This is a genomic window from Nonomuraea sp. NPDC003707 (genome assembly GCF_053587055.1).
In genome coordinates, this window is record NZ_JBSFNK010000021.1 from 1 (window position 1) to 56,458 (window position 56,458).

At 71.8% G+C, this 56,458-nt stretch carries 49 protein-coding genes (1 of these 49 cut by a window edge); 14 read left to right on the forward strand and 35 right to left on the reverse strand.

Going from position 1 to position 56,458, the window contains the following annotated elements; translation table 11 throughout:
* The 4 genes from ACWDRB_RS40710 to ACWDRB_RS40725 all read right to left on the reverse strand — a co-directional run.
* On the reverse strand, nt 1-560 hold a 560-nt coding region (locus ACWDRB_RS40710; protein ID WP_449903051.1), incomplete at its 3' end, for a complex I subunit 1/NuoH family protein.
* A 57-nt stretch (nt 561-617) separates the two neighbouring features.
* Nucleotides 618-1,418 (reverse strand): helix-turn-helix domain-containing protein, encoded by an 801-nt coding sequence (locus ACWDRB_RS40715; RefSeq protein WP_449903464.1) that lies wholly within the window; start codon nt 1,416-1,418, stop codon nt 618-620.
* Nucleotides 1,419-1,441: 23 nt separating this feature from the next.
* The gene (locus ACWDRB_RS40720; protein ID WP_449903053.1) at nt 1,442-2,395 is read right to left on the reverse strand and encodes an aminoglycoside phosphotransferase family protein; all 954 of its coding nucleotides are present in this window, start codon (nt 2,393-2,395) and stop codon (nt 1,442-1,444) included.
* 144 nt (nt 2,396-2,539) lie between these two features.
* Nucleotides 2,540-3,157: a dihydrofolate reductase family protein gene (locus ACWDRB_RS40725; protein ID WP_449903056.1), complete on the reverse strand. Its 618-nt coding sequence runs from the start codon at nt 3,155-3,157 to the stop codon at nt 2,540-2,542.
* Nucleotides 3,158-3,200: 43 nt separating this feature from the next.
* On the opposite strand from ACWDRB_RS40725, the gene ACWDRB_RS40730 reads away from it, so the two are divergent.
* Complete coding sequence (locus tag ACWDRB_RS40730) at nt 3,201-3,458, forward strand: hypothetical protein (protein ID WP_449903059.1); 258 nt, start codon at nt 3,201-3,203, stop codon at nt 3,456-3,458.
* On the opposite strand, the gene ACWDRB_RS40735 is transcribed toward ACWDRB_RS40730, so the two are convergent.
* The gene (locus tag ACWDRB_RS40735; RefSeq protein WP_350735869.1) at nt 3,434-3,652 is read right to left on the reverse strand and encodes a hypothetical protein; all 219 of its coding nucleotides are present in this window, start codon (nt 3,650-3,652) and stop codon (nt 3,434-3,436) included. The two genes, ACWDRB_RS40730 and ACWDRB_RS40735, sit on opposite strands and share 25 nt — an antisense overlap.
* A 281-nt stretch (nt 3,653-3,933) precedes the next feature.
* Here ACWDRB_RS40735 and ACWDRB_RS40740 point away from each other — a divergent pair, with 281 nt between their 5' ends.
* The gene (locus ACWDRB_RS40740; protein WP_449903062.1) at nt 3,934-6,294 is read left to right on the forward strand and encodes an ExeM/NucH family extracellular endonuclease; all 2,361 of its coding nucleotides are present in this window, start codon (nt 3,934-3,936) and stop codon (nt 6,292-6,294) included.
* Between the two features lie 176 nt (nt 6,295-6,470).
* Here the strand turns inward: ACWDRB_RS40740 and ACWDRB_RS40745 are convergent, their stop codons facing one another.
* Nucleotides 6,471-7,907, reverse strand: a complete 1,437-nt coding sequence (locus tag ACWDRB_RS40745; protein ID WP_449903065.1) for a pyridoxal phosphate-dependent decarboxylase family protein — start codon at nt 7,905-7,907, stop codon at nt 6,471-6,473.
* 70 nt (nt 7,908-7,977) lie between these two features.
* On the opposite strand from ACWDRB_RS40745, the gene ACWDRB_RS40750 reads away from it, so the two are divergent.
* The 3 genes from ACWDRB_RS40750 (at nt 7,978) to ACWDRB_RS40760 (ending at nt 11,154) form a co-directional block, all read left to right on the forward strand.
* Nucleotides 7,978-8,940, forward strand: a complete 963-nt coding sequence (locus tag ACWDRB_RS40750) for a GlxA family transcriptional regulator (RefSeq protein ID WP_449903068.1) — start codon at nt 7,978-7,980, stop codon at nt 8,938-8,940.
* Between the two features lie 62 nt (nt 8,941-9,002).
* Nucleotides 9,003-9,908 carry a hypothetical protein gene (locus tag ACWDRB_RS40755; RefSeq protein WP_449903070.1) on the forward strand — a complete coding sequence of 302 codons (906 nt, stop codon included), beginning with the start codon at nt 9,003-9,005 and terminating at the stop codon, nt 9,906-9,908.
* Nucleotides 9,909-9,951: 43 nt separating this feature from the next.
* Nucleotides 9,952-11,154 carry an MFS transporter gene (locus tag ACWDRB_RS40760; protein WP_449903072.1) on the forward strand — a complete coding sequence of 401 codons (1,203 nt, stop codon included), beginning with the start codon at nt 9,952-9,954 and terminating at the stop codon, nt 11,152-11,154.
* A gap of 61 nt (nt 11,155-11,215) precedes the next feature.
* Here ACWDRB_RS40760 and ACWDRB_RS40765 read toward each other — a convergent pair whose 3' ends face one another.
* Nucleotides 11,216-12,382 (reverse strand): alpha/beta hydrolase, encoded by a 1,167-nt coding sequence (locus ACWDRB_RS40765; protein WP_449903074.1) that lies wholly within the window; start codon nt 12,380-12,382, stop codon nt 11,216-11,218.
* Between the two features lie 153 nt (nt 12,383-12,535).
* Between ACWDRB_RS40765 and ACWDRB_RS40770 the strand changes: the two genes are divergently transcribed.
* Complete coding sequence (locus ACWDRB_RS40770; protein WP_449903077.1) at nt 12,536-13,459, forward strand: LysR family transcriptional regulator; 924 nt, start codon at nt 12,536-12,538, stop codon at nt 13,457-13,459.
* A gap of 54 nt (nt 13,460-13,513) precedes the next feature.
* Here ACWDRB_RS40770 and ACWDRB_RS40775 read toward each other — a convergent pair whose 3' ends face one another.
* The 3 genes from ACWDRB_RS40775 to ACWDRB_RS40785 all read right to left on the reverse strand — a co-directional run bounded on the left by ACWDRB_RS40775 (nt 13,514) and on the right by ACWDRB_RS40785 (nt 16,521).
* Entirely contained in the window at nt 13,514-14,080 is a 567-nt protein-coding gene (locus ACWDRB_RS40775) for a helix-turn-helix domain-containing protein (RefSeq protein ID WP_449903079.1), read from the reverse strand.
* Nucleotides 14,081-14,334: 254 nt separating this feature from the next.
* A complete protein-coding gene (locus ACWDRB_RS40780) occupies nt 14,335-15,864 on the reverse strand; it encodes an AMP-binding protein (protein WP_449903082.1) in 1,530 nt (509 codons plus the stop codon).
* Nucleotides 15,865-15,975: 111 nt separating this feature from the next.
* Complete coding sequence (locus ACWDRB_RS40785; protein WP_449903084.1) at nt 15,976-16,521, reverse strand: TetR/AcrR family transcriptional regulator; 546 nt, start codon at nt 16,519-16,521, stop codon at nt 15,976-15,978.
* Nucleotides 16,522-16,652: 131 nt separating this feature from the next.
* On the opposite strand from ACWDRB_RS40785, the gene ACWDRB_RS40790 reads away from it, so the two are divergent.
* Entirely contained in the window at nt 16,653-17,426 is a 774-nt protein-coding gene (locus tag ACWDRB_RS40790) for an SDR family NAD(P)-dependent oxidoreductase (protein WP_449903087.1), read from the forward strand.
* A gap of 27 nt (nt 17,427-17,453) precedes the next feature.
* Here ACWDRB_RS40790 and ACWDRB_RS40795 read toward each other — a convergent pair whose 3' ends face one another.
* From ACWDRB_RS40795 to ACWDRB_RS40820, 6 genes are all read right to left on the reverse strand, one after another.
* Complete coding sequence (locus ACWDRB_RS40795) at nt 17,454-18,635, reverse strand: RICIN domain-containing protein (RefSeq protein ID WP_449903089.1); 1,182 nt, start codon at nt 18,633-18,635, stop codon at nt 17,454-17,456.
* Nucleotides 18,636-18,892: 257 nt separating this feature from the next.
* Nucleotides 18,893-21,016 carry a beta-galactosidase gene (locus ACWDRB_RS40800; protein WP_449903091.1) on the reverse strand — a complete coding sequence of 708 codons (2,124 nt, stop codon included), beginning with the start codon at nt 21,014-21,016 and terminating at the stop codon, nt 18,893-18,895.
* A 32-nt stretch (nt 21,017-21,048) separates the two neighbouring features.
* Nucleotides 21,049-21,921, reverse strand: a complete 873-nt coding sequence (locus ACWDRB_RS40805; protein ID WP_449903093.1) for a carbohydrate ABC transporter permease — start codon at nt 21,919-21,921, stop codon at nt 21,049-21,051.
* Complete coding sequence (locus tag ACWDRB_RS40810) at nt 21,918-22,841, reverse strand: carbohydrate ABC transporter permease (protein WP_449903466.1); 924 nt, start codon at nt 22,839-22,841, stop codon at nt 21,918-21,920. The genes ACWDRB_RS40805 and ACWDRB_RS40810 overlap by 4 nt, the downstream gene beginning before the upstream one ends.
* A gap of 69 nt (nt 22,842-22,910) precedes the next feature.
* On the reverse strand, nt 22,911-24,290 hold the full coding sequence (locus ACWDRB_RS40815; RefSeq protein ID WP_449903095.1) for an extracellular solute-binding protein: 1,380 nt from the start codon (nt 24,288-24,290) through the stop codon (nt 22,911-22,913).
* 90 nt (nt 24,291-24,380) lie between these two features.
* Nucleotides 24,381-25,448 carry a LacI family DNA-binding transcriptional regulator gene (locus ACWDRB_RS40820; RefSeq protein WP_449903098.1) on the reverse strand — a complete coding sequence of 356 codons (1,068 nt, stop codon included), beginning with the start codon at nt 25,446-25,448 and terminating at the stop codon, nt 24,381-24,383.
* A 255-nt stretch (nt 25,449-25,703) separates the two neighbouring features.
* Here ACWDRB_RS40820 and ACWDRB_RS40825 point away from each other — a divergent pair, with 255 nt between their 5' ends.
* Complete coding sequence (locus ACWDRB_RS40825; protein WP_319719248.1) at nt 25,704-25,853, forward strand: hypothetical protein; 150 nt, start codon at nt 25,704-25,706, stop codon at nt 25,851-25,853.
* On the forward strand, nt 25,846-28,980 hold the full coding sequence (locus tag ACWDRB_RS40830) for a type 2 lanthipeptide synthetase LanM family protein (RefSeq protein WP_449903101.1): 3,135 nt from the start codon (nt 25,846-25,848) through the stop codon (nt 28,978-28,980). The genes ACWDRB_RS40825 and ACWDRB_RS40830 overlap by 8 nt, the downstream gene beginning before the upstream one ends.
* Nucleotides 28,981-28,984: 4 nt before the next feature.
* Here the strand turns inward: ACWDRB_RS40830 and ACWDRB_RS40835 are convergent, their stop codons facing one another.
* The 5 genes from ACWDRB_RS40835 to ACWDRB_RS40855 are packed head-to-tail and all read right to left on the reverse strand — an operon-like array spanning nt 28,985 to nt 37,422.
* Nucleotides 28,985-32,827 (reverse strand): type I polyketide synthase, encoded by a 3,843-nt coding sequence (locus tag ACWDRB_RS40835; protein ID WP_449903104.1) that lies wholly within the window; start codon nt 32,825-32,827, stop codon nt 28,985-28,987.
* Entirely contained in the window at nt 32,827-33,885 is a 1,059-nt protein-coding gene (locus tag ACWDRB_RS40840) for a ketoacyl-ACP synthase III family protein (RefSeq protein ID WP_363975825.1), read from the reverse strand. Before ACWDRB_RS40840 ends, ACWDRB_RS40835 begins: the two co-directional genes overlap by 1 nt.
* 47 nt (nt 33,886-33,932) lie before the next feature.
* Complete coding sequence (locus tag ACWDRB_RS40845; protein WP_449903107.1) at nt 33,933-34,982, reverse strand: ketoacyl-ACP synthase III family protein; 1,050 nt, start codon at nt 34,980-34,982, stop codon at nt 33,933-33,935.
* Nucleotides 34,983-35,018: 36 nt separating this feature from the next.
* On the reverse strand, nt 35,019-35,891 hold the full coding sequence (locus ACWDRB_RS40850; protein ID WP_449903110.1) for a phytanoyl-CoA dioxygenase family protein: 873 nt from the start codon (nt 35,889-35,891) through the stop codon (nt 35,019-35,021).
* On the reverse strand, nt 35,884-37,422 hold the full coding sequence (locus tag ACWDRB_RS40855; protein WP_449903113.1) for an FAD-dependent monooxygenase: 1,539 nt from the start codon (nt 37,420-37,422) through the stop codon (nt 35,884-35,886). The genes ACWDRB_RS40850 and ACWDRB_RS40855 overlap by 8 nt, the downstream gene beginning before the upstream one ends.
* Before the next feature lie 243 nt (nt 37,423-37,665).
* Between ACWDRB_RS40855 and ACWDRB_RS40860 the strand changes: the two genes are divergently transcribed.
* Together ACWDRB_RS40860 and ACWDRB_RS40865 are read left to right on the forward strand one after the other, a co-directional pair.
* Nucleotides 37,666-38,895 carry a cytochrome P450 gene (locus ACWDRB_RS40860; protein ID WP_449903116.1) on the forward strand — a complete coding sequence of 410 codons (1,230 nt, stop codon included), beginning with the start codon at nt 37,666-37,668 and terminating at the stop codon, nt 38,893-38,895.
* Nucleotides 38,896-38,904: 9 nt separating this feature from the next.
* Nucleotides 38,905-39,852 carry an aldo/keto reductase gene (locus tag ACWDRB_RS40865; protein ID WP_449903118.1) on the forward strand — a complete coding sequence of 316 codons (948 nt, stop codon included), beginning with the start codon at nt 38,905-38,907 and terminating at the stop codon, nt 39,850-39,852.
* Nucleotides 39,853-39,870: 18 nt separating this feature from the next.
* Here the strand turns inward: ACWDRB_RS40865 and ACWDRB_RS40870 are convergent, their stop codons facing one another.
* The 11 genes from ACWDRB_RS40870 to ACWDRB_RS40920 all read right to left on the reverse strand — a co-directional run bounded on the left by ACWDRB_RS40870 (nt 39,871) and on the right by ACWDRB_RS40920 (nt 52,337).
* Entirely contained in the window at nt 39,871-40,713 is an 843-nt protein-coding gene (locus tag ACWDRB_RS40870; RefSeq protein WP_449903120.1) for a hypothetical protein, read from the reverse strand.
* Between the two features lie 3 nt (nt 40,714-40,716).
* Nucleotides 40,717-41,043 (reverse strand): hypothetical protein, encoded by a 327-nt coding sequence (locus ACWDRB_RS40875; protein WP_350735925.1) that lies wholly within the window; start codon nt 41,041-41,043, stop codon nt 40,717-40,719.
* 121 nt (nt 41,044-41,164) lie between these two features.
* Nucleotides 41,165-42,124, reverse strand: a complete 960-nt coding sequence (locus ACWDRB_RS40880; RefSeq protein WP_449903122.1) for a sugar phosphate isomerase/epimerase family protein — start codon at nt 42,122-42,124, stop codon at nt 41,165-41,167.
* Nucleotides 42,121-42,729, reverse strand: a complete 609-nt coding sequence (locus tag ACWDRB_RS40885; RefSeq protein WP_449903125.1) for a nucleoside deaminase — start codon at nt 42,727-42,729, stop codon at nt 42,121-42,123. The genes ACWDRB_RS40880 and ACWDRB_RS40885 overlap by 4 nt, the downstream gene beginning before the upstream one ends.
* Complete coding sequence (locus ACWDRB_RS40890; RefSeq protein ID WP_449903127.1) at nt 42,726-44,270, reverse strand: GMC oxidoreductase; 1,545 nt, start codon at nt 44,268-44,270, stop codon at nt 42,726-42,728. The genes ACWDRB_RS40885 and ACWDRB_RS40890 overlap by 4 nt, the downstream gene beginning before the upstream one ends.
* Before the next feature lie 25 nt (nt 44,271-44,295).
* Nucleotides 44,296-45,435 carry an ROK family protein gene (locus ACWDRB_RS40895; protein WP_449903129.1) on the reverse strand — a complete coding sequence of 380 codons (1,140 nt, stop codon included), beginning with the start codon at nt 45,433-45,435 and terminating at the stop codon, nt 44,296-44,298.
* On the reverse strand, nt 45,435-46,802 hold the full coding sequence (locus tag ACWDRB_RS40900) for a carboxylesterase family protein (protein ID WP_449903131.1): 1,368 nt from the start codon (nt 46,800-46,802) through the stop codon (nt 45,435-45,437). Before ACWDRB_RS40900 ends, ACWDRB_RS40895 begins: the two co-directional genes overlap by 1 nt.
* Nucleotides 46,803-46,820: 18 nt before the next feature.
* Nucleotides 46,821-47,702: a carbohydrate ABC transporter permease gene (locus ACWDRB_RS40905; RefSeq protein ID WP_449903134.1), complete on the reverse strand. Its 882-nt coding sequence runs from the start codon at nt 47,700-47,702 to the stop codon at nt 46,821-46,823.
* A complete protein-coding gene (locus tag ACWDRB_RS40910; RefSeq protein ID WP_350735945.1) occupies nt 47,699-48,598 on the reverse strand; it encodes a carbohydrate ABC transporter permease in 900 nt (299 codons plus the stop codon). Before ACWDRB_RS40910 ends, ACWDRB_RS40905 begins: the two co-directional genes overlap by 4 nt.
* A 7-nt stretch (nt 48,599-48,605) precedes the next feature.
* Nucleotides 48,606-49,904: a sugar ABC transporter substrate-binding protein gene (locus ACWDRB_RS40915; protein ID WP_449903138.1), complete on the reverse strand. Its 1,299-nt coding sequence runs from the start codon at nt 49,902-49,904 to the stop codon at nt 48,606-48,608.
* 288 nt (nt 49,905-50,192) lie between these two features.
* On the reverse strand, nt 50,193-52,337 hold the full coding sequence (locus tag ACWDRB_RS40920; protein WP_449903140.1) for a BTAD domain-containing putative transcriptional regulator: 2,145 nt from the start codon (nt 52,335-52,337) through the stop codon (nt 50,193-50,195).
* A 236-nt stretch (nt 52,338-52,573) separates the two neighbouring features.
* Here ACWDRB_RS40920 and ACWDRB_RS40925 point away from each other — a divergent pair, with 236 nt between their 5' ends.
* A complete protein-coding gene (locus ACWDRB_RS40925; RefSeq protein ID WP_397370501.1) occupies nt 52,574-53,017 on the forward strand; it encodes a helix-turn-helix domain-containing protein in 444 nt (147 codons plus the stop codon).
* On the opposite strand, the gene ACWDRB_RS40930 is transcribed toward ACWDRB_RS40925, so the two are convergent.
* Both ACWDRB_RS40930 and ACWDRB_RS40935 read right to left on the reverse strand, forming a co-directional pair.
* Entirely contained in the window at nt 52,968-54,161 is a 1,194-nt protein-coding gene (locus ACWDRB_RS40930) for an MAB_1171c family putative transporter (RefSeq protein ID WP_449903142.1), read from the reverse strand. The genes ACWDRB_RS40925 and ACWDRB_RS40930 overlap by 50 nt on opposite strands.
* Entirely contained in the window at nt 54,154-54,615 is a 462-nt protein-coding gene (locus tag ACWDRB_RS40935; protein ID WP_449903145.1) for an ImmA/IrrE family metallo-endopeptidase, read from the reverse strand. Before ACWDRB_RS40935 ends, ACWDRB_RS40930 begins: the two co-directional genes overlap by 8 nt.
* A 225-nt stretch (nt 54,616-54,840) precedes the next feature.
* On the opposite strand from ACWDRB_RS40935, the gene ACWDRB_RS40940 reads away from it, so the two are divergent.
* A complete protein-coding gene (locus tag ACWDRB_RS40940; protein ID WP_449903147.1) occupies nt 54,841-55,011 on the forward strand; it encodes an aromatic-ring hydroxylase C-terminal domain-containing protein in 171 nt (56 codons plus the stop codon).
* A gap of 35 nt (nt 55,012-55,046) precedes the next feature.
* Here the strand turns inward: ACWDRB_RS40940 and ACWDRB_RS40945 are convergent, their stop codons facing one another.
* The gene (locus tag ACWDRB_RS40945; protein ID WP_449903149.1) at nt 55,047-56,309 is read right to left on the reverse strand and encodes a hypothetical protein; all 1,263 of its coding nucleotides are present in this window, start codon (nt 56,307-56,309) and stop codon (nt 55,047-55,049) included.
* A 36-nt stretch (nt 56,310-56,345) separates the two neighbouring features.
* On the opposite strand from ACWDRB_RS40945, the gene ACWDRB_RS40950 reads away from it, so the two are divergent.
* Nucleotides 56,346-56,458 carry the 5' portion of a hypothetical protein gene (locus ACWDRB_RS40950; protein ID WP_449903151.1) on the forward strand. The gene runs 385 nt beyond the window's last position, so only the first 113 of its 498 coding nucleotides appear in the window; its start codon is at nt 56,346-56,348; the stop codon falls past the right edge of the window.

Genomic DNA, 56,458 nt, shown 5'->3' on the forward strand with positions numbered 1-56,458 from the left:
AACAGGAAGATGGCCACGAACGACAGGCCCATGGCGATCTCGTACGAGACCACCTGCGCCGCACTTCTGAGACCGCCCAGCAGCGCGTACGGCGAGCGCGACGACCATCCGGCCAGCACCACGCCGTAGACCGACACCGCGCCCATGGCGAGCATGAACAGCACCGCCACCGGCAGGTCCACCATCTGCAGCGGCGTCTGCACGCCGAACAGGTTGACCATCGGCGCGAACGGCACGATCGAGAAGGCCAGCATCGCCGGGACCACCATGATGACCGGCGCCAGCAGGTAGAGCCCCCGGTCCACCGTGCGCGGGAAGAGGTCCTCCTTCAAGCCCATCTTGATCGCGTCGGCGACCGACTGCAGGAGGCCGAACTTACCCGCCCGGTTGGGCCCGTACCGGTGCTGCATCCTGGAGATCAGCTTGCGCTCGAACCAGACCCCGAAGACGACCCCCAGCGACAGGAAGAGGAACAGCATCACGGCCTTGATGATGGTGATCCACAGCGGGTCCTTGCCGAAGTCGGCAAGGGTGGGATCGGCCGCGAGAGCGCCTGCCATGACGTGTTGCCCCTTCCTCTCCCCCGGCACTCGTTCGGTCCGGAGCGGAAGGTCACGCTAGCCGGTGAGTCGATCGGTGTATTGAACGAATGCGAACAGCTGTTTCGGCGTCATCTGCGCCATCGCCCGCATCTCGCGGGTGAGGTGCGGCTGGTCGGCGTAACCGCAGGCGACGGCCTCGTCCAGGGTGGCCGAAGGCCGTCTCCACGTGTCCACGGTCCGCTGGAACCGGGCGATCCGGGCCACCGTCTTGGGCGACAAGCCCACCACCCGGCGGAATCCGAGCTCGATGTAACGACGGCTGACGCCCAGCTCACCGGCGAGGGACGCGATGGTGGGCGGGCCGGCCGGCTCCTGCAGCCGCCACCAGGCGTGCATGATCAGGCCGTCGGGGCCGGCGTCGGGACGCAGCCACGCCGTCAGCCGCTCCTCCAGCAGCCTGAAGCGGTCGGCCCAGCCCGCCGACGCGATCAACCGGCCGGTCAGCTCCTCGGCACGGGCGCCGAGGAGGTCTTCCAGACGCACGCTCGTGCCGGCGACCTCGCGTAGGGGCGTCCCCGTCAGCGCCGACATCCCGGCGGGCGTGAGCCCGACCGCGACCCCGTGACGCCACGGCGTGTGGGCCGAGAACGTCGCGGTGGCGCGGGGACCGGTGACGATCGGGCCCATGCCGGTGAAGTCGATGATCAGGGTGGCCGCGTTGAGCGGCAGCATCCGGCTGGGGTGGGCGGGCTCTCCCGCCCGGGTACGAAAGCCGGCCCACCCCAGCACGTACGGACGCAGGTGGGGTGGTGGCAGGCGGGTGAGCATCTCGTAAGGCTCCGCCTGTGGCTGCGTGGGCAGCGAATGAATCGCCATCACACCGGCAAGCCTGCCCTGTCTCACGTCGCTGGCAAGTCGATCCCGGCTTGCCCTTGGGGAAGCAATCGATCAGCGATGAGGCGTCGCAGCGCGGCGTGGGCGGGTGGGCCCCACGTGGCCTTGCCGCCTCGGCGGCCGCGGACGCCCGCTTCACCGATGAGGATGCCGCTGAGGGCGCGCAGCACCGCCCATCCGCGGGCGCGGCGCAGGGTCGCGGCGTCCGGGGTCGGCTGGTAGGCGGCATGGAAGCGGTCGGCGGTGCCGTCCGGCAGCAGAATCCAGGCGGAGGCGAGGTCACAGGCAGGATCGCCCGCGAAGAGGTCGCCGAAGTCGATCACGCCGCAGATGGTGCCGTCCGCGGTGAGGACGTTGGCCGGATGCAGGTCGCCGTGGACCCACAGCGCCGGGCCCGCCCAGTCGGGAGCGGCGGCGGCGTCTTCCCAGACCGCGCGGACGGCGTCCGGGTCGGGGATGAGCCCCATCTCGGTGGCCGAGGCGAGCTGCTTGGCGAAACCTCCGGAGTAGGCGGCCAGCCGCCCTCCGCGATCCCGGCCGGTGGGGGCCTGGTCGGGAGCGGGCTGGTGCAAGGCCGTCAGGAAAGTGGCCAAGGCGACGGCCGCCTCCGCGGCGCGCGTGACGGGGGCGCGGTCGGCGGGCTCGCCCGGCACCCAGGTGGTGACGATCCAGGATCGTGGAAACAGCGCGGAGGGCTCGCCGAGGCGCTGCGGGACGGGGACCGGCAGCGGGAGGCGCGGGGCGAGAGCGGGCAGCCAGGCGTGCTCCTTGCGCAGCAGCTCGTCCGCGTCCTGCGTCGCCCAGGGCAACCGGACGGCGAGGTCGTCGCCGAGCCGCCACAGCTGGTTGTCCCAGCCACGCGCGCCGAGCCGCACAGGGTGATCGGCCAGGTCGGGGTGCTGGTCGCGCAGCAGCTCCCGTACCAGCTCCGCGGTGATCTCGATCTCGGTGTGCGTCATGCGGATCAACAGTAGCCGGATCGCCATCCACGCAAGACGAACGACGAGGACTCCGTTCAACGCATACTCAACCCGGTGGGACTGCGGGGTCGGTCCGTGTTCCCCCTGGCAGGAAGCCCGTTCCGGCGGCTGCTGGTTCCTGAGCTAACCTACGACGTCGTAGGTCAGGTGCGTCGTGGTCGATGTCGAGATCACGCTCCGCCGCACCAGCGTGCGCGGCGCTCCGCCGGTGAACAGCGGCGTTCCGGCACCCAGTACGACGGGTGCGAGGTGCAGCGTCAGCACGTCGACCAGCCCGGCCTCGAGCGCCGAGCCGACCGTGGCGCCGCCGCCCATGAGGACGACGTCGAGGTCCTCGCCGCGGTGCGCCGACGCCGCCTCCGCCCGCTCACGCGCGGCGGCGACGGCGTCGGCCAGGCCGGTGGTGACGAACGTCCAATCGAGGTCGGTGAGCCGCACAGAGTCCGGCGGCGCGTTCGTCACGACGACGAACGCGGGCTTGCCGACCTCGCCCGCGCCGTACCCGCGGTCGTCGTTCCAGCCTTCCGGCCCGTCGACCACGTCGAAGAGCCGGCGACCGAGGACGACGGCTCCCGAGCGGGCGGTCGCCTCGCGCAGGACCCGGCGGTCGTCGGGGTCGTCGGAGAACGCCCACGTGTGCAGGGCCTCGCCGCCGATGCCCAGACCGCTGTCGGGGCCGGGGTCAGGCCCGGTGACGAAGCCGTCGAGGGAGACCGAGATGTCCGCGATGATTCGGGTCATACCAGGGCAGACCTGATCCGCTGCCCGAACTCATCGCTCACGCATGGAACGCGTTCGAGACGACGACCTTGGCGGCCGGGAACAGACCGCCATCGCGCACCGGCCGCCGGCCAGCGTCGCCAAGTCCGACAGCCGGGACCGCGTCAACCGGGTGGCCGCGCTGCACGCGTGGCCGTCGGCCGCCCGGGCCTTCTGGCAGGTCACCTGCTGGTGTCGCCGCGAGGGCCAGCCGGTGCGGGCTGCGTGCGTGGGTCAAGCGAGCGACGGCGTCGAGTGCTACCGGACCCAGAGTTCCCAGTAGGTGGCGCTCCCTGAGCACTCGTACTCGTTCCAACCCTCACGGACCCACATCTGGCCGGCGTCGACGCAGTTGTGCTTGCTGGTGTACACGCCGATATACGTCCAGGCGGCCGCCTGAGCGGAAGCAGGGGTGCTGACCACGCTGACGATCGCGGCGGCCATGCCGGCTACCAGAAGCCCTGCGCGAAGACGCATCCGTTCCTCCTTGAAACCCGGGAGCGATACACCAAGATCATGCTGGAAGGACGCATCCGAACACAAGTGTTCAGCAAATCTGTTCACGATCAGTTCAAGCCGGGCGGGCATCGCGGGGGAGCCGATGTGCTCATAAGCGATGCGGAGATTGGCTGAGGCGGCGTGCGATACCAGGTCAGGAGGGCGATTGTCACACATTGACGGATCAACACCTGAAATTTCATGACCCATCCATGCTGAATACAGAGTTTTTGGCTGTTTGTCGGTTTACGCTCCCCCGCATGCCAGTCAAGTCCCGGGCCACAGCGATCCTCGTTGCGGCCGGCGTTGTCGCCGGTGCGATCGCAGCCCTTTCCTCACCCTCTTCGGCCGCGGCCCCCGGAACCGTGGTCATCAGCCAGGTCTACGGCGGAGGCGGCAACGCCGGAGCCCCCTTCACCAACGACTACGTCGAGCTGTTCAACCGCAGCGGCGCCCCCATGTCCCTGGACGGCTGGTCCGTGCAGTACACCAGCGCCGCCGGCACCGGGAACTTCGCCTCCAACAAGGCCGACCTCTCCGGCAGCATCGCCCCCGGCCAGTACCACCTCGTACAGCTCGCCGCCGGCAGCACCCCCAGCGGCGCGCTGCCCAAGCCCGACAGCGTCGGCTCCGTGAACATGAGCGGCACCGCGGGCAAGGTGGCGCTGGTCCGCTCGAGCGACGGGCTGGCCTGCAACGGCTCCTCCACCCCCTGCGCCGACGCCCAGCTCGCGCTGATCTCCGACCTGGTCGGGTACGGCAGCGCGAACTTCTCCGAAGGCACCCCCGCCCCCGCGCTCACCAACACCACCGGCGCGTTCCGCAAGGGCGGCGGCTGCACCGACACCGACGACAACGGCGCCGACTTCGAAGCCGCGGCCCCCGCGCCGCGCAACACCGCCACCGCCGCGGCCCCCTGCGGCGGCGGCGACCCGTCACCGTCCCCGACGGCCACCCCGACCCCCACCCCGACCCCGACCGTCACGCCCACCGAGAGCTGCGACACCGCGCCCACTCACCGGATCTCCGAGGTGCAGGGAAGCGGCGAGTCCAGCCCGGTCGCGGGTCAGAGCGTCCGGGTCGAGGGCGTCGTCACCGGCTCCTTCCAGAGCTCCGGCCAGTTCGGCGGCTTCTACGTTCAGGCAGACAAGCCCGACGCCGACCCGGCGACCTCCGAGGGGCTGTTCGTGTTCTCCTCCTCGCCGGTCAAGACCGGTGACCGGGTGCTCGTCTCCGGCAAGGCGATCGAGTACAACGGCCTCACCGAGATCTCGCCGGCCACCGCGGTGACCGTGTGCGGCACCGGCGTGATCAAGCCGGCCAAGGTGAAGCTGCCGCTCAAGCCAGGCGTCACCTTCGAGCGCTACGAGGGCATGCTCGTCACGTTCAAGGGCGACCTCGCCGCCTCCGAGATCTACAACCTCGGCCGGTTCGGTGAGATCACCCTCGCGGGCGGCGGCCGGCTGTGGCAGCCGACGGACCGCGAGGATGTGAACACCGACAAGGACGCGCGGCGCGCCGTCCTCCTCGACGACGGCTCGAGCGTGCAGAACCCGCCCGCCCTGCCGTACCACACCGAGGGGTCGAACACCGTCCGCATCGGCGACGAGGTGAAGAACCTGACCGGCGTCCTCACGTACGGCTTCGACGCCTACCGCGTCCAGCCGACCAAGCCGGTGGTCTTCAAGGCGGAGAACCCCCGCCCCGCGAAGCCCGCCAAGGTCGGCGGCGACGTCCAGGTGGCCAGCCTCAACACGCTCAACTGGTTCACCACGCTCAAGTCCCGCGGCGCCACCACCGCCGCGGAGCGTGACCGCCAGCTCGCCAAGCTGGTCGCCAACATCACGACGCTCAACCCGGCCGTGGCCGGGCTGATGGAGGTCGAGCGCAACAACGACGTGGCGCTCAACACCCTGGTCGACGCGCTCAACGCCAAGGCCGGCGCCGGGACGTACAAGGCGATCACGCACCCCAACCCGGGCACCGACCTCATCCAGACCGCGCTGATCTACCAGCCGGCCAAGGTCACCCCGACCGGTCCGGCGCGGTCGTCGTCCGACCCGATCTTCAACCGGCCGCCGCTGGTGCAGACCTTCGCCAAGGCCGGCGGGGGCGGGAAGTCCTTCACGGTGCTGGTGAACCACTTCAAGTCCAAGGGCTGCACCGACGCCGACGGCCCGGCCTCCGGCGCCGACGCCGACCAGGGCGACGGGCAGTCCTGCTACAACGCCAAGCGCGTCAAGCAGGCCACGGCCGTGCTGGCCCTGATCGACAGCCTCAAGCTGCAGAACGTGCTCGTCCTCGGCGACATCAACGCCTACGGCGAGGAGGACCCCATCCACGCGTTCGAGGACGGCGGGCTGACCAGCCTGAGCAAGAGGTACGTCAAGAAGGACGACCGCTACAGCTACGTCTTCGACGGCCTGTCCGGTGAGCTCGACCACGTGCTGGCCGACAGGAGCGCGAGCAAGCTGGTGACCGGCGCTACCATCTGGCACATCAACTCCGACGAGGGCCGGTTCATGGACTACAACACCGAGTTCAACCCGCCCTCCCTGTACGCGCCCGACCCGTTCCGCTCCTCCGACCACGACCCGCTGCTGGTGGGCCTGAAGCTCTGAGACCGCACGCGGGCCGCGGCGGCGACACCGCCGCGGCCCGCCGCATTCCCGCAGCCCCCGGCTCATCGCCGCCCTGCCGGTGCGCGCCGTTCTTCGGGTCGCCGAAGCGGACGCCCCGCCGGTACGTCCAGGCACGGGCCGGGCGAAGGCCCGTGCCGATCGGGCGGGCTTCGCGCTCAGACGGCCTTGCGGGCCTGGTTGAGGGCGGTGACCGCGGCCTCGACATCCGAGACGGTCGTCCGGTGGCTGGTCAGGCAGAGGCGCAGCGCGGGCCGCCCGGCCAGGCGTACGGTGCTCAGCCAGGCCTGGCCGCCGCTCACGACGTGGTCGGCGACGGCGGCGTGCCAGGCGGCGCTGTGCTCCGGCCCCTGCGACTCCGCCTCGGGGTCGGCGACGCAGACCACCGGGAGCGGGGTGTCGTTGACGCGCGGCCAGCCCTCCTCGGACAGCCGGCGAGCGAGCAGCTCACCGAGGCGGACGTCGCGTTCGAGCTGCTCGGCGTAGGCCGGGCGGCCGGCGATCGCCAGCGCGAGGAACACCTTCAGGCCCGCGAACCTGCGCGACCACTGCACGCTGGTCGCGTACGGATCGGGAACCTGGCCGCTCTGCGCGGGCATGTAGGAGGTGCTGGCGTGGAAGCTGCCGGCGAGCGCGTCCGGATGCCTGGTGAGGAACATGCCCGCGCCCATGGGCGCCGACAGCCACTTGTGCGCGTCCACGGTGACGCTGTCGGCCAGCTCCACGCCGTCCAGCAGCGGGCGCAGGCAGTCGGACAGCGCGACCGCTCCCGCCCAGGCGGCGTCGACGTGGAAGTCCAGGCCCCACTCGTCGGCCTGGCGCGCCAGCTCGGGCAGCGGATCCAGCGCGCCCCCGGCCGTGGTGCCGGCGGTGCCGATCAGGAGGAAGGGCTCGAACCCCGCGGCCAGATCGGCTCGGTGCGTCTCGCGCAGCGCCGCCAGGTCCATGCGGTGCCGGGAATCGGTGGGTACGAGCCGTACCGCGTCACGGCCGAGCCCCGTCATGTGGGCGATCTTGAGCCAGGCCAGATGGCTCTCGGCCGAGGCGTACAGCACCGGCATGCGCGCCAGACCGGCCAGGCCGCCGCCCGCGTAGGCCGGGAACCTGCGGGTCAGCGCGACGATGACGGCGGTCAGGTTCGCCTCCGCGCCACCCACGGTGAAGCTGCCCTCGGCGGTGGGCAGGCCGAGCCGGCCGGCGACGAAACGCAGCACGTGCCGCTCCATCTCCACGGCGGCCGGGGCGTGGCTGTAGGCGGCCAGCTGCGGATTGACACCGGCCGCCAGGAGCTCGCCGGCGATGCCCCACCAGGTGGGGGTCGGGTTGAACAGCCCGAAATAGCGTGGATGCGTCGTGTGCACACCCCACTGCCGCAGCATCCCCATGACCTCGGCCAGCGTGTCCGCCGCCGGCGCGGGGCGGGCGAAGTCGTGGCCGGCCAGCCAGTCGCGGAGCTGCTCGGTTCCCGGCCCGGCGGGCGCGACGGGCCCGTCCGCGACCGTGCCCAGATGCCGTACGACCAGCTCCGCGGCCGCGGTGAGCAGCCGGGATCCCTCCTGGGTGCCGACGTCCAGCGTTCCTGTCTCCTCATTCATGGGACCACTGTCGTGAGCTCCCGGGCTTCTCACTAGTGGCAGAAATGTCGCGTTCCGCTAGATTTATGCCATGACGTCGATCCAGGTGGCCGTACCTGTGCTGGACCGATGCCCGCTGTTCGAGCTGGCGGTGCCGTGCGAGGTCTTCGGCCGGGACCGGCGCGACCTGACCCCCGACTGGTACGACCTGACCCTCTGCAACAGCACGCCAGGAGAACAGGAATCGCTGCCGGGGTTGTGGCTGCGCGCGCCCGGCGACCTGTCGGTCCTGCGCGACGCCGACCTCGTGGTGGTGCCCGCCTGTGTCGACGCCTCCTACCGGCCGCCGGAGAAGCTCCTCGGCGCGCTGGTCGAGGCGCACGAGCGGGGTGCCCGGATCGCCGCCCTGTGCACGGGCGCCTTCGTCCTGGCCGCCGCCGGCCTGCTCGACGGCCGGGAGGCCGCCACGCACTGGATGCACGCCGAGGACCTGCGCAGGCTCCACCCCCGGGTCACCGTGAACGAGCGGGCCCTGTACGTCGACGACGGCGACATCCTGACCAGCGCGGGCACGGCGGCGAGCATCGACCTGTGCCTGCACATCGTCCGGCGCGACTTCGGCGCCGCAGTGGCCGCGGAGGTGGGCCGCCGGATGGTGATCGCGCCGCACCGCGAGGGCGACCAGGCCCAGTACGTCGCGCCCGCCCCCGCCGTCACCGGTGACCGGGGGCTGGCGCCGGTGCTGCAGTGGGCGCTGGAGCGGCTGGAGACGCCGCTCACCGTCCCGCGCCTGGCCGAGTACGCCTCGATGAGCACCAGGACGTTCGTACGCAGGTTCCGCCAGGAGGTCGGCCTGCCGCCGATGCGGTGGCTCAACCAGCAACGGCTGATCAGGGCCCGCGAGCTCCTCGAGACCACCCACCTGCCCGTGGACGTCGTGGCCGAGCGCTGCGGGCTCGGCACCGGCACCGGCCTGCGTCAGCACTTCACCCGGTATCTGGGGACCACGCCGTCGGCGTACCGGCGTACGTACCAAGGGGCTTTGCGCGAGTAAGTCAGGATCACAGCGCCGTAATGGGATTATTGGCCCTAACCTAAAGAGGATCGGACGTACGGATGAGCCATGACGCCATCGGCGCAGCCCTGGTACAAGCCTTCGCAGCCGAAGGCTTTCCCGCCAGGTTCGTCGCCCCCACCACCCTCAGCGTCAGCTTCCCGGGGGCCGCCGACTTCACCGCCGACATCGGCAACGTGCTCGCGGAGGCCGGCGGTCTCCCCCACGCTGAACTGCCCGCGTTCGCCGCGGACTTCGCCGGCGGGTTCGCCCGCGGATACCGGAGGAAGCTGGCTCAGGCGCCGGACACGTCGGCTGACATCCAGCAGCTCCTGGACAGCGAAGCACTGCGGATCCGCATCTACTCCGAGGCCGCGCTCGCCGAGCCGCCCGGCCTCCGTGACTCCCTGGTGACCCGTTCCCTCGCGCCGGGGCTGGTGGAGACCGTGGTCATCGATCTGCCCGACTCGATCATGTCGCTCGGGCGCGAGAGACTCGGCGGCCGAGCGGAGAACCAGGTCTTCGGCGCGGCGCTGCACGCCTCTCTGCATCGGGAACCGCACTACACGAAGATCGAGGAGGTCATGGGCGTCCCGATCATGTTCATCGGCGAGACGCAGCGCTACATCGGCTGCCATGTCCACGTGCTCAGCCGTCACATCGGGCCTGCCCGCCACGGTGCGCTGGTCTCCTTCCCGCTTCCGGAGTACCTGCTGGTACACGAGATCGGCGACGTCCATCTCATCGCGGCGATGGAGAGCATGCAGGCGGTCACCCGGACCATGAACGAGCAAGGAGACAAGGGCATCAGCTCGCAGGTCTACTGGTGGCGTCCCGGCCAGGACGACGGAGGAGCACCGGATCTGCGTCCGGTCGAGGTGGAGGTGGACCACCAGGAGAAGAGCATCGCTCCCCGTACGGCGGAGACCCAGGAACTCCTCGACCTCTGGATGCGCGATCACGCGTAGACGCGGCCGAGCCATTCGCAACCGCCACGGAGACCCATCCTCAATGGACCTCGCCACGCGCCGACGCCGGCAGGCGTTGTTCCTGCTCTTCTTCCTTCCCGGGATCGCGCTGTCGTCGTGGGTGACCCGCACCCCCGACATCCGCGACCGGCTCGAAGCCTCCACCGGCCAGATGGGCTGGATCCTGTTCGGCCTGTCGCTGGGCTCCATGATCGGGATCCTCTGCTCCGGACGTCTCACCTCCCGGTACGGAACGAGACCCGTCATCGGCGTCGGAACCGCGATGGTCGTCGGGAGCCTGGCCGTCATCAGCGCCGGCACCCTCCTGTCGTCCGTACCCCTGGTCATGGCGGGCCTGTGCGGGTTCGGCGCGGGCATGGGAGCCGGTGACGTCGCCGTGAACGTCGATGCCGCCGACGTCGAGCGCATCACCGGCAGGACGACGCTGCCCACCGTGCACGGCTGCTTCAGCCTGGGCACCGTCGTCGGCGCCGGCACCGGCATCGCGGCCACCGCCGCCCGGCTTCCCGCATCCTGGCATCTGGCCGTGGTCACCCTGATCGCAGCCGCGCTCTTCCTGTACGCCATGCGCGCCCTCCCCGCGGGCATCGGCATCGGCGCGCCAGGTCAGGCCGAGTCCGGCGGCACGGGATCGAAGGTCTGGAAGGACGGCAGGCTTCTCCTGATCGGGGCGATCGTCCTGGCGATGGCCTTGGCCGAGGGAGCCGCCAACGACTGGCTGCCGCTGCTGATGGTCGACGGGCACGGCCTGGACGCCGCCTCCGGGTCCCTCGTCTACGCCGGGTTCGCCGCGGCCATGACCATCGGCCGCTTCGGCGGCTCCTTCTTCCTCGACCGCTTCGGCCGCACCACCGTCATCCGCGCCGGCGCCGTCTCGGGGGCACTCGGTCTGATCCTGGTGATCTTCTCGGACAACGCGGTGCTGGCCGGAGCGGCCGTCCTGTTCTGGGGGTTCGGCGCATCGCTGGGCTTCCCCGTCGCGCTGTCCGCCGCGGGAGAAACCGGACCGAACGCGACCGCCCGCGTCAGCCTGGTGGCCACCATCGGCTACGTCGCCTTCCTCGGCGGCCCGCCCGGCCTCGGCTTCCTCGGCGACCACTGGGGCCTGCGCACGGCCATGCTCGCGGTGCTCGCCTTCGTCGCCTCCGCCGTCTTCCTGGCTCCCGCCGTCGACACCCGCCGCCGCTCCCCCGACCACGACGACGTACGCTCCCGGATTCCCTGACGTTCGGCGGGGATGTCGGCTGATCCGGGCGTAATGGACCATCCTGGCCACGGCGAGGCGTTCAAACGGCCTTCCTTTCCCGTGATCTCACCCAGGCGGTGAAGGCCTCGATCGCGTCGATGACGGCCTCGAAGCGGAGCGAGTGGTACAGGTCGAAGGCGTGGTTCCCGCCGCGCAGCTCGGCGTAGACGACGGGGGCGGCCGAGGTCTGGCGTAGCCGGTCGGCGAAGTGCCGGGCATCGGCCGCGGGCACCTGCGGGTCCAGATCGCCGTGGGCCACGAGGAACGGCGGTGCGTCCGGCGTGATGTGGGCCAGGGGCGAGGACTCGGGGCCCTGGTCGAAGTAGGTGCCGTACCAGCCGTTCAGGTAGATGGCGCCGGTCACGGAGGTGTCGGCGTCCTCGAAGCCCGGCTGGAAGGCGGGGTCGTTCTGGGTGAGCGCGGCCAGTGCCGCCATGTGCCCGCCCGCCGAACTGCCCGCGACGAACACCGTGGACGGGTCGGCGCCGTACTCGTGGGCGTGCTCGCGTACCCAGGCGATGATCTTCTTGAGGTCGATCAGGTGGTCCGGGTGCTGGGCCTGCGGTCGTAGCCGGTAGTTGGCGCTGACGCACACCCAGCCGTGGCCGGCGAGGTGGTAGAGCAGGGGAAGCGACTGGCTGTTCTTGTGGCCCCCGGAGTAGGTGCCGCCGTGCAGGTGGATCATCACGGGCGCGCCGGACGGGCGCGAGCGGTGGTGGTAGAGGTCGAGCAGGTTGCGGCGGCCCGCGTCGCCGTAGGAGAGGTTGGCCACGCGCCGGACGTCCGGGCGGCGCTTGAAGATGGGCAGGAACAGGATGCGGGCCCACGGGCGACGGCGCCGCAGCCCGGCGCTGAGGTCGGCATCGATGGCGGCGCGCCATCCCGCGCCCAGCCCAAGGTCCATCGCGCGCTCGATCCTGGCCCGCTCGCCCATCGCGCGGTAGGCGATGGGCACGAGCCCGATCGCGCTCACGGCGGCCAGGGCGACGACCGCCCAGCCGCCCGCCGAGTCAATGTCACCTTCGGCGAACGCCAGCGCCGTCGGGAGCAGCAACATCCAGAAGAAGGCCGCGAACGGCAGCTCGTTGGCGGCCAGACCGAAGTAGTAGCTCGTAGGGCCGAGCGGGCGCGAGAACGGCACCGGCCGTAACGCGAACAGCGTGCCGATCGCGACGAGCGCTACAGGGAACAGATACCCGAAGGGCACGGAGCCTCCAAAGATCGAAACATCGAACACCACGTCTGCGGTACTACGGTTGGGCGGCGCAGACAGTGCATGCCCGTCGGGACGACCCTAGGCAGGGCCGCTATATGCTGTCCAAGACCAGTTCTCCCATAAGTTCATAGCTACAGAGGCATAATGGATCTGCTGTCGCTGCGCTACTTCCAGGTCGTGGCGCGCCACGAGCACATCAGCAGGGCGGCCGAGGAGCTCCGCGTCGCCCAGCCCTCGATCAGCCGGACCATCGCGCGGCTGGAGGCCGACGTGGGCGTGCCGCTGTTCGACCGGCAGGGCCGGCGGATCCGCCTCAACCGGTTCGGCGCCGCGTTCCTGCGCCGGGTGGACAGGGCGCTGGCCGAGCTGGACGACGCCAGGCGCGAACTCTCCGACGCCGCCGGCCTGGCCCGCGGCAGCGTCTCGCTCGCCTCGGAGACGCTGCTCACGATCACCGAACCGGTCAAGAGCTTCATCGCCGAGCATCCAGACGTCGCCGTGCGTCTTTTCCAGCTGACCCCGGATGTCATGGCCGAGCGGCTGAGCGAGGGCCAGGTCGACTTCTGCCTGGCCTCCGAGGTGCTTGACGGGCCGGGGCTGGACCATGAGGAGCTGGTCCGCGAGGAGGTCCTGCTCGCGGTGCCGCTCGGGCACCGGCTCGCCGGTCGGCGGGAGGTGACCATGGCCGACCTCGCGGGCGAACCCGTCGTCACCACCCGGCCGGGGATCTGGCAGCGTACGCTGGCCGAGCGGCTGTTTTCCCAGGCCGGGCTGGAACTGGTGGTCGCCTGTGAGATCGACGAGGCCACCACGGGCATCGAGATGGTCAGCGCCGGGCTCGGCGTGGGGTTCGGGCCCGCGTGGTATCTCCGCTCACCGCTGGCGTCGCGAGCGCCGTTTTCTCCCGTACGGCTGGCCGCTCCCGGCGCCGAGCGGGTACTGCGGCTGTTCTGGCGGGAGGGTGCCTACGTGTCCGAGGCGGCCCGCCGCTTCCGCGACCACCTGACCGCCTCGCTGACCAAACCCGGTCACGGCCCGGGCTCCGCGTCACGCCCCTCTGAAGCGTAGAGAAAGGTGCCGCTCGGCGATGCTCATGGTGCGGGCCTGGCTTCCTGGTGGCTTTCAGCCGACGATGGGCGAGGCGATGACGACGGTGACGTCCGCCGGTTCGGCGTCGGTGCGGTAGAGATGGGGGGCGTCTCCGGCGAAGGCGAGCAGATCGCCCGGCCCCAGCAGGCGCGGGGCGTCGGCGGGTCCTGCGGTCAGCCGACCTGAGGCGACCAGCAGGTGCTCCACCGTGCCGGTCGCGTGCGGCACACCCGTCAGATCGGTGTGGGCGGGCATCCGCAGCCGCCAGATCTCCAGGCTGTGGCCGCTGCTGATCCGGCGTAGCAGCTCCCGGCCGACCTCGCCCTCGGCGATCTCGGTGCCGGGGACGAACACCGGGCCGGGGTCGGTGTCGCGGGCCAGCAGGTCGGTCAGCGGGATCCTGAGCGCGATCGCGTCGAGCGTCTCGATCGTCGGATTGCCCTTACCGGCCTCCAGTTGCGACAGCGTCGCCTTGCTCAGGCCCGCACGCCGCGCCAGCTCGGAGCCGCTCATCCCGCGCTGTTCACGACGCCGGCGGATCTGCGCTCCCACCGCCGCGGCGCTGCTGCTCGTCGACCGCCCGGATGCCGCGGCCATCATCGCGGCCCGTGAGCGGCGGAATACGACACACGGACGCGGCCCCGCTTGACCTTCAGCGCCGGCAGCACCACATCGTGAAGGTCGCCGAGACTGCGCACAATCGATCCGCGCTCGCACCCGCTGCCCCTCGGCGAACACCGGCCACCCGGCAATGCTCCACGGCCGCCCAGGGCCGGTCGCGGCCTACCGGCGGCGGGCGACCGCCTGTCTCGCCCGGCCCCTGGACGGCCGCGAGTCGTCGCCCGTGCCTGACGTCAGTTGACACCTCGGTCATGCCCGGCCCAGTAGGGTTCGCGCAGCTTGAACTTCTGGATCTTGCCGGTCGCCGTGCGCGGGATCGTGTCCCGGAACTCCACGCTCGTCGGCGCCTTGAATCCGGCCATCCGTTCCTTGCAGTACGTGATGATCTCCGCCTCGCTCACCGCCGCGCCCTCGGCCCGTACGATCAGCGCCTTGATCGTCTCCCCCCACTTGGCGTCCGGCACTCCGATGACCGCCACCTCGGCGACCGAGGGATGGCTGAAGATGGTGTCCTCGACCTCGATCGAGGACACGTTCTCCCCTCCCGTGATGATCACGTCCTTCTTGCGGTCGGAGATCGTCAGGTGCCCGTCCGCGTCGTCGATGTCGCCGCCGTCGCCGGTGTGGAACCAGCCGTCGTTCAGCGCGTTCGCCGTCTCCTCAGGCTTCTCCCAGTAGCCGTCGAACACGACGTTCGACCGCGCCAGCACCTCCCCGGACTCGGCGACCCGCAGTCTGACCCCCAGCGCCGGGAGCCCGGCCCGCGAAAGCCTCCGGGCCCGTCGATCGCCCGGCAGGTCGTCGTCCTGCGGCCGGGAGCGGTTGACGGTCAGGAGCGGCGAGGTCTCCGTCAGACCGTAGATCTGGATGAACTCCCAGCCGAGCTCCTCCTCCACCCGCTGGATCAACCGGCTCGGGGGCGGCGCCCCGGCGCACACGATCCGTACGCGGTCACGGCCCGGGATCTCTCCCTCCCAGCCGGCCGCGGCGTCCAGCACCAGGCTCCACACCGCCGGCGCACCGCACATCAGGGTCACGCCGTGCTCGTCCACGCGGCGCAGGATCTCCGCTCCGTCCACCTTGCGCAGCACCACCTGCTTGACGCCGAGCCCGGCCGTCACGAACGGCATGCCCCAGCCGTTGCAGTGGAACATCGGCAGCGTGTGCAGGTAGACGTCCCGCTCCCAGGCGCGTGTGTGCAGGCCGAGGGTCAGTCCGTTCACCCAGATGTTGCGGTGGGTGAGCTGAACCCCCTTGGGGCGGGCCGTCGTCCCGGAGGTGTAGTTGATCGTCGCGGTGGCGTCCTCGTCCGGGTTCGACCAGGGACGCGGCTCCGTGTCGAACCGCATCAGCTCCGTTTCGGTCTGCTCTCCCAGGACGAAACGGTGGTCCGTCTCGATCCCCGCGGTCACCTCGCGAAGCTCGGGGTCGACCAGCACGACCGAGGCTCCGCTCTGCCGTACCACGTAATCGATCTCGTCGGCCTTCAGGCGGAAGTTGACCGGAACGCAGACACGGCCGCTCATCGGCACCGCGAACAGCAGCTCCAGCAGGCGGGCGGAGTTGTGGCTGATCACCGCCACCCGGTCGCCTTCGCGCGTGCCGAGTGCGTCCAGCCCGGCCTGCCACGCCCGCACCCGCTCACCCAGCCGCCCGTACGTGGACGCCGTCACGGGCGGTGCGGGCTGATCGGGCTCGTCGATCACTCCGGGGCTGTCCGCGAACCCCAGCTCGGCCCGGTCCAGGAAGTCCGCAATCGTCATCGGAACCCGCATCGCTCTCCCGACTCTCGTACCGTTCGTCTCTGAGTATGAAACTCCGTCATGCTCTCCGAAGTACAAGAGATCTGCCAGTCCACGCCGAAGGTGTCGGGGTCAGCGGGTGAAGAGGGCTCGGTGCAGCATCTCTCGTACGCGTTTGTGACGGTTGTCGCGCTGGGCGGCGTCGTTGGTGGCCACGGCGCTCTCCCCCATGGAGATGGCGAGCATAAGGTCGTCGACGTCGACGACGGGGTGGACGATGCCGGCCGCGCGGCCGGCGTCGAGGAGAGGCTCGAAGCAGGCCGCGATGCGGCGGGCATGCTCGATGAACCACTGCAGGTCGGCGCTGGACAGGACCTGGGCGAGGCCGCGGTTGTCCAGCTGCATGTCCAGGACGAAGTCGAACAACGTGACCGCGCCGTCCGGTTGTCCCCGCAGCCCGGCGGCATGGTGCTCGATCTGGGCGACGTTGTCGGCGAAGACCGTGGCCGCGAGCTCCTCGCGGGTGGCGAAGTTGCGGTAGATCGTGGTGCGGCTCACCCCGGCGACCCGGGCGATCTCCTCCAGCGCGACGTCGTGGCCGTGTTCGGCGAACATCCGCCGCGCCGCGGCGAGCAGCCGGTCCCGGTTGCGGACGGCGTCCTTCCGTGTCACTGGCACCCGCTTTCCTGCACGGTCCAACCCTAACTTGCCACGAACCGTACAGGATTGTACGTTTAGCGGCGACAGAAACGTACACATGTGTACGGTTTGGGCGGCCATGGGATCGCCCCAGCCGATCGGAGCGGACAATGCGCGGTTTGAAGGACAAGGCGATCATCGTGGCCGGCGGGGCGACCGGCATCGGCGCGGCGACCGCGATCAGGCTCGCCGAGGAAGGCGCCGACGTCGTCGTCGGCGACGTCAACCTCTCCGGCGCGCAGGCCACCACCGCCAAGATCACCGAGGCCGGCGATTCGGCGATCGCGGTGCACTTCGACCTCGCCGACGAGGACTCCGTCAACGCGATGGTCGCCAGGACCATCGAGGAGTTCGGCGCCGTGCACGGCCTGTTCAACGTCGGCGCGGACCTGTCGCCGGGCACCCTCGGGCGTGACAAGTCGCTGCTCGACACCGACCTGGACGTGTGGGAGCGGACTCTGGACGTCAACGTCCTGGGTTATGTCCGCACCGCTCGCGCCGTCCTGCCGCACCTGCTGGCCAACGGCGGCGGCGGCATCGTCAACTGCTCCTCCGGCGCCGCGGTCAGCGCCAGCGACCGCAAGCGCCCCGCCTACGGGGCCTCGAAGTCGGCGGTCAACGCGCTGACCCGGCACATCGCCGGGCGCTTCGGCCCCGAGGGTGTGCGCTGCAACGGAGTGATGCCCGGCCTGGTCATGGGCGAGACGCAGGCGGCGCAGAACGACGTCCAGCTCCAGAAGATGTTCCTGGAGCACGTCCCCACCACCCGGCTGGGCCGTCCGAGCGACCTGGCCGCGGTCGTGGCCTTCCTGCTGTCCGACGACGCCGAATGGATCAACGGCCAGGTGTGGGCCATCGACGGCGGCGCGAACATGCGCGCCTGACCGGCACGGCCCACTCCTCGCCTCCGATCAACGTGCGGTGGCCGAATCCCACATCAGCGGCGTGTCGTCGAAGACCACGGCGAGCTTGAGCTTCGTCCCCGCCTTGATCGCCTCCGGCAGGGTGACGCTGCCCTGCTGGGCCTGGCCGAAGGAGATCGGGCCGAGATCCGTGACCTTCCCGTCGGCCGTGAACGCGTAGCCGTGACCGGTCGTGTTCGCGTGCAGGGCCGTGCCCGCGGGATCCGACGCCGTGGCGTCCAGCGGCACCGTCGCCCGCTCGCCGGCGCCGTCCGCCCTGATCAGCCGCGGGGACCGCCGGTCGCGCGTCAGGTCGTCGAGGGCCGGAGCCCGCTGGGCGAGCCGCCACTCCTGCGAGCCGTCCCCGGCCGCGTTCTGCAGGGTCAGCGGGGCCCCAGGGGCCGCGTCGGTCAGGTACACGTCCGGGTTCTTGACCGCCTGGAGCCGGTAGAAGCCGCCGCCGGCGTCGACGAGGTTCCAGCTGCCCTTGGGGCTGTCGTCGACCCACTGGCCGATCCGCTGCCCGGCCGTCGCGTTCCCCGTCCAGATGGCCGCCGCGCGGCCGCCCGACGCGTTCAGCAGGGTCACGCCGCCCTGCGGCTCGGTCCGTACGTGCCAGTACTGGGTGTCCTTGTTCGCCGCCGAGCCGCGGTCCTCCAGGACGACGTCGGGAACGTCGCCGTTGCCGATGTTCGCGTCATTGGTCCTGCCCCCGGCGCCGATCACCTGGCCGGTCTTCCGGTTGACCAGCTGGTAGTAGGCGCCGTCGGAGTGGCCGAGGTCCACTTCGGCGTACGCGATCGTCGAGACGCCCTGGTTGCGCAGGATCGCGACGCGGCCGGTGCCTTCGACGTACTGCAGGTTGCGGCTGTACCCGGACCCCAGGGGCGTCTGATACTCCTTCCACACGCCGTCGCCGCGTCCGCTCTCGTTGACCCAGACGTCGCCGCTGCCGCTGGCGTTGTACACCAGGCGTCCGTCGGGAAGCCTGATGACGACCGGGCTGCCGCCGGTCGCGAGCGGGCGCGAACCGGCGTCGACCGGCAGCGAGGTGACGGCCTCGCCTGTCTGGGAGCCGCGGTGGAAGGTCAACGGGCTGCCGGAGACCGTGTACCTGGTGTTGGTCCCGCCGCCCCAGTACTCGAAGGTGAGCAGCCACTTGCCGTCGGTCGTCGGGACGACGTTCGTCATGCCCGGCCGCCCGCCTCCGATCTGCGACTTGCCGCCTCCCATGTCCTGGGTCAGCCCGGCGACGTCGACGACGGGGGCGCTCCACTCCTTGCCGCGGCCGTTCCAGGTCTTGTGGACGAGGATCTGGCCGTGCGAGTCCGGGGCGGTGCCGTTCGCGGGGTCCGTGCGCGCCGGTCGCCGGAACCACCAGGGTCGCGGCTGCCGCGACGAGGGTGACCAGCGCCTTGCTCAAGGATTTCACGTGCGTAGTCCTTCCTTCATGAGACGGAGACGAGCACCCGCACGTCCCAGGGGCCGAGCTCCAGCGCCGTGCCGGCGGGGACGGGAGCGCCGTCCACGGCGTCGGACAGCTCCACCGGCACCTCGACGCGGGCGGGCTCCCAGCTCCAGTTGTGCACGACGTGGACACGGCGCCCGTCCGGGGACGTCCCGGTGGTCGCGGTGACGGAGGCCGGGAGGTCCCGCCATCCGCCGGACGGGGACGGCGCCAGCCACGCCGCGAGCGCGCGGGCGAGGTCGCGGCCGGGCACCGTGCCGACGTAGGTGACGCGGCCCGCCCCGTGGCGGCGGGTGGTGATCGCCGGCCAGCGGCCGAAGTGCGGGTGGACGTAGGTGGCGAGCACGTCGGCGCCGGCGACGGTGAGGCCGTCGGCCCAGCGGGTGGCCGTCGCGTTCGCGGGCAGGTCGAGGAGGCCGCCGGGCACGGCGCGCACCGGGAGGTCGCGCGTCAGGTTGCTGAACTCGTCGTAGCGGACGCCCGCCGCCTCGACGAGCCGTGCGGGTGCGGGCTCCCGCCGCGCCCGGGCCTCGTGGTCGGCGTACGCGGTGCGCGGCCCGAGGACCAGGTGGCCGCCCGCGTGGGCGTAGGCCGCGAGCCAGTCGAGCGTGGCGTCGTCGGCGATGTACAGCGCCAGGACGACGAGGACCGGGTGACGGCGCGCGGCCTCCTCGGGCGTCGTCCCGGACCGCTCGCCACGTGGGTCGTGGAGCTGCCGGGCGTGGACGATCCGCACCTGGCGGCCGGCGTCGAAGGCGCCCCGGTAGAAGGGGTCGAAGATCCGGTGGTAGGCGGCGGCGTCCGGGCCGCCGTCGGGGGCCGGCAGCGGCGGGTGCTTCTGCATGAGCCACTTGCTCGGCATCGAGTAGACCATGGTGACGTCGGCGTCCGGTTCCAGCCCCGCGACCAGCGGGCCGGCGGCCTTCAGCTCCGCCCCGAGGCGGGCGAGCTCGGCGTACGTGCGGCCGGGCCGGTTGCTGTGCGGCAGGACCCCGCCCCAGTAGGTCTCGAAGCCGAAGTTCAGCGTGTGCCACTGCCAGTACTCGATCATCCGGGCGCCGCGCGCGACGTGCGCCCATGCCGCCTGCCGCCACTGGCCGTCGTAGGCGGGCCGGTTGTCCCACGGCGTGCCGATGTGCATGGCGTTGGTCTCGGTGACCAGGAACGGCTCCTGGCGGGAGGAGAACATCCGGTCCGCGGTCTGGTACATCGACCACACCCCGGTGGTCGCCCAGCCCTGCTCGACCTCGTCGGGGGTGCGGTCGGGAAGTTCCAGGGCGTCCTGCAGGTAGTAGTACGGGTTGCCCGCGGCGACGTCGAGGCGGTCGGTCAGCTCGTCGTCCTCCACCCCGGGCCGGGTGTAGGAGATGCACGTCGTGACGAACTGATCGGGGCGGGCGTACTCGCGGACGAGATCGGCCTGCCAGCCGATGAACTCGGTCACCTGGCGGGCCTGGAACTCCCGCCAGGCGAGGTCGTACTGGGGCTGGAGGTTGCCGTCCGGCGTCCACAGGTCGGCCCACGCCGACAGGCGGTGCGACCAGTAGACCAGGCCCCACTCCCGGTTGAGGGTCTCGACGTCGCCGTACCGGCCGCGCAGGTGGTCGACGAAGCGCTGGAAGACGCCGTGGTTGTGCAGCAGGTGCAGGCCCGGCTCGTTGTCCACCTGGAAGCCGATGACCGCCGGGTGATCGGCGTACCGGCCGACGACCTTGCGGATCACCCGCTCGGCGTGGAACCGGAAGCCGGGGTGGGTGAAGTCGACCTCCTGGCGGGCGCCCCAGCCGATGCGCCGCCCGGTGGCGTGCTCCCCCGTGATCTCCGGGTAGAGCCGGACCAGCCACGGCGGGACCGCGTACGTGGGCGTCCCGAGGATCACCGAGATCCCGCGCTCATGGGCGCCGTCGAGCACCGGCTCCAGCCAGTCGAGGTCGAACCGGCCGTTGTCCGGCTCCCAGGTCGACCAGACCGACTCGCCGACCCGGATGACGTTGAAGTGCGCGTCGGCCATCAGGTCGAGGTCGATCTTCAGCCGTTCCGGGGACGGCTGGTACTCGTGATAGTAGGCAGCGCCGAACAGGACATGGGCCGGCAGAACCGCCATGGGGGAAACCTCCGAGGGAGTGGATGCACGGGTCACTGCTTGACGCCGCCGGTCGTCAGACCGCTCTGCCAGTACCGCTGGAGCAGCAGGAACGCCGCGACGAGCGGGACGACCGAGAGCAGGGAGCCGGTCACGACGAGGGCGAGCATGTCGCTGTCGGCCCCGGCCCCGCCTCCGACGGCCCGGGACGCCCAGGAGGCGAGGCCGACCGTGATCGGGTACAGGTTCGGGTCGTTGAGCATGATGAGCGGGAGGAAATAGTTGTTCCAGGTCGTGACGAGCGTGAAGAGCACGACCGTCACCAGGCCCGGCGCCAGCAGCCGCATGGCGATCCGGAAGAAGATCCTGGCCTCGCCGGCGCCGTCGATGCGGGCGGCCTCCAGGAGGCTGTCCGGGACGGCGTCCTGGGCGTAGATGCGCATGAGGTAGAGGCCGAAGGGGCTGACGAGCGAGGGCAGGATGACGGCCCAGGGGGTGTTGACCAGCTCCACCTTCGCGAAGAGCAGGTACGTCGGGATGGCCAGCGCGGTGGTCGGCACCATGATGGCGCCGAGCACCAGGTTGAAGGCGGCCCGGTCGCCGCGGAAGCGGAACTTGGCGAACCCGTACCCGCCGGCCGCCGCCAGGAGCGCGGCCCCGAGGGCGCTGACGACGGCGTACCCGATCGTGTTGAGCAGCCAGTGCCCGAAGACCCCGTCGTCGTGGCCGAAGGTCGCCCCGATGTTGGCCGGCAACTGCGGGGCGCGCGAGAACCACAGCCCGAACGTCGTGAACAGATCCTGGGTGCTCTTGGTGGCCGCGACGACCAGCCAGAACAGCGGCAGGAGAAAGTACGCCAGCGCGGCCAGCATGGCGATCGTCAGCGGCGTGCTGTGCCGCCGGCGGGCTCCGCCCGGTGCGGTCATGACTTCCTCCCGCGGTTGGCGGTGAGCAGGACGGCGTAGGAGACGATCACGATGACCACCCCGAGCAGGAAGGACACCGCCGCCGCGTAGTTGATCTGCTGGCTGGTGAAGGCGAGGGAGTAGGCGTAGAGGTTTGCGGTGTAGGCGCTGTCGATGACGTCCGGAGCCAGGCGCTGCAGCAGGTTCGGCTCGTTGAACAGCTGGAAGCTGCCGATCACGGAGAACACCAGGGCCAGCAGGAGCGCGGGCCGCAGCGCCGGCAGCTTGACGCTCCAGGCGATCCGCCAGGCGCCGGCCCCGTCCATCGCGGCCGCCTCGTAGAGCTGCTGGGGGATGGCCCGCAGGGCGGCGTACAGCAGGATCATGTTGTAGCCCACGAACTCCCAGGTCACGATGTTCGCCAGGCTCCCGAGCAGCCAGCCGTCGCTCAGGAAGGGCGGCGCCGGCAGGTTCAGCGCCTTGCTCAGCTGGGCGAAGGGGCCGTAGTCCGGCCCGTAGAGGTAGCCCCACATGAGCGAGGCGACGACGCTCGGGACGGCGTACGGGACGAAGATGCCCAGCCGCACCACCCGCGCGAGCCGCAGCAGCCCGCTGTCGAGCGCGAGCGCGAACAGCAGTGCGAGCAGCAGCATCACGGGGACCTGGATCACGAAGAACGCCGCGACGCGGACGACCCCCCGGATGAGGAGCGGGTCCTGGACGGCGGTCACGTAGTTGGCCAGGCCGACGAACGTCGCCCCGCCGATGAGCCGGTCCTGGAACAGGCTGAGGTAGGCGGCGTAGCCGAGCGGAGCGAGGAAGAGCAGCAGGAACAGCGCCAGGAACGGGGCGACGAACAGCGGCCCCGCCGAAGGTTTCCGGCCGCGGCGGCGACGCGTCGCCGCCGCCCGGTGCGGGTGCTCGCGGGAGGCCGTGGTCATGGCGGTCACGGTCGGCCCCTTTCTGCGGTGGTGCCGGGCCCGCACCCGGGGTGCGGGGCCCGGCGGCGGTCACTGGTCCTTGACGGTGAAGCCCTGGCTCCTGGCGAACGTGGTGATCCGCGTCTGCCACTGGTCGAGCGCGGCGGCGGTGTCGGTCTTGCCGGCGAGGGACTTGCCGACGGTCTCGGTCCAGTCCGTCACCACCCGGTCGAGGAACGGCGGCCACTGGAAGGAGAGGTTGACCGTGCCGCTGATGTCGGCGAACACCTGGTTGACCTGCTGGCCGCCGTAGAAGGCGGGCTTCTCCCCGACGTAGCCCTGGTCGGCGAGCAGCGCCTTCGTCGCCGGGAAGAAGAACTGCTTGGTGGCGAACAGCTTGGCGCTCTCGGGGTCGCTGTTGAGGAACTGGGCGAACGTCGCGGCCGCGATCGGGTTCTTGGTCGTCCTGGTGACCGCGCTGGTCGAGCCGCCCCAGTTCCCGGAGACCGGCTTGGCCGGGTCCCACTGCGGCAGCGGAGCCGCCCGCCACTTCCCGGCGGTCGACTTGGCCGCGCCGGACAGGAAGACCGGTCCCCAGGCGGCGGTGATCCAGGTGGCGTACTTGCCCTTGTTGAGCGCGGAGTACCAGGCGTCGGTGAAGTCCGGCTCGACGCCGATGACGCCCTCCTTCGCCAGCCCGCCCCAGTACGTGGCGAGCTTCTTGGAGGTCTCGTCGTTGACCTTCACGGAGATGTCGCTCTTGTTAGCGTTAACGTAAGGCTTCGCCCCTGCCTGCCAGAGCAGGCCGTGCCAGGCTGCGGCCTCGTTCGAGGCGAGGTCGGTCAGGTAGACGTCCGGGTCGGCCGCGTGGAGCTTGCGCGCCGCGGCGGCGAACTCGTCCCAGGTCTTCGGCACCTGGATGCCGTGCTCGTCGAAGATGTCCTTCCGGTACAGCATGCCCATCGGGCCGGTGTCCTGCGGGATCGCCCAGACCTCCCCGCCCGCGCCGCCGACCTGCCCCCACGTCCAGTCGACGAACGTGTCCTTCAGCGCCGAGGCTCCGTAGGGCCGCAGGTCCAGCAGGCTGTCGGTGATCGTGAACGTCGGGATGTACTGGTACTCGATCTGGACGACGTCAGGAGCGCCGGTGCCCGCTTTGAGGGCCGTGCGCAGCTTGGTGTACTGCGGCACGCCCTGGCCGGCGTTGACGACCTTCACCTTGATCGCCGGATACTTCCGCTCGAAGAGGGCGACCTCCTGCTGGATGTCCGGGACCCAGGTCCAGAACGTCAGCTCGGTCGGGGTGGACATCGCCTTGTCGATCTCGGCCTGGCTCACGGCCGCGGCGGCGGAGGGGGCCGGCGAAGCGGTGCCGCCGCCGCACGCGGCCAGCGCCACGCACAGCGACATCGCTCCGGCCGTGGCGAGAAGGAGCCGGCGGCTGATCGGGGGGTGAGCAGATGGGGGCATGGGGAACTCCCGTCAATGGGCAAGATGATCGGCACGCCCGGTGACACTCGGGTGGCCGTGACGGTCTGGCTGGACGCCGATCGACGCTGATCAGCGAGAGGTCGCGCGCTCGCGTCCCGGGGTCCTCCGGGGCGGGGGCGCGGTCGAGGCGCGGACGACGAGCTCGACCGGGTGGTCGGCCGCCGATGGAAGGTCTTCGTGCGGCCGTTCGATGGCATGGACGAGGAGCCGCAGTCCCCCTGTCGCCACGGCGTCGAACGGCTGGCGCACCGTGGTGAGCGGAGGGGTCACGTACGCGGCGACGGGGATGTCGTCGAAGCCGACGACGCTGACGTCGTCCGGCACCCGGCGCCCGGCCTCCATCAGCGCGCGGATCACGCCGATGGCCATGTCGTCGTTCGCGGCGAACACGGCGGTCACGTCGCCGTCGGAGGCCAGCCGGCGGCCTGCCGCGTATCCCGACGCGGCCGACCAGTCGCCCTCGACGACCGGCGGTTCGCCGAGGCCGCGGGCCGCCAGCGCGGCACGCCACGCCGCGAGCCGCTCCCTTGCGGCGTACCAGCGCTGCGGACCGGCGACGTGGTGGACGGTCGCGTGCCCCAGATCCAGCAGATGCTCGGTGGCCGCGTGGGCCAGCTCGCCGGAGCCGACGCCCGCGGTCACCACGCGTGGGGCGGAGAAGGGCAGCGGAGTGCCATAGACGAGGACGGGCACGTCGGCGCGGACGAGCTCCGCTCCCTCGTCTATCGGCTCGGAGATGACGATGCCGTCCACGCCCTGCTCCAGCAGGGATTCCACGGCGCCGGCGATGCCCGACGGGTCGCCCTCCATGGTGTTGACCACGCGGAGCGCGTAACCCGTGTCCCGGACGGCCCGCTCGATGCCCATGAGCAGCGAGGCGGGACCGTACAGGGCCGTCCCGAGCGTCACCACGCCGATGGAACGGCTCCGCCCGGAGGCGAGCGCGCGAGCCGCGTTGTTGAGCCGGTAGCCGAGCTCCTCGGCGGCGGCGAGGACGCGCCCGCGCACCTCGGCCGAGACGTACTGCTCGTTGTTGAGGACCCTCGACACGGTCTTCTGCGAGACGCCCGCCAGGCGTGCCACGTCCACGGCCCGCGGCATGGGAGCGTTTCCGCCCCGCCTCACCTCTCGTGTCATGGTCACTCTCCCGACGGCAGCCGACCTCATGTCTGTCGAGGTCAGTCATGTGACTGCGCAGTCATGTCTGCGCAGTCATATCTACGCAGGCCGGGAGACACACGTCAAGAGTCCGCAACACATCCGTAACCCACGACAGGCAGCCGACAGCCTCCCGACAGGTGCGGCTGGTTTCGTGGCAGAGGTAAACGGCGGCGCCATCCCACGCGCGTGGCGAGGGCGGTCGACCCCACGGAGAGATATCGGGAGGTAGTCATGAACCAGTCGTATGCCGGATTCGCCGGCGACCCCGCTCTGGAGCTGGACCAGGCGTTCAAGGTGAACACGCTCAGCGAGGACCGTGCCAGCGCCACCATCAGCGCGGTCACGCGGATCTGCTCCGGAACGGTGTCCTGCTGTGCCTGATCCTTCCGGGTACGCCCTCGCGGGCGTACCCGCCCCTTTACGTGCGGCTCCGCTGGCCGAACGCCTCCGGGACCCCTCCCCCGGCCCGCCGGGCGAGGGCGCCAGGCAACGGCTGGCCGGATGGCGCTCCGCCAAGCCGTTCGACACGCCCGGGCTCTGGCAGCGGCGGCTGGCGGCCGACGGCCTGGACGAGGACCGCCTGCTCGCCCTGCTGGCGGGCCCCGCCGACACCGGTGAGCAGCCGGAGTGGATGGACATCGTCCACGACAGCGGCTTCCTCCTCGACGGCGGCCCCGGCGCGGACTGGGAACTGACCCAGATCAACCTGCTCTCGACGCTGGTGGCCCCGCTGCCGCGGCACGGCCGCGAGCTGCTGCGCGCACGGCTCGACGGGCTCGGCGGCGCGCTGTTCGAGGACGGGGTGTTCCTGGAGCAGGCGTTCGGGCCGCTGACGGAGCTCCTCCATCGCCTCGTGGCCCGTACCGCCGTGGTGGAACTGCGGGAGGCGCGCGACGCGGGCGTGCTGGGAGAGGGCGGCAGCGAGGAGCGGTTCCGCCGTTTCCTGGCCGGCTACGAGAACGCCGAGGGGCGGGCGCGGCTGCTGGAGAGGTATCCGGTGCTCGTCCGCCAGCTCGCCGTCGCCGTGCGGAACTGGGTGCGCACCAGCGCGCTGCTGGCCGAGCGGCTGGTGGCCGACGCGGACGCCCTCGGGGTGACGAGCCCCCTGGCCGAGCTGCACAGCGGCCTCGGCGACCGGCACAGGGGCGGGTTCAGCGTGTGCAGGCTGCGCTTCCACGACGGTCTCCAGATCATGTACAAGCCGCGGCCGCTCGCCGTGGACGCGCACTTCCAGCAGTTGGTCCGCTGGTTCAATGACCACGGCGCGAGCCGTCCGCTGCGGACCCTCGAGGCGCTGGACCGCGAGGAGTACGGCTGGGTGGAGTACGTGCGGCCGGAGCCGTGCGCGAGCCGCGAGGCGCTGCGCGATTTCTACCACCGGCAGGGCTTCCTGCTCGCGCTGCTGCACCTGCTGCGGGCCACCGACTTCCACGCGGAGAACCTGATCGCCGCGGGCGACCAGCCGGTGCTGGTGGACCTGGAGTCGCTGCTGGCCCCTGAGCTGCCGCTGCGCGACACGAGGGTGACGGCGGTCGAGCACGCCATGGGCCGGCTCACCCTCGGGTCCGTGCTGGCCGTCGGACTGCTCCCGCAACCGGCCTGGACGGCCGAGGACGGCACGCTGGTCGACGTGTCCGGCATGGGCCACCCCACGAACCTGAACACCCCGATGCCCGTTCCGTTCCTGGTGGACCTGGGCAAGGACACCATGCGCATCGAGCTGGCGCACAAGCCGATGGAGACGCCCGGCCACCGGCCCGTCGCGCCGGACGTCCCGCTCGACCTGAACGAGTTCCGCCAGGACGTGCTCGACGGGTTCACCGAGGCGTACCGGATCTGCGAACGCGAGCGGGAGGCGCTCGCGGGCGTGCTGGAGATGTTCCGAGGCGACCGGGTCAGGGTGATCGTCCGGCCGACCATCCTGTACGAGGCCATCCTGCGCACCGCCTTCCACCCGACGCTGCTGGGCGACGGCTCCGACCGTGACCGGCACTTCGACGCGCTGTGGCGGGAGTCGCCGTACCTGCCCGCGCTCGACCCGTGCATCGCCGCCGAGCGCCGCGACCTCTGGAACAACGACGTGCCGTACTTCGGCGCCATCACCGACGGCGCCGCGCTGCTGGGCAGTGGCGACGAGCCGGTGCCCGGAATCTCGGTGCGGCCCGCGATGGACGCGGTGCTCGAACGCCTGCGCACGCTCGGGCCCGAGGACTACGCCAGGCAGCGCTGGCTGGTGCACGGCACCATCGGCCTGGCCGCCGCGAACGACCACAGCCTCCAGGTCATGCCGTCCTACCGGCTCGAACCGGTCACGGGAGAGCCTGACGCCCTCGTGGCCGCCGCCGCGCGCATCGGCGAACACCTCCACGAGCTCGCGATCACGGCGGAGGGAGGCGCGCAGTGGTTCGGGGTCAACGCCACCACGGACGGCCAGTGGTCGCTCGGGAGGTTGCGGCCCGATCTGTTCCACGGGTTGAGCGGCATCGCCCTGTTCCTGGCGCACCTCGGCGCGCTGAGCGGCGACGACCGGCACACCGGGCTGGCGCGCGCCGCGCTGGAGACCGCTCTGGAGCAGGTCGGGCGTGGCCTGCTGGGCCGGGATCTCGGGATGATCGGGTACGGCGGCTTCGTGTACGCCCTCAGCCACCTCGCCGCCCTGTGGCGGGACGACCGCCTGCTCGGCCGTGCGACGAGCCTGCTCGATCCGCTGAGTGCCGCGATCGAGGCCGACCGCGAGTACGACATCGTCGGGGGCTGCGCGGGCGTGCTCGCCTGTCTGCCCAGCCTGCACGCCCTGACCGGGGATCGGCGCGTGCTGGAGGTCATGGACAAGGCGGCCCGGCACCTGTTGAACAGCCGTACCGGACCGAGCTGGTTCTCCGATTCCCTTCGAGGCCATGCGGACCGCCCCATCTCGGGCTTCTCCCACGGAACGGGCGGCATGGGGTGGGCGCTGGGGCTGGCGGGCGAGCTGCTCGCGGAGGACGCCTACGTACGCGCGGGCGTCGAGGCCATCGGGTACGAGCAGGAGAGCTTCGACGCCGGCACGGGAACCTTTACGGAGCTGCGCGACCATTCCGCGATCGACCTTCCCGCCGACGCGCCGCCCACCACGTTCTGGTGCTACGGCCCGATGGGCATCGGCCTCAGCCGGGTGCTGGCCTCCCGATGGCTGCCCGGGTCACTGGCGCGGGCCGAGGTCGACGCGGCCCTGGCGCTCACCAGGGCGCACGGCTTCGGGCGCAGCCAGTGCCTGTGCCACGGCGACTTCGGCAACCTCGAACTGCTCCTGCAGACGGCGCAGCTCAGGAACGATCCTGAGCTGCGCGCGGAAGCCGCCGGCCTGGCGCACGCCTCCGCCGCGCGGCAGGAGTGGGCGTGCGGCACGGTGAGCGGGGTCCAGGTGCCGGGCCTGATGACCGGACTCGCCGGCATCGGGTACGGCATGCTCCGCGCCGCACGCCCGGACCGCGTTCCCGCCGTGATCGCCCTGGAGCGCCCGAGGTGACTCCTCAGCCCGCCTCGGCGCTGCCGTTGCCGTTGCCGTTGCCGTTTGAGGCGGACACCAGCCCGGCGATGTAGTCGGAGACCGCGGCGACGGTCGGTTGCCGCCACAGCAGGGTCGTCGGCAGCGAGCACCGGAACCGTTTCTCCAGCCGCCGCCGGACCACCACCGTCAGCACCGAGTCCAGCCCCTGCTCGACCAGCGGCCGGTACGGCGACAGGTCGGCAGGAGCCAGCCGCATCTCCTTGGCGATCTGCGCGCCGACCTCTTCGAGCAGGAACGCGCGCAGCTCCGCCGGTCCCAGGTCGGCGATCGACTCGGCGGGCCGCACGCCGGCGGCGCCGTTCTCCGCGCCGTTCTCAGCACCGGCCGGCACGTCGATCACCGGGTAGCGCAGTCCCGACAGCCAGCCGACGACGGCGCCGGCACCGTCGGTCACCCGTACCTGCACCGTGTCGGCGCGCTCGGGGTCGAGCCACACCTCGATGTCCACCGTGCTCGGCGGCTCTCCGAGCGTGACCAGCCGATCGACGTGCGTCACCATGCGCAGCAGCGGGTCGCCGGGGAACGCGCTCGGCGCCACCGACATCGCCGCGTCCAGGACGGGCGCCCACGTGGCGGACGGCCCGCACCGTACCCGGGCGCGCAGCGCGCCGTGGCCGCGCAGCAGCTCCTCGACCTGCCAGTCGAACCCGGTCTCCGGCACGCCGACGGCGGCGAGCCGCTGCCCGACCAGGCCCGGCTCCGCCGGCGTGAGCGGCCGCGCCGGTGGCACGGGCGCCTCCCCCGGCGTCGAGGGCACCGTGGCGGTGGCGATCAGCTGCCAGGCGGCGTCCGGCTCGCCCGCGGCACGGGCGGCCAGCCGCAGCTCGCTCCCCTGCCGCACGACCTGGACCTCGCGGCGGTCGGCGGTCAGCAGCGGCGCCGACATCATCACCTCGCCGAGCAGCTGACCTCCGGCGGCGGCGAAGAAGGTCGCCGCGAGCACCGCGGCCGGTACGATCTCCACGCCCTCGATGGCGTGGCTGCCGGGATAGGGCCGCGTCTGGTCGTCCACGCCGGTCCGCCAGAGCCGTACGTCGGTGCCCGCGAGATCGACGCCGTCGCCGAGCAGCGTGTGCGTGTCCGGATCGTGGCCGCGGCCGGCGGTGTCCGGGGCCGACGGCGTACGCCAGTGCCTGCGGTGCTGCCAGGGGTAGGAGGGGAGCACGACCGGACCGCCGGCCGGCTGCAGCCGCTGCCAGTCCACCTCGAGGCCGGCGCAGTGCGCCGCGGCCACACCGGCCGGCAGGGTGACGCTCGGGGGACGGTTGCGCCGCAGCGACGCGCCGACGAAGACCTCCTCGTGCCCGCCCGCGCCCAGCGTCTCCAGCACCGAATGGGTGACCACCGGGTGCGGGGAGATCTCGACGAACGCGCGGTATCCGTCCTCCGCGGCCGCCGCGACGGCGTCGGCCAGGCGCACCGGCCGGCGCAGGTTGGCCGCCCAGTACGTGCCGGCGAAGCCGTGTTCCGCCCGCGGATCGTCCAGCGCCGTCGAGTAGACGCGGATGCCGGGGGCGCCGGGCGTGAGGTCGGCTGCGGCGGCGGTCAGGTCGGCCAGCAGCGGATCCATCTGCGGCCCGTGGAAGGCCACGTCCGAGGCGACCCGGCGGGCCGGGATCCCCTCCTCGAGCCAGCCGGCCAGCACCTCGGCGACGGCGTCCGGATCGCCGGAGACGACCGTCGAGCCGGGTGACGACGCGATCGCGGCGACCACGTCCGTACGGTCTCCCAGCAGCCGCGCCGCCTCATCGAACGGCAGCTGCACCATGGCCATCGCGCCGCGACCGGCGACCCGCCGCAGCAGCCTGGACCGCCGGCAGATCAACCGGGCCCCGTCGAGGCGGCTCAGCGCTCCGGCCGTCACGGCGGCGGCGATCTCGCCGACCGAGTGGCCGATGACCGCGTGCGGGCGCACCCCGTACGCACGCCACAGCTCGACGAGGCCGAGCTGCATCGCGAAGATCATGGTCTGGATCCGGTCCACGTCGATCAGCTCGTCCTCGGTGAGCGCCTTCCGCGGCGAGAAGCCGATCTCGACGGAGAACACCGGCTCCAGCTCGTCGATCACCGCGGCGAACGCCGGCTCGGTCTCCAGCAGTTCCCGGCCCATGCCGGCCCACTGCGAGCCGTGTCCGGAGAACACGAACACCGGGCCGGGGCCGGGGTCGATGAGCACCCGTCCGGTGGTCACGGCGTCGTGCGGGGTGCCGGCCGACAGGGCGCGCAGCCGCACGGCCAGCGCGGCCGGATTGTGTGCCGCCACCACCGCCCGGTGCGGCAGGTGGGCCCGGCGCAGGGCGAGCGTGTGCCCGACGTCGGCCGCCGGCAGGCTACCGGCGACGTCGGCGAGGTTGCCGGCGGCCTGCCGCAGCGCCGCCCGCGACGCGGCGGACACCGGGAACAGCCGGCCCGCGGCCCCCTCGGCGGAAAGTCCCGCGATCCCTTCAGCGGATGGCTCTGCGGCCCCTTCGGCGAATGGCCCGGCGGTCCTTTCTGCGGACGGCCGGGCCGGCGGCGCCTCTTCGAGGACGACGTGGGCGACGGTGCCGCCGTAGCCGAAGGCGGAGACCGCGGCCCGGCGCGGATGCGCGGAGCCGGGCCACGGCGTCGGCGCGCCGACCACCCGCAGCCCGGCGGCCTCCCAGTCGACGGCCGGCGTGGGGGTGTCGAGCCGGCTCGGCGGGATCTCGCCGCGTTCGAGCGCCAAAACGGCCTTGACCAGGCCGGCGATGCCGGCGGCACCCTCGAGGTGACCGATGTTGGACTTGGCCGAGCCGATCAGGCACGGCTGCTCCGGCGGCCGGCCCGCCCCGTACACGGCGCCCAGCGCGCCCGCTTCGAGCGGGTCGCCGACCGCGGTGCCGGTGCCGTGCGCCTCGACGTAGCCGACCGTGCCCGGCTCGACGCCCGCCTGCCGCAGCGCGCGGCGCATGACGTGCTCCTGCGCCTGGCCGCACGGCGCCATGATGCCCGCGGTGCGACCGTCCTGGTTGACCGCGCTGCCGCGGATGGTCGCGAGGATCCGGTCCCCGTCGCGTACGGCGTCGGCGAGCCGCTTGAGCACCACGACCACCGAGCCCTCGCCCCGCCCGTAACCGTCGGCCGCGGCGTCGAACGACTTGCTGCGCCCGTCCGGTGCCAGGGTGCCCGCGGCGTCCAGGGTGAGCGTCTCGCCCGGGGACAGGATGAGGTTGACCCCGCCGGCCAGCGCCACGTCGGTCTCGCCGGCCCGCAGGGCCTGCACGGCCAGGTGGACGGCCACCAGCGACGCCGAGCAGGCCGTGTCCACCGCCAGGCTCGGGCCGCGCAGGTCGAGCGCGTACGACACGCGGTTGGCGACCGCGCAGCCGGCGGCGCCGATCCCGGTCCACGCCTCGATGTCGGGCAGGTCCTCCAGCAGCCGATGCCCGTAGTCGCCGGTGCAGACGCCCACGTACACGCCGGCGTCCGTGCCGGCCAGCGCGTCCGGGGACACCCCGGCGTGCTCCAGCGCCTCCCACGCGGTCTCCATCACGAGCCGCTGTTGCGGGTCCATCAGCTCCGCCTCGCGCGGCGAGAGCCCGAAGAATTCCGCGTCGAAGTCGGCCACCCCGTCCAGGAAGCTGCCGTGCGCGAGGGTACGGCGTACCGCCGCCGCGTACGACGGGCCGCGGTCGGCGTAGTCGCGCCAGCGGTCGGCGGGCGCCGGTCCGCTGGCGTCCCGTCCCTCGCACAGCAGGTTCCAGTACTCCTCCGCCGAGCCGACGCCGCCGGGCAGGCGGCAGCCGATCCCGATCAGCGCGATCATCTCGACCGGTCGATCCATCACACGTCACTCCGCATCCGCGCCCACACGGGCGACTCGAGAATCTCCACGACGGCGGCCGAGATCGTCACGCCCGGTCCGAAGCCGAACATCAGCAGGTGGTCGCCGGGCTGGAGGGCATGGTCGCGGACCAGGTGCTCCAGCGCGAGGATCTGGTCGCTGGCCCCGCAGTGGCCGATCGTCCGGCCGAAGTCCCAGGCCGACCGGGACGCCGGGATGCCCAGCCGGTGCTCGCAGATCTGGTCGGCGATCTCCTGGGAGGTGTTCATGCACGCCACCCGGGTCACGTCATCCGGCTTGATCCCGGCCTCCGACAGGGCCCGGTCGATCACTTCGGCCATCCGCTCGTCCAGCGTCACGAGCACCCCGGTGCCGTCGCCCTCGACGACCGCGCGCCGCCGGAACACGTCGTTGTGCGCCCCGAAGTCCACCGTGCGGCCCTCGGTGACGCCGGGCGGGAACAGCGGCTCGGCGCAGCGGTGCATCTCCTCGGCCTCCGACACCGACATCGTGCACACCGACGCCAGCCGGGCGAACCCCGGCTCGGTGTCGAGCACGAGGGCGCTGCCCGCGTCACCGGCGACGGCCGCGGGCAGCATCCGCCACCGGTCGACGAGCGGGGTGCCGTAGTTGTCGGCGGCGACCAGCAGCGCCGCCTGGCGGCCGGGCGCCGCGCGCAGGTAGCTCGCGGCCAGCTCCAGGGCCGCGAACATGCCGTTGCAGCCCTGCTTGAGCTGGGTGGACAGGACGCCGTCGCCGACCAGATGGCGTTGCACGTACGCCTGGGGCGGCCAGCCCTCCGGGCCCTGATGCCAGGTCGAGACGTACAGCAGGAGGTCCAGCTCGGTGGGGGAACGCCCGCTGCGGGCCACCGCGCTCCGCGCCGCCCGTAACGCCATCTCCGGTGGCGGGACGTCACCGGCCACCGCGACCGCGGCGAGCCGGTGCAGCTCGACCTCCTCGGCCGAATACCACCCCGCCGCCACGGCCTGCTCCACGCTCACCGTGGCAGGGAGGTACGACCCGACCCCGCTGATGTACATGTCCGCCGTCTCCATGCCGCCTCCCGGGCTCGTCGAACTCGATCCTCGATGCGGGCGCCTGCTCAGCCGGGCCCGCCGGGGGCGTACTCCTGGGGGACGTCGAGGATCCGCAGGACGGCGCAGGCCATGGTGGTGCCAGCGCCCAGCCCGACGAGCAGCATGTAGTCGCCGCGGGCCAGCGCCCCGGCGGCCATCAGATGGTCGAGGGCGACGAACTGGTCGCTGACCCCGAGGTGCCCGACGCTCGCGCCGTAGTCCCAGGTGGTGTCGGCCAAGGTCAGCCCGAACCAGTTCACCCCCCGGTGCTCCAGGTCGTCCCAGCGCCCGTGCGGGAAGGCCACGCGCGCCACCTCGTCGAGGGTGATCCCCGCCTCCTTGAGCGTGCGGTCGACCAGCCCCATCAGCGTCGTCTGGATCGCCAGCATGACGTCGGCGCCGTCGCGGGCGAAAAGGCGCTTGCGGAACTCGCGGTTGCGGGCGGCGAAGTCGAGCGGCCGGCCCACGGTCGCGTCCGGCGGGAACATCGGCACGCCGCCGTCGTTGACCGACTCGGCCTCCGGGAGCACGACCACGTTGACCGAGCGCAGCTCCGCGAAGCCCGTGTCCGTGGTGAGCAGCAGCGCGCACCCGGCGTCGCCCATCACGTTGCCCTCGATCATGCGCCACCGGTCGACGAGCGGGGTGCCGTGGTTGTCGGCGCCGACCAGCAGCGCGCTGCCGCCCGGCCGCAGGTATCCGGCGGCGAGCTGCAGGGCGCTGAACAGCCCGCAGCATCCGTGCCGCAGCTCGACGGACAGGACGTCGCCGCCGATGAGGTGCTGCTGCAGGTAGTACTGCGGCTGCCAGCCCTCCGGTCCCTGGTGCCAGACGTCGGCGTACAGCATGAGATCCAGGTCGCGGGGTGACATCCCGCCGGAGCGCTCAAAAGCGTGGCGGGCCGCGCGGAGCGCGAGCTCCGGAGCCGGTACGTCGCCGGCCACCGCGGCGCCGCCGAGGCGGAAGTACTCCATCTCGTCGGCCGGGTAGCGGCCTTCGGCGACGGCCGTCTCGACGCTGACCACCGGCGGCAGATGGACGCCGATACTGCGCAGGAAAATGTCGGGTGTTCGCATGCGTCCTCCTTCAGCGGTGCGAAAGGCCGTCGGGCCTCACTGGGGGCCCGCCGTCGCGGCGGGGTTCTCCGCCCCGTCGCGGAGCAGCAGCATCGGATCGCTCAGCTCGTACAGCCCGCACATTGGAGGGCAGGCCTCGTAGCCGAGGAGCCGCTGGATGTCCTCGGGGTAGCCGCGGACCGTGTCCAGCGGCAAGGACAGGTAATGGTTCTCCTCCTGGCGGAGGTTGCCGAGGTCGTAGGCGTACGACAGGCCGGTGCGCGGCGCGTCGGAGGCGTTGACGCCGGCGCCGTGGTAGGTGCTGCCGAGCCACAGCAGCGCGGCGCCGGGCCGCATCTCGGCGGGGACCGCCTCGTCGTCGCAGGGCGCCCGCTCGTCGTCCCACCGATGGCTGCCCGGGATCACGCGGGTGGCGCCGTTGCGCGCGGTGAACTCGCTCGCGGCGACCATGACCTGCACCCGGCTCTCCGGACCCGGGTGGGTACGGAGGTGGGCCGTGTCGTCCCGGTGCAGCCCCTGGAGCGGCACGCCGGGCCTGATCTGGATCGCCCGCGATATGCCGAGCTGGATCGTCGGGACCAGCTCCACGCGCTGCTCGCCGAGCCAGGCCTTCACCGGGCGCTGCAGGAAGTGCCGCGCACAGCCGAGGAGGTGCGGCTGGCGCATGATCGCGATCGAGTGCCCGCTCCGGCGTATCAGACCCGGCAGGATCCGGGTCTTCTCGCCGACCAGGCGGCCGTCGCCGTCCGCCTGGCGTTCCAGGTCCGGGCCCAGGTCGTGCCACAGACCGCGGAGCGTGCCGGCGTCGACGAAGTCCTCGATGATCACCGCTCCGTCCCGCTCGACGACGTCGATCGCCTCGGCGAGCGGCGCCGACCCGGGCAGCGTGGTCAGCTTGGGGTCACTCATCGCGAAGCCTCCTGTCCGGGTGGCCGAACCATCGGGTGAGGGCGCCTCGCAGCGACGCCGGGTCACCGGGCGTGCTCCAGGCGACGAAGCCGTCCGGGCGGATCAGCAGGGCGTCCGCCGGGGCCTCGGCGCATTCGGCCGTGACCATGTCGATCCGGTCGGCCCAGGGTTCGGCGAGTGCCCGCGGCTCGGGGCCGGCGCCGAGGTCGAGCAGCAGCGGCCGCCCGGTGCGTTGCAGCTCCGCGAGCCGTACGGGGCCGTCGGCGCACCGTAGGCGCAGATCCGGGCTGTAGCGCCCGACCAGCGGACCGGTCAGCGACGGGTCTCCCATGTCGTAGCTGATGTGCAGGTCGTCGACCAGGGAGGTGAGCTGCCGGTTCGCCTCGTCGCGGAGCAGCAGCTCCGTGAGCAGCCGGCGCAACGCGTCGACGTACGGGCCCGGGCGCATCAGCGCGATCGAGGCACGCTGGATCTCCAGCGTCTGCTCGCCGATCGGGTGCCGCTCGGAGTGGTAGGTGTCGAGCAGGTCCTCATGGCACCAGCCGCGCGCGACCGCGGCGAGCTTCCAGCCGAGGTTGAGGGCGTCTCCCAGCCCGAGCCGCAGTCCCGGGCCGCTCCAGTGCGAGTGGACGTGTGCCGCGTCGCCGACGAGCAGCACCCGCCCGCTGCGGTACGTCTCGGCCTGCCGCGCGTTGTCGGTGAACCGGGTGATCTTCTTGACCTCGGTGACCGTCACCTTGGTGCCGCTGAGCCGGCGCAGCGACTCCTGGAACTCCTCGAGCGTGATGGGGGCGTCCCGGTTCGCCGGCGGGCCGTCGAACTCCAGCGTGATGAACCGGGGCGGTCCCTCCTCGTACACGAGGAGCCCGCCGTCCTTGCGGAACCAGCCGGGGAGATGGAATTCGGGGTCGTCGATCTCGGCGAAGGCACGGTATCCGGCCGTGACGCCGTCCGTGCCAGGGAAGGCGATGCCCGACAGCTTCCTGACCACGCTCCGGCCGCCGTCGCAGCCGGCGAGCCATTCCGCATCCATCCGGTACGGCCCGTCCGGGCCTTCGACGTCGAGACACACCCGGTCGTCGTCCTGGACGAAACCGGTGACCGTGTGGCCGCGCCGTACCTCGACGCCCAGGTCCGCCGCGCGCCGCGCCAGGTCCTCCTCCAGAAGTTGCTGGGGCACCAGCAGGTCGGGGGACTCCGGGCGGAGCAGGAACATGGTGGCGAAATGCCGCGCGCCGGGGAACGCCTTGGGGAGCAGGCTGTCCGGCCGCCGCTCCCCCTCGGCGATGCGATCCTGCTGCTCGGACGTCAGCGGCGCGGCAGGCGCCTCGGTCACCCCGATCATGAGACCGCGACGGTCCATGATGTCGATGGCCCGTCCGGTGATGCCCTCGGCCTTCGGGCGCCATTCGATCGCGGGCAGCCGTTCGAGCACCACCACCGGAACGCCGTGGAGGGCCACCTCACAAGCGAGCATGAGCCCCACCGGTCCCGCACCGACAACTGCGACCTGCGCATCCAGATACGCCATTGACACCTCTGCTGGAGGAGAGAAAGAGACTGCTGAAAAAGCTGCCGGGTCGCCACTACAGACCGGCGATACTCACGGCGGTTCGCAACGTGAGTGTTGACAGATGTGCCTCCGGGCGGTCAGCGCCGATGCTAATCGGATGATCCATAAATGACTAGTGGTGTCATTTTTCGGACTCACCATGCATAATCATCAGCGCCGATGATCAACGGCGTGCCGGGCACGCAGGTGGGAGGTTGCCGGATGAGCGATGGTCGGAAGGCCCAGCCGTTGGAGACCGACCGGCCCAATCCCTTCGACCCGCCCGTCGAGCTGCGGAAGCGAGCCCCGCTCAGCCGGCTCGCCTATCCCGACGGGCACGTGGGCTGGGTGGCGACCGGGTACGCCGTCACCCGCGCCATCCTGGCGGACCCACGCTTCAGCACCCGGCGCGAGCTGCTGCACCAGCCGGTCGGCCGCGAGCGCGCGCAGCAGCGGCCGACGCCGGCCGAGCCGGGGATCTTCCCCCACATGGACCCTCCCGAACACACCCGGTACCGCCGCCTGCTGAGCCGCCATTTCGGCCCTCGCCGCGTCGCCGAGCTGACGCCCGCGATCCGGCGGTACACCGCGCAGGCGCTCGACGCCATGGCGGACGCCGGGCCGCCCGCCGACCTCGTCGCGTCGTTCGCCGTCCCGGTTCCGGCGCTGGTCATCTGCGAGCTGCTCGGCGTCCCCGCGCGGGACCGGCACATGATCCAGGCGGCCACCGGAGTGATGAACGACCTGGACTCCACACCGGGCCAGACCGCCGAGGCCGTGATGTCGATCACGGAGACGGTACGCGGCCTCCTCAAACGCCTGCGCGCCGGATCAGGCCCTCCGGACGACGGACTGCTGGCGCACGCCGTGGCGACCGGCGGCCTGAGCGACGACGAACTCACCAACCTCGGGATGGTCCTGCTGGCCACCGGCCATCTGCCCACGTCGAGCATGCTCGCGCTCGCGACCTTCGTGCTGCTGGCCGACCCGGCCCGGCGAGCCCGCCCGGCCGCGGACCCGGAGCTCGCCGAACCGGCGGTCGAGGAGCTCCTGCGGTACCTGTCGATCCTCCAGTTCGACGTACGGCGCACCGCGCTGGCCGACGTCGAGCTCGGCGGCCAGGTCATCGCGGCCGGCGAGACCGTGGTGCTGGCACTGCCGGTCGCGAACCGGGACCCGGAGCGGTTCCCCGACCCGGACACCCTGGACCTGGCCCGCTCCGCGACCGGGCACCTGGCCTTCGGGCACGGCATCCACCAGTGTCTCGGCCAGCATCTCGCCCGGGCCGAGCTCCGCATCGCGCTGACCGCGCTCTTCGAGCGCTTTCCCGACCTGCGCCTGGCCGTTCCGGCGGCCGAGGTGCCGACCCGCGACCGCATGGCGGTGTACGGGGTGGACCGCCTGCCGGTCACCTGGGGCCCTGCCCCGGCGGACCGTTCGAGCGAAGGGTGACTTCGGATCATGCGTTACAGGACCTTGGGCGATTCCGGCCTGCGGGTGTCGGTGGTCGGTCTGGGCTGCAACAACATCGGCTCGCGGATCGACGTGGCCCGTACCAGGGAGGTGGCGGACGCGGCGATCGAGGAGGGCGTGACGCTCTTCGACACCGCCGAGGCGTACGGCGCGGTGCACGGCGCCTCCGAGGAGATCCTCGGCGAGGTGCTGGCCGGCCGGCGGGACCAGGTGGTGCTGGCCACCAAGTTCGGCAGACCTGGCGACCAGAGTGCGGCGTCCGGAACGCTGGGCGGCCGGTCGTACATCCGGCGCGCGGTGGAGGGGTCGCTGCGCCGCCTGCGTACCGACTACATCGACCTCTACCAGTACCACTTCCCCGACGGCGTCACCCCGATCGAGGAGACGCTGGAGGCCCTGACCGAGCTGGTGCGGGAGGGCAAGGTGCGCTACGTCGGCAGCTCCAACTTCGCCGGCTGGCAGATCGCCGAGGCCGCGCACGTGGCCCGCGCGAGGGGATGCGCACCGTTCGTGTCGGCGCAGAACCACTGGTCGTTGCTGGAGCGCGGCGCCGAACGCGAAGTGGTGCCGGCGGCCCTGCACTACGGGGTCGGCGTGCTGCCGTACTTCCCGCTGGCCCACGGGCTGTTGACGGGGAAGGTGCGGCGCGGGCACGAGCCGCCGGCCGGGAGCCGGCTCGCCGAGCGCCCCCACCTCGTCACGCCGGACAAGCTGGACCGGGTGGAGGCGCTGACGTCCTGGGCCGACAAGCACGACCGGTCCCTCCTGGACGTGGCCATCGGCGCGCTGGCCGCGCTGCCCGGCTGCGGCTCGGTGATCGCCGGCGCGACCGCCCCGGAGCAGGTCCGGGCCAACGCGGCCGCCGGCGACTGGGAACCGACCACCGAGGAACTCGCCGAGATCACCGGGCTGATGCCGCTCCTCGCGGCGGTTTGACGGCGCGAGCCTCGTACGTCAAGGCGTCGTGCGCCCCAGGCTCGCGATCTCCTCGCCCGACCCGCCGCCCACGGCCACCCGCCCCGCCGCGACGAGCCCGTCCAGCACCCGCGAGAACTCGAACAGCTGCAGCCCTGACAGCGCCTGAAGCTTGCGCAGCTCGGACGTGCCGTTGGCGCGGAGCACGTCCAGCAGCACCTGCTCGGCGGGCGGCGCCTGCTCGAAGGCGGGCCGCAACGACTCCACCAGCTCCCGCAGGACCTTCTCACCGATCAGCGCCTGCAACGACAGACCCAGCACGTACGACTTGACCTGCTCGGGAAGGGTGGCCTCCCGTCCCGAGCGCAGGGACGCGATCCGATCCTCGACCACCTTGACCTCGGCGGGCGTGAAGTTCTGCAGCGCCGCCACCGCGTAATGGAACAGCGCGTCCGCGCCCCGCTCGAACGGGAACCCGCCCATGATCTCGCCGACTCCCTTGGACCGGATCCTGGCCCGCCCCCGATCCACCGCCCGGTCGGCGGCCGACAGGATCACCGTGAGCACCGCGCTCGGCCCGACCCCGATCACCTGGTTGCCCGCCGTGACGTTGAACAGCGAACTGCGGAACAGCGCCCCCGACCCGAACCCCGCCGCCAGCACCTGCGTGAACGTGACGCTCTCCCCCGTCGCGCCGAAGGTCCAGCCGAACTGCGTGACCGTCCACAACGCCGCCGCCGCGCCGCCCGCGTTGACGGCGACGTAGAAGGCCGCCGGCACCGACCACAGCGCCCCGGCGGGGTTGTCGCGATACCGCGACACCAGCTCGGCCAGCGCGACGAGCGCGCCGATGAGGACGACCGCGAGAAAGGGCGCCCACATGGCTCACACCTCGCGATACAGGTGGACGACCTCGTCGCCGGGAGGTCCCTTGACCGTCACCAACCCTTCTTCCGTCAGCTCCGCCAGCACCGCCGTGAACTGCAGGAACGACAGCCCAGCCCGGTCCTGCAGGTCCGCGATGCGCATCTGGCCGCCGGCGTCGACCAGCGCCCGGACGGTCTCGTGGGTTCGGGGCGAGCCGAGGGCACGGCGGAACGCGGAGCCCCCGCCGTCCTCACCCGTGGCCCTCGACAGGTCGTGCACCGAGCTGTCGCCCCGGCGTGGAGGCGGAGGGACGTTCGACGGTCCCGGAAGGCGCTCAGACGACATGGGAACCCTTCTGTCAGCCTGCGCTCACCTTGCGACAGCCGGTAGCCGGTGTCAATGTCGACCGGCATGTCGGCTCGACCACCCCTTGCCGTTCCTGCGGTCGGCCGGCTCGGCGCCGAGGTCAGGCCGGAGACGGCCGCGTCCTGGCCGCGCGCACGACGGCCGTCCCGGCCCGGAGCGCGGCGACGGGGTCGGCCGCCTCGTCCAGCTCGATGAGCACGATGCCGGCGCCGGGTGTGCGGGACATCGCCTCGGCCCACCCTCGCCAGTCCACGATGCCCGTTCCCAGCTCGGTCATATAGGGCTGCTGCTGGGCGAAGACGGTCTCGTCGATGGTGAGCTCGACGTCGATGGGCTTGACCGCGTCCTTCCAGTGCGCCAGCGCGATGCGCTGGGCGTGGCGGCGCGCGACGGCGACGGGGTCGCCGCCCCCGAGCGCGATGTGGCAGGAGTCGGGGCAGAGCCACACGTAGCGGGGATCGGTCAACGCCATGAACAGGTCGATGTCCCTCTCGTACCAGAGGGTGCTGTTGGACTCGGTGTGGAAGGCGAGCTTCACACCGTGCCGGGCGACGGCCTCGCCGGCCACGTGGGCGATGTCGGCCATCCGGGTCATGTACGCGGCGTCGACGAAGAAGGGCGGGCGCGTCCCGAACGTCTGGCGCATGGGCAGCCCGGCGACGAGGAGTTCCGCGCCCACGTCGGCGAGGAAGGCGGCGTGCCGTTCGGCGTCGGCGACGATCGCGGGCAGGTTGTCGCCGTCCCGCCAGTCGGGTGCTTCGCTCGCGGCCATGAAGGCGCTCACGACGGACAGGCCGCGAGCCTGGAGTTCGCGGCGGAACGACGGCGCGTCGCCGAAGGCCCGCAGGGCCGAGTCGATGTCGCCGGGCGCGAAGGTCAGCTCGATGCCGCTGACACCGGCCTCGGCCAGCGCGTCCAGCACCCGCTCCCAGAACCGGTCGGGGTTCTTGAGCGCCCATTCGCGAAAGTCGCCGGCGGAGTCGAGCCCCCAGAACCCCGGGTGGTAGAAGGTGATGATGTCGGTGGCGAAGCGGGGTTCGGTGGTGTTCCCCAGCGTCATTCGGTGCCTCCGCGGGCGTTGTAGACGGTGACGCCGCCGGTGTCGACGGCCTTGCGGTAGTCGCGGAACACGGCGAGCGCCTCGTCCCGGAGCACGTCCCGGGTGACCCGGATGCCGCGTGCCTCGAACTGCTCGGCCCAGTCCGCGCCGAGCGGGCCCTCGTCGAACGTGGTGATCTCCTCCAGTTCGGGGCCCTCGCCGGCGACCACGAGGCCGCGGATCCCGGACCACATGGCCGCGCCGTAACACTGGATGCACGGACGCCAGTTCACGACCAGCTCGTGTGCGGGTGACCCGTCGCCGCCGAGGTCCCAGCCGCCGACGGCCCGCTGGGCGAGTCCGAGCGCGACGACCTCGGCGTGCGCGCTGGAGACGCCGGAGGCGAGCACGACGTTCACGCCGACCGAGACGATCCGGCCGGACTCCGGCTCGGCGACGATCGCGGCGAACGGGCCGCCGTTGCCCTCGCGCCAGTTGCGGTCGGCGAGGCGGTGCACGAGGCGCATCCGGTCGTCGCGGCCGGGGACGAAGGCGGGCACGGCGGCCAGTTCGTCGTCGATCCACGCGGGCAGCGCGACGCGGTATTCCTTGGCGACGTCGATCACGATCGTGCTTCCTCTCGGTGTGCGGCCCGTGCCGCGTGTCGTCCTGCGACGGCGCGAGCGGCCCGCACCGCGGTAACCGCGCCGGTCAGGGTGACATTGGCGGCCATCGCGGTGGGGATCACACCGTTGCCCGCAACGTACAGGTTGTCGAAGCCCCACACCCGGCCATCCGGGTCGCACACGCTCGTGCCGTCGTCGGCCAGACCGGCGCGGACCGTGCCGGTCTGGTGCAGCGACGAGCCGGGCGGCAGCAGCGCGCGCTCGGTCGCGGGATCGAACGAGCCGAACTCCTCGGCGATCGACCGGACCTCGTCGAGCGCGCGGCCGATCAGCGCGCGGTCGGCGTCGGAGTAGCCGAACTCGACGGTGATCCGCGGCATTCCGGCGAGGTCGGTCCGGGTTTCCGAGAACACGAGCCGGTTCTCGGGGCGGGACTCGACGGGGGCGTACAGTCCCAGGCCCACGGAGTACGCGAGGGCGTCGCCGCCTTCGTCCACGTACGTGCGGTTCATGATCTGTCCGTGGAACGGCTGTGCCGCTCCGTTCTGGGGCAGCCAGAGCGAGTCCGTGCTGAACTCGCCGGGGCGCGGCAGGGGCAGGTCGCCGCGGCCGAGGCCGTACCGGTCGAGGTCGAGGAGCACCCGGGCGGTGATGAACGCGTGCTCGTTGAGGTAGCGGCCCAGCGCCGCGGGCCGGATGCCCGAGGCGAACAACAGCTGCGGAGTGCGCAGCGCGTCGGCGCACACCACCACGGTGCCCGCCAGGAGCTCCCACTCGGCTCCGTCGGCGACGCGGCGCAGCCGGGCCCCGGCGACCCGCCCGCCGGAGACGAGGAGCGTCGTGGCCAGCGTGCCGGTCGTCAGGGTGAATCCCGGGTCCCCGCCCGCCGCGATCGCGGGGAAGATCGTCCCCGGGGCCGTGCGTGGCATGGGACCCGACGCCGTCGCGGTGACGGCCATGGGCATCGGCTGCGGTCGCCGGTCGCCCGGTCCGACGCCGTCGAAGCGCCGGCGCAGGACGTCGAGCACCGTCCGGCCGACCTCGGTCGGGCCGATCGCGGACGGCGTGACGGCGAGCGCCCGGCGGGCGGTGTCCAGGTCCGCCGCCCAGCGGTCCGGATCGCCGAAGTCGAACACCTCGGCTCCGGCGGGCCAGGGCGTCGCGGCGGTCCAGTGCACGCCCATGCCGCCCGCGTTCCACGCGAGCGCGGTCGCCGGCATCGCCTCGGCGTCCTCGCCGAAGGCGAGCGCGTGGAACATGCCGGGCGTCAGGTCGGTGAGGCCGCCCGCGGCCTCGCGCACCACCTCGGCGCCCGTGTACATGCCCTGGATGCCGGTGGCGACCCGGTCGTTGTAGCGCGACCAGAGGACCGGGTCGTCGAGGTCGTGCAGGTGCAGGCCGGGGGTCTCCCCGATCGCGGTGCCGCCGTCGACCATCGTGATGTCCAGCGCGGGATCGGCCTCGCGCAGCAGCCGGGCCACGACGGATCCCATGATGCCGCTGCCCACGATGAGGACATCGGTGCAGGGGGTGTCGGTCACAGTGAGACTCCAAGCTCGTGCCGGATCATTGACTCGGGGTGAGTGGGCCGAACAGTTCGGTGTCCATCCGGTCGAGGGCCAGCTTGACCGCGCCGACGAGCGGCGCGTCGCGGCCCAGGCCGGTGGCGCGCAACTCGACCGCGGGGGCGCGGGCGTCGCGCATCGCCGCGCGCACCCGGGGCAGCAGCACGTCGGCCGCGTCCTCCAGGCCACCGCCGAGCACGATGAGCGACGGTGCGATGGTCCACGACAGGGTGGTGAGGATCGAGGCGATGTTCTCCACGAATTCGTCGACCTCCGCCAGCGCGGTCGCGTCACCGGCCCGGGCGGCGTCGAAGCGGCCGAGCGCGACGCTCCGTTCGGCCGGTTCCGGTGAGGTCAGCCAGGCCACCGGGCGGTTCTCGATGGAGCCGGTCGGTATCGACCGCGCTTCGACGATCTCACCCGCGGCGCCGTCCAGACCGCGGTGCACGGCTCCGCGGATGAGGATGCCGAGGCCCGTCCGGTTCCCGAGGATCGCCCATACGACGTTGTCGTGGTCGTTGGCGACGCCCCGCCAGCGCTCCGCGAGCGCGCCGAGGTTGGTGTCGTTGTCCGCGAACCAGGGGATCCGGATGCGTTGCCTGAGCTGTTCGGGCAGGTGCACGCCTTCCCAGCGGGTCGTGTGGACCAGACGCCGGACGACCCCGTCGTCGTCGATCGCGCCGCCGCTGGCCACCGCGCCGGCGCGCAGCCGGTCCGCCGACCCGCCCGCGTCGTCGAGCGCCGCCAGCACCAGCGCCGCCGTGTCGTCGAGGGTGGCCTGCGGATCCTGGTAGGAGCGCAGCAGCCGGTGCGCCCGGCCGACGATGCGGCCGCGCACGTCGGCGATGACCGCGGACACGTCGGAGGTGGTGACGCAGACGGCCGCCAGCAGCGCGTGTTCGGCCCGCAGCTCGTAGCGGCGGGCGGGGCGCCCGGCGTAGCCGCTGGTCGGCACGCGGTCCAGCTCGGTCACCCAGCCCGCCTCGACGAGCGAGTCCAGGATGAGCTCGATGGTACGGCGGGACAGCCCGGTCTGCTCGGCGAGCTCGGCCAGCGTGATCGGCCCGGCCGACACGGCCAGTGCCCGGAGGGTGACCGAGGTGTTGACGCGACGGACGGCGCTCTGGTTCATCCCGGGCATCAGCACTCCTCCACCGCCCGTACGACGGGGTCGTACACGCCGGTGGTGTCGGCCGCGAGGGCCGCTCCGGGCCGGCCGTATTCGCGCGCCGGATCGCCGGGCCCGCCGGTCGCCCGCGCCCAGGCCGGCTCCCGGCCGCGCACGAACCCGGCCAGATCGGCGTGCATCAGCGTGGCCAGGTCGGCGGGTGGGTTCGGTCCGAGGGCCTGGACGACGCCGGGCGCGTCGAGCACGTCGAAGAAGAACGGCAGGTCGGCGCAGTGCGCGGCACCGCCGAGCACGGGAGACGGCCATTCGAAGGAGTACAGCCAGGTCCCGGCGGCGGCCTGGCGGCGGGCGGCCGCCGTGCGCGCGCAGGCGGAGCGGAACAGGGCGTCCGTCAAGCGGGTGCCCGCCGCGCGGGCGGCGGCTCTCGCCTCCTGCTCGATGGCGCCGTCGAACTCGTCGGCCGTCGCGCCGAGCAGCACGGGCACGTCGTGCCCGTGGACGGCGAGCCCGTCGGCGATGGGCACCGGCAGGAGGTCGTCGCCGACGCACGGCCCGAGCACGAGCCCGCCGCCGCCTTCGTCCCGCAGGTCGATGACCGCCTGCTGGATCTGCTCCACCGTGCGGCTGCCGAATCCGGTGGCCGTCGGCGGCACGCCGAGCCTGCGCCCGAGCCGTTCGAGGAGGTCGCGGGCGGCGTCCGCGCCTCCACCGAAGAGGCCGCCGGACAGGCTGACCGCGCGGTGGAAGCGGCCTCTTCCCGCGGGTGAGGAGAGCAGCGCGAGCACCGCCGCGCCCCCGGCCGACTGGCCGGCGATGGTGACCCGGTCGGGATCGCCGCCGAAAGCGGCGATGTTCTCCCGCACCCAGTCCAGGGCGAGCAGCAGGTCGAGCAGCGCCAGGTTCGGCCGAACGCCGTCCAGCGGGGCGAATCCGTCGACGCCCAGCCGGTAGCCGACGGTGACGCAGACGACGCCGTCGCGGGCGAAGGCGCGGCCGTCGTACCACGGGCTGGCCTGGCTCCCGGCCAGGAAACCGCCGCCGTGGATCCACACCATGACGGGGAGGGGCCCGCGGTCGTCGTCTGGGGCCGGGGTGACGATGCCGAGGTTCAGCACGTCGTCGCCCGGGATCGACGGCTCCGGGATGGTCGTCGTGGCGAACAGCGGCACGCGCTGCGAGGTGGCGCCGTGCCGGGACGCGTCGAACGGCTCCGGGAACCGGCCACGCGGGACCGGCGGGGCGAACCGCCGCACTCCGGTGGGTGCTTCGGCGTAGGGGATGCCGAGGAAGCGCCTTACCTGGCCGGCGCGGCGGCCGATGATCGTGCCCGCGGGAGCATGAACGGTGACCGGCTCGCCGGGCGCGTCGTATGAGTCCATCCGATCATCCAACACGGCTCACCGCATCCCCGTTCCGGCGACGCCCTGAACGAAGTAGCGCTGCAGGAACAGGAAGAGCACCAGCACGGGCAGCATCACGACGATCGCACCCGCGAGGAGCAGCCCGTAGTCGGTGACGTGCGACGCGGCCTGGCTGGTGGCGGCGAGGCCGACCGGGAGCGTGTAGCTGGACATGCTCTGAGCGACGATGAGCGGCCAGATGAAGTTGTTCCAGGAGGCGAGGAACGACATGATCGTGATCGTCGCGACGGCGGGGCCGGCCAGCGGCAGGAAGATGCGGAAGAAGATCCGGAACTCGCCGGCGCCGTCGATGCGGGCCGCTTCGAGCAGTTCGCCGGGGATCGACATCGCGTACTGCCGCATGATGAAGACCGACATCGGCATCGCCACGCCGGGCAGCGCGATGCCGGCGAGGGTGTCCGCCAGACCCATGTCGACAGTGATCACGAACTGCGTGACGAACACCGCGGTGAACGGCACCATCATCGCGGCCATGACGGCGCCGAAGGCGAGCCGCTTGCCCGCGAAGTCGAGCTTGGCGAGCGCGTAGCCGGCGGCCGACGCGGCCACGATGTTGCCGGCCACCACGATGATCGCGACCACGATGCTGTTGACCAGGTACCCGCCGAAGCCCTCGGTGGCGAACAGCCGGGTGAAGTTGCCGAGGGTGACGTGGGCCGGGAGCCACGCGCCGGGGTCGGAGCGGATCTCGTCGAGGCTGCGCAGCGAGCCGCTGATCACCCAGACGAACGGAAGCATGGTGAGCAGCGCGCACAGCACCAGCGCGCCGTACAGCAGGGGCCGGGTGACGGACCGGCGGCGCACGACGACCCGGGCGCTGATCATTTCGGTGTCCCGCACCGTGGCGATGGTGCTCATGCGCGGGGCCTCAGCAGCCGGAACTGGACGACGCTCACCAGCATCACGAGGACGAGCATCACGAAGGACGCGGCCGAGGACGTCCCGAGCGCCCCGGACCCGAACTGGTGGTAGGTGTACAGCGCCACCGATTCGGTGGAGCCCAGCGGGCCGCCGTTCGTCAGCAGGTACGGCTCGTCGAACACCTGGAGGTAGAAGACGGTCAGCAGCACCGACACCATGAGCGTGGTGGGCAGCAGCAGCGGCAGGGTGATGTTCCTCAGCTGCCGCCACCGGCCGGCCCCGTCGAGGGCGGCGGCCTCGTACACGTCCTGCGGGACCGCCTGCAGACCCGCGAGGAACAGCACCATCGCGGTGCCGAAGTTGCGCCAGATCCCGAGCAGGATGACCACGGGCATGGCCAGGTTCGGGTCGTCCAGCCAGTTCGGTCCGGCGAATCCGACGGCCCCGAGCACCTTGTTGACGGTGCCGCCGGCGTTGAAGGCGTACTGCCAGATCAGCGCGACGGCCACGATGTTCGTGACGACCGGTGCGAAGAAGACGACGCGGAACACGCCGCGCAGCCGCCGGATGCCGGTGTTGAGCGCGAAGGCCAGGGCGAACCCGATCCCCATGGTCAGCGGCACGCCGACCACCACGAAGAGCGCGGTGTTGAGGATGTCCCGCAGGAAGCTCTCGTCCTGGAACAGGCGGAGATAGTTCTCCAGGCCGGTGAAGTCGACGGCGAACGGATCGCGCAGATCCGTGCCCCGCAGGTCGGTGAGGCTGAACCCGAGCGCGGCGACGGTGGGTACAGCCGTGTAGAGCAGGAACACGATGGCGAACGGCGCGAGGAACAGCCAGGCGACACCCGTCCGGCGGGAGCCCCGGGGTCGGCGTGCGACGGTGGTGGTCATGTGCGCCTCACCGCGTACCCGTGCCGAGGCTCTCGGCGTACGCCTGGACGCTCGCGGCGGCCTGCTCGGCGGTGCCCTTGCCCTTGGCCACCGCTTCCATCTCCTTCCCCAGCCGGGTCGCGACCTGCTGCCAGGTGCTCACCTGCGGGAACGTCCGGGTGTTCTTCAGCTGGGTCAGGAAGGCGCCGAGGAGCGGCTGGCCCTTGATGGCGGGGTCCTCCCAGGCGGACATGACGGCGGGCAGCGAGCTGTACGCCTTGTACTGCGCGACCTGGGTGCCCGGCTGCGAGAGGTGCCGGACGAGCTTCCACGACGCGGCCGCGTTGCCGCTGGTGGCGAGCACGCCCCAGCTGCCACCCGCGGAGAAGGAGGTCCCGCCCGACGGCCCGGCCGGCAGCGGCGCGGTCGCGACGTGGGACGCCGTCCAGCCGGGCTTCTTCGCGGCGGTGTCGAGCTGACCGATGACCCACGGGCCCGTGATCATGGCGGCGGTCTTGCCCTCGACGAAGTACGGCTGCGAGTCGAGGAACGTGGGCCCGCTGGGGTCGGCGACGCCCGAGGTGAAGAACGACGCGTTGTACTTGAGCGCGTCGGCCATCGCCGGCGTGTCGAGCGTCCACTTGCCGTCGGAGGAGAGCAGCGAGCCGCCCGCCTGCCAGGCGTACATGGCGACGTCCTGGCCGTTGAAGATGTCCCAGCCGATGTCGGCTCCGAGGCCGTGCCCGGCGCCGGCGCCCTGGAGCGCCTTCAGGAACGGCACCATGCCGTCCCACGTGGCCGGCGCCTTGGCACCCGCCTTCTCCGCCAGGTCGGAGCGGTAGACGAGCGCGTAGGTGTAGGCGTACCAGGGCACCGTGTAGGCGACGTTCTTGGCCACGCCCGCGTCCCAGAGGCTCTTGAAGAAGCCGCCGGGGTCGACGAGGCCGTCCGGCACGGGCTGGAGGATCGACGGATCGAGGAACTGCGCCTGTGACTCGGGGAAGAACTGGGCGACATCGGGCCCCTTGCCCGCCGCGATCGCCGACTGGAGCTTGGTGTAGTACTCGGCGTTCGGGATCAGCGTGAACTTCACGGTGACGTCCGGGTTCGCGGCCTTGAACGGCTCGATGACCTTGTCGAGCACGTCGGCGTCGCCTTGGGCGGCCCAGACGTTGATGGTGCCGGTGGCCGGGGACGTGTCGATGGGCTTGGCGGTGCCGGTCGCGGCGGCGTCGTCACTGCGTCCGCAGCCTGCCAGGGAGAGGGTGAGGCTGAGAGCTATGCCGGCGGTCAGCCTTAGGGCACCGCGTCGGGAGAGGTTGGACACTCGGGGCTCCTGTCACACGAAGGCGCTGATCACAGTGGGGGGATTTCCGGCGAAAGTAGCTTTTTTGATCAGAGGGGCCGGATGGCGCCTATGCAGCTGTTTAGGACGGTAGGTAGGGCGTGTTTCGGCTGTGCAGCGGACCCGTCACGGAACAATTTCGGAACTTGTAGCAAAATAGGTTGATCACGCTCGGTGGCGGCCGTCGTCCACTCGCCTGCCTGGTCGATCGGGGTCGGCGATCAGCCACGGGCGCCGGAATCACGCTGAGTGACGTCCGGGGCGAGGCGATCAGCCCAGCGACGCCTTGCCCGGCAGGAGGACGCGCGACGCGACGGCGAGGTGGGTTCTGGAGGGCAGGGGGACGCCGAGGCCGGCCCGTTCGGCCGCCGGATGCTGGAGCACGTGCGCGGCCACCCGGCGGATCTGACGCACCTGGTCCCATCGGCCGCGGTCCAGCATCAGGTGGGAGAAGGATGAGGCCAGGCCGATCGTGAGGTCGTCGTCGCCGCTCTCGGCCGCCTGCCGGACCACCGCCACCAGGTTGGGCGCCTCGGCGTCGGCCCATTCCCGGGCTGCCCGGGGGCCGGCCAGCCGCGATCCGGCCTGGACAGCCGCCAGGGGAGCGACGGCGACCGGCCACTCCGGATGCGGGTTGAGCAACCGGACGGCCCGGCGGGCAGTGGCCAGAAAGTGATGCAGGACCCGTCGCACGGCCTGCGGGGCGTCGGGGCCACGGGTTGCCGCGCGTTCGCGGGCGAACAGGCGTGCCAGGTGGTGCATCCGGTACCTGCCGGGCTCATGGGTCTGGAGGAGCCGGACGTCGGCGAGGAGTTCGAGCAACTCCCAGGCGCGTTCGGCGGGCAGGTCGGCCAGGGCGGCGACGGTGTCGGTGCCGAGGTCGGCGCCGTCGAACAGGCCGAGCAGGTCGAACACCCGCGTGGCCGCCGCACCGTGGCGTTCGGTCTGTAGCTGCTGGTAGCTGGTGGTGAAGGTGGCCCGGATGGCACGGTCGCCCGCGCTCAGCTCGTTCATGCGCCGGTGCTGGGCGGCGAGCCGGTCGGCCAGGACCGAGATCGGCCAGGCCGGGCGTGAGACGAGCCTGGTGGCGGCGATGTGCACCGCGAGCGGCAGGCCGCCGCAGTGCCGCACCACCTGGGCGGCCGCCTGCGGCTCCGCGGCCAGGCGCGCCGCGCCGACCAGCCGTTCGAGCAGCTCGTACGACTCCTCAGGAGAGAAGACGTCCAGCTGGACGTGCTCGGCGCCGTCGAGGTCGGCGAGCAGCCGCCTGCTGGTGAGCAGCACGCGGCAACCGGCGCCGCCGGGCAGCAGATCGCGCACTTGGGCGACGTCGCGCACGTTGTCCAGCAGGAAGAGCATGCGCCGGCCGGCGGTCAGCGAGCGCAGCAGCCGGGCGGCCTCCCCCGGCTCCGCGGACACGGCAGCCGGTGCGACGCCGAGGGAGCGGAGCAGCCGCCGGAGAGCCTGCGCCGGCTCCAGCGGAGGGACGTCGGGGGCGGAGCCGTTGAGGTCCAGGTACAGCTGGCCGTCGGGAAAAGCGGTCGCGAGCCGGTGCGCGACGTGCAGGGCCAGCGCCGACTTGCCGATGCCGCCCGGCCCCGAGACGGCGGCCACCGTCGTGCGCCCGTCGCGCAGCGAGTCGAGCAGCGCCTGCGCCTGGTGGTGCCGCCCGGTGAAGGTCGCCACCTTCGCGGGCAGCTCCGCCGGTACGGGCACATGAGCGACGGCCGCCTGCTCGCGTTCCCCGGACAGATCCCCGCCGAGCCGGGGTACGTCCTGGCTCAGGACCTGCGCGTGCGCCTGCCGGATCCCCTGCCCCGGCTCCAGCCCGAGCTCGTCCCGCAGTGTCACCCGCAGCCCCTCGTACACCTCCAGGGCCTCCGCCTGGCGACCGGCCTGGTAGAGCGCGATCATGAGCTGACCGCTGAGCCGCTCGCTCATCGGGGAGGCCACGACCGCCGCCTTGAGGCGGCTGATGATCGCCGGCCCCTCCCCCGCCCGCAGGGCGAGCTCGAACCATCGTTCCTGCGCGTGCCGGTGCTCCTCCTCCAGCGCGGCGACCTCGTCACGATGCAGGGCGTCCGAGTCGACGTTCGCCAGCGCGGGCCCCCGCCACAGCGCCAGCGCCTGGGTGAGCAGGCTCTTCTCGGCGGCGCCGTCCCGCCGCCCCCGGGCGACCAGATCACGGAAGTTGATCAGGTCCAGCGAATCCTCGTCGGCGCGAAGGAGATAACCACCTCCGCCGCTCTCGATCAGGTCCTTGGAGAGGGTACGCCGAAGCCTGGTCAGATGCGTGTGCAGTGCCCCGCGAGGGTCATCGGGGGTGTCGTCCCCCCACATCCGCTCGATCAGACCGTCGGCGACCACGGGCTGATTGGGATACAGCAGCAGGGTCGCCAGCGCGATCCGCTGCATTCCGGAAGGCAGCCGGATCGGCGCCCCACCATCCCTCACCACTTCCAGCGGCCCCAGAACCCGGAACCGGACAACCATCAGCTCCCCCAACACCGTTGGACTGATGTGGATGGCAACTCCCCGTTCGATCCACACCAGTCAAGACCGTGTCAGTTAAACTCAACCTCTGCGCCACTGTCAACGGTGGTGAAGATCGCCGTGGTTACGTCCACAGCAGTCAAGCGAGTAGGTGGACAATGGAGAGCTCCAGCGCAGAAGAGCCCGCACCGCAACGGAGCCTGGCCGAGAAGCTGGAATACCTGTTCCGCACGGTCCGGGAGCCCGGCCGCCGGGAATACAGCAACGAGGAGGTCGCCGCCGCCATCGCGCGGGACCAGGACGTGAGCATCTCCGCCTCCTACATCTGGTACCTGCGCACCGGCCAGCGGGACAACCCGACCCTCAAGCACCTCACCGCGCTGGCCACCTTCTTCGGAGTGCCCCCCGCCTACTTCTTCGACGAGCGGATCCGTGACGAGGTGGAGGGAGAGCTCGCCCTGGTCGTCGCGCTGAGGGACGCCGGGGTCCGGGATGTCGCGTTGCGCGCGTCCGGGCTGTCGGTGGAAAGCCTGGACACGATCACCGAGGTGATCAAGCGCGTACGGACGCTGGAAGGGCTTCCCCCGCGCGACGAGTCGTGATCCGGCGATAGGCGCGGGCTGTCAGGACGAGCCTGCGGATCTCCTCTGCCATGCCGGCATCAGGGCCGAGGTCAGGCATCACCGGCGGTTCCTGCCCGGTCACGTGGCCGCGTTCGCGCGCTTCCAGCGCGGCGGCGAGCGCGGCGGCCTCGGCCGCGGCATCGAGCCGCGGCCCGGTCAGCCCCGCCGCCCTGGCTCGTTCCCGCGCCACTCGCGCGACCTCGCCGTCCCAGTAGGCCCGCAGCGCCAGCCGTCCGTCGAGGATCTCGATGACGCACCGGTAGAGCCGCAGATCGACGGGGGCACGGCGGGTGGCCGGCAACCTCAGCACGATGTCCGGCATGACCTCGTAGAACGCCTTCCAGAGCGGAAGAAGCGCGCGATAGGTCCTATAGCGGCTCCACCACAGTCGCGCGGCGCCGATCCGCGGGCCCCAGCCGTACGCGGTGAGCCCCGCGACGAACAGGGCCAGCACCAGACCGGCGAGAGTGGTGGAAACCGGCCCCTCCGGCCACGGAGGCTTGTTCCCGAAGCGCGTCATGAGGGCGTATGCGGCTTTGTGCGCCGCGAACGCGAAGCCCGCCGAACTCGCCCCGGCCCACAACCACAGGCCGGCCCGGAGGAACCCCGCCGTGGCGCGGCGGGTGAACCGGAGCGAAAGGCGGAAGATGTCCGCCATCACCACGGCGACGAAGCCGAGGAAGGTCAGCAGGTATTCGGTGACGAACGGCCACGTGGCGTACGCGGCGACGAAGTCCTCCGCGGCGTCACCCGGCGACGCCGCCGCGAACAAGACCATCATCGCGATCAGGAAGACCGCCATGATCACCGCGCGCACCCGGACGTTGGCCGCCGTCCGGCCGGGCGGCGAGGCCAGATGGACGACGAGCAGCTGCGTCGAGAAGACGGCCAGCACGACCAGACTGTGCTGGACCAGCCGGACCAGGCTCGGGGACCCGGCGAACAAGGGGATGCGCTGGTACAGCGGCGGCAGCCCGACCGTCAACGCCAGCGCGAGGAACAGCAGCGCCGCGCAGAGCGCCAGGCGCCCGAGGTCGTTCGGCCTGCGGCGGAGGTCGATGAGCTTGTAGCCGACGCCGATCCACGCCAGCGCGATCACGGCGAGGTGGAAGGCCCTAAGCATGGTCGTCGCCCCCGAGCACGGCCTTCAGTTTCGCCAGCACCCCGGAAGGATCGTCGATGATGTCCGGGCCCCGCACGGGAACGACCCGGAAATCGGCCCGCAGCAGCACGAGCGTGGCGAACAGCTCGGCCTCCTGCTCGTCCACGTCGTCGTACTTGCCCCGGCACAGCAGCCGCCGCACGACCTTCGGATCCAGGTTCGGCGCCAGCAGGCGCGCGGTGAGGTCGTCCAGGTCCGCGACACCCGAATGGCCGAACACCAGATGGCCGATCTCGTGCAGGATGATGTGCTCGCGATGCACCGAGCCGGCGGATTCCTCGTAGAAGATGTAGTCGGCGGTCTTCGCGGACACCCACAGGCCGGAGGGGTTCGACGGCCGCGAGGACAGCGGGAGAAGGCGGATCGGCCGGTCGCGCTCCCTGGCCAGGTCCTCGCACAGTGCGACGACATTCAACGGCGACGAGATGCGCAGGCGCCGAATCTGTTGCTCACAACGGTCTCGCACGCGGGCCAGATCCATGGTCTCCTTCTTGACCGGTTCAACCGCACGACGTTATCCGGGCCTGTCAAAGATTCTGCTCCGTACAGCGCGCGGTCGCGCACCGGCATGACCACGAGGTGATCTCCTCGTTCTTCACCACGCCCGCTCCCTTCACCAGGAGCGCAGGAGGCGTTGGCTGTGTCGCTTTCGGATCGCCTGCGTGCGGCCGCCGCCCCGTGGTCGGCTTGGGTGGGCTACGAGGTGACCGTGCGCGAGCTTGGTGCCGAGGCCGTGCTGGTACGCCCGGACGGCTACGTCGGCTGGACCGGATCGGACGCCGCGTCCTCGGCCGGCGCCCTGTCCCGATAGTCCGGAAGACCTTGAAGGGGTCAGGAGGCCGGGCATCAGCCTGCCGTCAGGGTCTGGGCGGGTCCGCCGATGTACTGCCAGGTGCCGGAGCCGGCGGACCAGCGCAGGATCCGCGAGCGGTCCTCGGTCAGGACGTACACCGCCTCCCGGCCGACCGCCACTTCCGCGCCCGCCGGGCCGATGTCCTGCCAGCTCTGGCTCACGACGGCGGTCGACGAGTCCGCGAGGACGCGCAGCCGTACGCGCGAGGGGTCGGTGGAGAAGAGCCCGGCGGGTCCTCCGTAGAGCTCTGCCGCCGGGCCTGCCGCGTAGACCCAGGGCGGCCAGGGTGGCGACGGCTCCTCCGAGAGCCAGCGGTTCACCATGGCGCGTTCCGGGGTGAGGCCGTACAGGTGACGGTCGGTGAGCGCGAACGAGGCTCCCGCCGTCCCGATCCACTCCCAGTCGAAGGGGCCTGAGTATCGGAAGATCCGGCCGTCCTTCGGATCGGTCGCGAACAGGCCTGGCTCGCCGCCGTACAACCGCGCTGCCGGGCCGCCGACGCTGGTCCACGACATGCCGTTCCCGTTCCACACGTCGACGGACTGGCGGCCGGCGGCCAGCCGGAAGACGTGCGCGCCGCTGACCGCGAAGTCGCCGCCCGGCTCGCTGATCAGCGACCAGCGGCCGGGGCGCCCTTCGTACCGGTAGAGACGATCGTCGATCCCGGTCGCGAACAGGCCGGCGGGTCCGGAGTAGAGGCGCTTGGCACCGTCTCCGATCCTGGTCCACCCGGCCGCGTCCGCACCGTCCCAGCGGAAGATGCCGGCGCCGTCCGGCCCCACGGCGGACACGGCGTCCCCGCGCGGAGGACCCCATCCGAGCAGCAGGACGACCAGCGTGAGGACCGCGATCGCGGTGCCACCGCCGGCGAGCAGGAGGGGACGTGGACGCCGCCTTCCCGCAGGCGCCGCCCCGAGGTTCGCGGGCGGTGGTTCCGGCGCGGTCGCCGGTGCGAGGACCGTCGGGGCGGGCTCGTGGCGGGCCGCCTCAAGGGCCGCCGCGTGCAGCCGGGCGGCGGTCTCCAGGTGAACGTGGCGGGTGCGTTCGTCGGGCGTGTGGTCCTGGACCAGCCGCTTCAGCAACTCCAACGGGATGATCTTCTGGCCTGAACGGTACTCGCCCCAGAGCGTCTTGCCCACGTGATACCGCGCGGCGAGCTCGCGGACGGTCATCCCGACGGTGAGCGTCAGCAGGAACTCCGCCAGCGCGTTCGCCTGCTGCGTGCTGCCACGGGGGCCGCCCTGGGTGATCACCATCCGCCGCTGTCCTGCCGACCCCGAGTGAGGAAATTCATGACCGGTAACGTCATCACGCGACTCGCCTCGGCGACCCTGCTCGCCACCGCACTCGCCGGGTTACCGGCGCCCGCCGGCGCCGCGAGCGGCTCCACCCCCGAGCAGGTGTG

Bases quoted from the DNA above. Each gene is read 5' to 3' on its own strand.
- ACWDRB_RS40740 (WP_449903062.1), top strand. From the start codon at position 3,934: ATGCCAGTCAAGTCCCGGGCCACAGCGATCCTCGTTGCGGCCGGCGTT.
- ACWDRB_RS40905 (WP_449903134.1), bottom strand. From the start codon at position 47,702: ATGAGCACCATCGCCACGGTGCGGGACACCGAAATGATCAGCGCCCGG.
- ACWDRB_RS40840 (WP_363975825.1), bottom strand. From the start codon at position 33,885: ATGGAGACGGCGGACATGTACATCAGCGGGGTCGGGTCGTACCTCCCT.
- ACWDRB_RS40755 (WP_449903070.1), top strand. From the start codon at position 9,003: ATGAGCCATGACGCCATCGGCGCAGCCCTGGTACAAGCCTTCGCAGCC.
- ACWDRB_RS40925 (WP_397370501.1), top strand. From the start codon at position 52,574: ATGGAGAGCTCCAGCGCAGAAGAGCCCGCACCGCAACGGAGCCTGGCC.
- ACWDRB_RS40845 (WP_449903107.1), bottom strand. From the start codon at position 34,982: ATGCGAACACCCGACATTTTCCTGCGCAGTATCGGCGTCCATCTGCCG.
- ACWDRB_RS40805 (WP_449903093.1), bottom strand. From the start codon at position 21,921: ATGACCGCACCGGGCGGAGCCCGCCGGCGGCACAGCACGCCGCTGACG.
- ACWDRB_RS40820 (WP_449903098.1), bottom strand. From the start codon at position 25,448: ATGACACGAGAGGTGAGGCGGGGCGGAAACGCTCCCATGCCGCGGGCC.
- ACWDRB_RS40870 (WP_449903120.1), bottom strand. From the start codon at position 40,713: ATGTGGGCGCCCTTTCTCGCGGTCGTCCTCATCGGCGCGCTCGTCGCG.
- ACWDRB_RS40760 (WP_449903072.1), top strand. From the start codon at position 9,952: ATGGACCTCGCCACGCGCCGACGCCGGCAGGCGTTGTTCCTGCTCTTC.
- ACWDRB_RS40910 (WP_350735945.1), bottom strand. From the start codon at position 48,598: ATGACCACCACCGTCGCACGCCGACCCCGGGGCTCCCGCCGGACGGGT.
- ACWDRB_RS40745 (WP_449903065.1), bottom strand. From the start codon at position 7,907: ATGAATGAGGAGACAGGAACGCTGGACGTCGGCACCCAGGAGGGATCC.
- ACWDRB_RS40825 (WP_319719248.1), top strand. From the start codon at position 25,704: ATGAACCAGTCGTATGCCGGATTCGCCGGCGACCCCGCTCTGGAGCTG.
- ACWDRB_RS40930 (WP_449903142.1), bottom strand. From the start codon at position 54,161: ATGCTTAGGGCCTTCCACCTCGCCGTGATCGCGCTGGCGTGGATCGGC.
- ACWDRB_RS40735 (WP_350735869.1), bottom strand. From the start codon at position 3,652: ATGCGTCTTCGCGCAGGGCTTCTGGTAGCCGGCATGGCCGCCGCGATC.
- ACWDRB_RS40880 (WP_449903122.1), bottom strand. From the start codon at position 42,124: ATGACGCTGGGGAACACCACCGAACCCCGCTTCGCCACCGACATCATC.
- ACWDRB_RS40920 (WP_449903140.1), bottom strand. From the start codon at position 52,337: ATGCAGCGGATCGCGCTGGCGACCCTGCTGCTGTATCCCAATCAGCCC.
- ACWDRB_RS40895 (WP_449903129.1), bottom strand. From the start codon at position 45,435: ATGCCCGGGATGAACCAGAGCGCCGTCCGTCGCGTCAACACCTCGGTC.
- ACWDRB_RS40865 (WP_449903118.1), top strand. From the start codon at position 38,905: ATGCGTTACAGGACCTTGGGCGATTCCGGCCTGCGGGTGTCGGTGGTC.
- ACWDRB_RS40815 (WP_449903095.1), bottom strand. From the start codon at position 24,290: ATGCCCCCATCTGCTCACCCCCCGATCAGCCGCCGGCTCCTTCTCGCC.
- ACWDRB_RS40810 (WP_449903466.1), bottom strand. From the start codon at position 22,841: ATGACCACGGCCTCCCGCGAGCACCCGCACCGGGCGGCGGCGACGCGT.
- ACWDRB_RS40750 (WP_449903068.1), top strand. From the start codon at position 7,978: ATGACGTCGATCCAGGTGGCCGTACCTGTGCTGGACCGATGCCCGCTG.
- ACWDRB_RS40775 (WP_449903079.1), bottom strand. From the start codon at position 14,080: ATGATGGCCGCGGCATCCGGGCGGTCGACGAGCAGCAGCGCCGCGGCG.
- ACWDRB_RS40780 (WP_449903082.1), bottom strand. From the start codon at position 15,864: ATGACGATTGCGGACTTCCTGGACCGGGCCGAGCTGGGGTTCGCGGAC.
- ACWDRB_RS40860 (WP_449903116.1), top strand. From the start codon at position 37,666: ATGAGCGATGGTCGGAAGGCCCAGCCGTTGGAGACCGACCGGCCCAAT.
- ACWDRB_RS40800 (WP_449903091.1), bottom strand. From the start codon at position 21,016: ATGGCGGTTCTGCCGGCCCATGTCCTGTTCGGCGCTGCCTACTATCAC.
- ACWDRB_RS40835 (WP_449903104.1), bottom strand. From the start codon at position 32,827: ATGGATCGACCGGTCGAGATGATCGCGCTGATCGGGATCGGCTGCCGC.
- ACWDRB_RS40730 (WP_449903059.1), top strand. From the start codon at position 3,201: ATGGAACGCGTTCGAGACGACGACCTTGGCGGCCGGGAACAGACCGCC.
- ACWDRB_RS40720 (WP_449903053.1), bottom strand. From the start codon at position 2,395: ATGACGCACACCGAGATCGAGATCACCGCGGAGCTGGTACGGGAGCTG.
- ACWDRB_RS40770 (WP_449903077.1), top strand. From the start codon at position 12,536: ATGGATCTGCTGTCGCTGCGCTACTTCCAGGTCGTGGCGCGCCACGAG.
- ACWDRB_RS40795 (WP_449903089.1), bottom strand. From the start codon at position 18,635: ATGACGAACGTCGTCCCGACGACCGACGGCAAGTGGCTGCTCACCTTC.
- ACWDRB_RS40900 (WP_449903131.1), bottom strand. From the start codon at position 46,802: ATGGACTCATACGACGCGCCCGGCGAGCCGGTCACCGTTCATGCTCCC.
- ACWDRB_RS40945 (WP_449903149.1), bottom strand. From the start codon at position 56,309: ATGGTGATCACCCAGGGCGGCCCCCGTGGCAGCACGCAGCAGGCGAAC.
- ACWDRB_RS40850 (WP_449903110.1), bottom strand. From the start codon at position 35,891: ATGAGTGACCCCAAGCTGACCACGCTGCCCGGGTCGGCGCCGCTCGCC.
- ACWDRB_RS40855 (WP_449903113.1), bottom strand. From the start codon at position 37,422: ATGGCGTATCTGGATGCGCAGGTCGCAGTTGTCGGTGCGGGACCGGTG.
- ACWDRB_RS40715 (WP_449903464.1), bottom strand. From the start codon at position 1,418: ATGGCGATTCATTCGCTGCCCACGCAGCCACAGGCGGAGCCTTACGAG.
- ACWDRB_RS40725 (WP_449903056.1), bottom strand. From the start codon at position 3,157: ATGACCCGAATCATCGCGGACATCTCGGTCTCCCTCGACGGCTTCGTC.
- ACWDRB_RS40790 (WP_449903087.1), top strand. From the start codon at position 16,653: ATGCGCGGTTTGAAGGACAAGGCGATCATCGTGGCCGGCGGGGCGACC.
- ACWDRB_RS40875 (WP_350735925.1), bottom strand. From the start codon at position 41,043: ATGTCGTCTGAGCGCCTTCCGGGACCGTCGAACGTCCCTCCGCCTCCA.